The following is a 48,751-nucleotide window of genomic DNA, read 5'->3' as shown; positions in this document are numbered from 1 at the left end:
CCGTCAGGCGCGTGCCGCCCAGGCCGTTCGGGTTGGCGTCCAGTTCGGCCTGACTGGGTGCGACAGGATTCGCGGTGGTCGTCGACCGGAACTTCGGGAGGGTGGCCAGCACCGCGCTGGCCGCACTGGCGGCCTGGTGTGCTGCGAGGGTCGCCGCGTCCAGCGTGCCCTTGGCCTGTGCGGTCGCCAGGGTCGCTGCCTGCGTGGCCGCTGCCGGAATCGTGGCCTTGACCTGCTCCAGATCGCTGGCCGCGTTCTGCAGCTGCTGGGTCTTCTGCTCGGCGGCCGTGGCGGCCGTCTCGCCCCGCTGAATCAGGGTGTCCATTGCCCCCGCGTCACTCTCCAACAGCACGCGGGGCCGAGTGGGCGCACTCACAGTGCCCTACCAGCCAGATCAGTTCTGTTCATCGTCATAGCTCAGCTCCAAAGGGTGAAACACCAGCCCCGTGTACGGCGCGGTGTACGTGGTGGGCGTCCCTTGCACGCCGCCCAGGTATTCGACTTCGTAATAGCCGTCCCCCTCATCCACGACCTGCAACATGCCCAGCGGGTACAGGCCCAGGCCATCTTCAAAGGGGTAACGCCGGGGCCGCTTATCGTCTGGACTCAGGTACCACAGGGGGTCACGCAGCAGCAGCTGGGCGCGCAGCACCGCGAACTCGCTGCGGTCGAACAGCTGCACGCCCAGCACCTGCCGGAAGCGCGCCCCGCAGTACCAGCGCTCGGTGCGCTCCAGCACCCCCTCCCACAGCTCCTTGCGCCGCGTGATCAGGCCGGGGGTGTTCACGCCCGTGTCCCAGGACGCCTGGGCCGGCAGGATGCGCGCGGTGCAGGGGATTTCGACCTCCATCACCACAGCCTTGCTGGTGCCGGCCCCGGACAGGAAGGCCCGGCCACTGCCGCGCGTCTGGTGCTGGGTCCGGTTGAACTCCAGCTTGTCGTCTTTATGCCCGGCTGGGTAGGGCAGCAGCCAGGGGCGGCCGTCAAAGGTTTGAACCGTGATCTGCATCAGCGGGCACTCACGGCGTTGGACAGGGCCGCCTGCTGGACCCGGCGCTCAGCCTGCGCGGCCTGCGCCACGTCGTCGGCGTCGTCGGCCTGGCCCACCTGCACCTCAGTCCAGGCCTGGCCGTCCTCGTCGATCACGTAGCGGTACAGGTCCGCCCGGCGGGCCTCGCTGCGGCCCTCTTCACTCCCGTCCGGCGCTCGGTAGATGCAGGTCACGAACGCGCGCGGCGCCACGTTCCAGCCCGGCACCCGGATGGTTTCGGGCTCCGGGGTGGGCAGGTGGGCCAGGCGCATCACGTCCCGCTTGACGGCCGCCTCGTCCATGAACAGCATGCCCAGGGTTGTGAGGTAGATCGGCCCCGTCCCCGTGCGGGCCACGCGCACCGCCACCTCGCTGAGGGCGCCGCTGTCCCAGTGGTCAGCAATCCACTGCCGCACCTCGTCGGGAAAGAGCAGGAGGCCATCCGGCTCCGGCGGGCAGCGCACGTCCAGCACGTCATCGAACAGAAACCCGGTCACGATGCCGCCCAGCACATGCACCGCCACCCCCCAGGGCACCGGGCCAGGCGGGTACTTCACCCGGACCAGGAAGGTGCCGCCCTGTGCCGTCACCAGCTGGCCGGTGTGAGGGTCCTGCACGGTGGGGGGACCGTACACCGCCAGGGCGGTGTTCACATCGCCGTCATTCAGGCTGTTCAGATCGCCGTGAAAGCCCACCGCCGCCCAGGGCGCCAGCGGCACCAGGGTGGCCTGACCCCCCACCACGACCGGCGCGCGGGTGCCGGCTCCCGGTGTCCAGTCGGCGCTGACCCCGATACACGGCGCGCGGGTGAAGTACTGAGGGAGGGGCTTAAGTAACTCCCGCCGCGAGCTGTGGCCATACACCGCAGGGTCTGCCACCTGCACGAGCAGGGTGGTCTGGGCGCCCTCCTGCTGCCCCAGCAGGCTCTGGCCGAACACCTCGTAGGGGCCGGGCCCCGGGCGGTTCCAGGTGGCCCGCACGTGGGTGCGGAGTTTGGCGCTGGACCCCCGCTGCCCCTGGATGATCACGCCGTCCCGCTCGTCGAAAATGTGCAGGCCGTCCGGCTTGCCCCAGATCGGCTGGCGCTGGGCATTTACGCCGTAGTCCCCGATGCCTGCAGAGGCGTCTTCCAGGTCGGCGGTCAGCCACTTGTCGGCGATCTGCATGGGCGACTCGTACCGGGGCACGATGGCGGGGCGGGGGGTGCCGATGCCGATGCTGGGCAACTGGGGCACTTTGACGGCCTGCCCGAGTTGCCCCGAGGCGATGACGGCCGTCAGCATCTGCGCCCACTGGCGGTTGGGAAAATCCTGCGGGATGGTCTCCCGCACCTCCACGCGGTCCAGGCGCTGACGCAGCCCGTAGAGCACGTAGCCGTCCGCGTCGGGGTGACGCAGGGCGGGCACGGTGTCGGCGGAGCCAGACCAGCGGGCCTGCCAGGTGGCGCCGCCGTCCTCACTCCACCAGACCTCGACGAGGTCTTCGTACCCGATGCCCAGGTGAGACGAGACGCCACTGAAGCTGGCCTGGCGGCAGTCCCCGCCGGGACGGACTTCGAGGACCGGGCCGTCCGCGAGGCGCAGGGCCTGCTGGCCGGTGGCCAGGGTGCCGAGGCCGTCGAGCACGAGGTCATGCTTGAAGGCCCCGGCGTGGGTCAGGACCACGAATTTGTAGAGGGGGGGACAGTCGTTGGGGTTGGTCACGGGTCACCTCCGGGGGGTCAGCCGTTGAGCAGCGCGCCGCTGCGGGCGCGAACGCGGATTTCGGGAACTGGTTGGGTGATGCGGACATCGGCACTGAGACCGTTCTGCGTGGCACGCTCAAAGACCTGAGCAGCGCGCTCGATGATGCGGGCCGATTCCAGGGTCTGCTGGCTGGCCTGCTGCTGCTTGGCCAGATCGGTGTTCAGGCGCACCTGCACGCTGGCCGGTAGGCCCAATTCTTCAGAGGCGGTGCGGCCCAGCGGCGTGCCTGCGCCGTCCTCACCAAACACGCCCAGCTGCTGGCTCGTGGGCACGAGGACGGTCTGGTAGAAGTCGGCGAGCGCCGTGTTGCCGCTGATAATCGCCTGCTGCAACTCCTGCGCGGCGCGAATATCGTCGGCTGGGTCAGCGGTTTTCTTAGCAGCGATGAACTTGTCCAGAAAGGGCTGAACGATGTTCTTCATCACCTCGCCCTGCAGGAAGCCGTCAATCAGGCCTTGCAGGATGTTCTGAGAGAGGGCCTTGCGCATGTCGATGCCCAGGTCACTGAAGTTGGCCTTGCCGGCCTTGATGCCTTCCAGCATCCCGCCGCTGACCGCCTCGTACAGCGCGTCGCCCAGCGTACGGGCGATGTCGAGGGCCTCCTGATCAATCGTGGACTTCTTGAAGCCCAGGAAGCCCCAGAAGCCGCCCCGGCTCTCGACCTTCGCATAGCTGCTGGTGTCGAAGAACTTGATGCCTTTCGTGGCTTCACCGATCTGCTCACGGGCCTTCCGGGCGCTGTTGGCGCCGCCCACAAAGATGTCCACGATGGTGCTGACCACGGTGGCCACGCCCGCCACGATGGCCCCCACCCAGTTGCCCTGAGCCAGCTGCATCAGCGTGCCCTGAAGGCCAGACACAAAGGTGCCCACCACGCGGTCGGTATCCTCGTCCCCGGTTTTGAAGACGTCCATCAGGCCGCCCACGAGGCTGGCTGCGCCTTTCAGGACGGCTTCTTTGCCCCCGGACTTCCCGCCGGCCCCGAAGAAAGCGGCCAGACCATCGGTGACAGCGCTCAGGCCCGCCTGAAGCGGCGTGTTCTTCCCAAGGACCTGGCTGGCGGTCTTCAGGCCCTGGGTCAGGGGGTCCAGCTTCTGAAGTTCCCTGTAGCGGCTGATCAGTCGGTCAATCTCGGCGGTCAGTTCCGGGTACTTCTTTTTCAGCTCCTCCAGGCTGCGGACCTGCGACTGGTAGGCGGGTTCGCTCAGGCCCAGCACCTGATTGAGTTCGCCCTGAGCGCGCTTGAGTTCTTCCTGCGCCGTCCGGGTCAGGTCGGCGCTGCTGATGAGGCCCCCCGCCAGAATCTGCCCCAGCCGCTGCTGATGCTGCGCCTCGGCCAGTTCCAGGGCTTTACCTGTCTTGTCCTGGGTGTCGAGTCGGTAGCGGGCCGTTTCCTGCTCGATCAGGATGACCTGCCGCTGCTGGAGGTAGGCCCGCTCCGAGAGGGTGCCCAGCGACCGCTGGGTGTCCAGGGCCGAGAGGCGGGTGTCGAAGGCCAGGTCGGCCAGCTGGCGAGCCGCGTCCACCTCGCCGGTCAGGGCGTCAATGGCTTTGCCCGCCATATCCTTCACCGACTCGTCACTGCTGCTGTCGCGGATGCGCTCCAGTTCAGGCAGCAGCTGGGTGCGCAGGGTCTCGGCGTAGCCGGCGGCCCGGCTGTCGAGTCCCTGGAACTGCGCGAAGACCTTGCCCAGGTCGGTCATGCCCTCGGCCGTGCCCGCTTTCTGCTGAGCGACCTCGATGCCGCCGCTCAGCTTCTCAACGAGTGCCGTCCATTCAGGCGAGTCCCCGATCTGGTTACGGATGCCGCGCAGAAACGAGACACCCAGGCTGCTGAAATCCTCGGGGGCAAAGCGGTCCAGGGCCGCCATAAAGTCGGCGCGGCCCTGTTCGCCCAGTTCGGTCCAATAGCGGTCGCCGAAGAAGGCGTTGCCCTGTCCTCCCAAGAAATTCAGGAGGGTGCGCGGCCCGCTCTGGGCCAGACCCTGCACGCGGGTGCCGTCCGCCTGATTCTTTCGGCCCAGGGCCAAATCAGCCTGGGTGGCCACCTCGTCCGCGACCCTCTCCGCTTCGGCGCGGTAGTAGTCCAGTAGGGCGACGGCGCGCTCAGCGGCGGCCGCCATGTCCTCTTCCATCTGGGCCAGCACGTCGCCGTACACCCGCCGCATGGATTCCGCCGCCGTGCGGTTGTACGCCTCCAGCTGCTCAAGGCTGCGGACCCCGAACCCGGCCAACGCCGCTTGGTACCCCGACTCGCCCACGCCATAACTGGCGCGCAGGCTGTAGTCCATCACCGCGTCGGTGTTGCTGTACTGGGCAGCGTCGGCGGTCTGGGCCTCCTGGAAGGCCTGAGCCCAGGCCCGCACGCCCGGCGCCTCCTGGGCCAGCGCGCGGCTGCGGTTGCGTAGCGCCACCAGCGCCGGGTCCAGCTGCAGGCCGGCGGCCGTGGCGTCCCGCAGGAGCCCGTTCAGGTCCCGCCAGTAGGCGGTCAGTTCGGCGTCGGTGAACGTTCCCTCACCCAGCCGCTGGGCGAAGGCGTCCAGCGTGGATTCGTACTGTGCCTTTAGCCCCGAAAGGGCTTCAGCGCGGGCCGCCGTTTCGGTGCGGACGGCTTTGGTCTGGGCGCGCTCCGCCCCTTCAATGGTGAGGCGGGCGTCCTCGTAAGCGTCCCCTACCATCGCCACGCGCTGCTGCTCGATGAGTTGCTCACGGGCACGCAGGGCCTGCCCACTCAGGGCGGCTTTGGCCTTCTCTTTTTCTGAGTCGGCCCACACCTGCGCGTCCTTGACCGCCAGCGACCGGGCGCGCAGGGCCAGGCGGCGCTCCACCTCCAGAATGGCCGGCCCCGTCTCCTGCACGATGGCCAGCCGCTCACTGGCGTTGCTGCCCGCGAGGTCGAGTTCCTCCTGCTGAGTGGCTTTGAGCTGGCCTAGCACGCGCTCGGCATCTTTGACCCGCCCCTCGCCTACCAGGCGGTTCAGCTCAAGCAGTTGCTGGGCGGCTTGTTCGCGTTTGGCCTTGGCGTCGGCCTCCTTCTGCCTGCGCTTCTCCTCGGCCTCTTTCTCCTTGCGTTCGCGCTCCTTCTGGGTCTGCTCGGCGTCGCGGTCGAGGCCCTCCTGCTGCTGGCGGGCCTTGCTGGCCACGTCGGCTCCCAGTTTGCGCAGCGCCTGGTACTTCTCAGTCTCGCCGTAGGCGTTCTTCTCGGCAGTGGCTGCCTTCAGGGCTGCCGCACTGATGCCCTGAAGACTCTTGATATAGGCGGTGGCGCTGTCGTCAAGCTTGAAGCTGTTCTCTGCGTCTTCCAGTTGCTGGGAAAGTCGGTCAAACCCCTGCCCAAACTGACTGGTGGCCTTTTTCGTTTCGCCTAGCTTACTGCGTACCAGATCGAGAGCCGCCGCCGCGCGGGGACTGGCTTTCCCGAAGGCTTCCAGCAGGTTCTGCACCTGCACGATGCGGTCTACATCCTCGGACTTCAGGGCGTCCTTTTCTGCCTTGAGCAAGCGGGCTGCTTCTGCTTTGAGGGCTGCGCTGCTGGCTGGGCCACGGGGTGCAGGCGGGGTAGCGGCGGGGGTGGTGACCTTGCCCGTAAAGGGGTTCACCACTGGAGCGGCGGGCGCCCCTGTGCCACCCACGGCATAGGGACTGACGTTCGGCCGGTAGAACGTGGCTGTCCCGCCGGGCAGCACCTCAAAGGGTGACACTGTGGTGGGCACGTCTTTGCCTCGGCTGCCACCGGGGTTCTGGATGATCAATAGGCGCCCTTCCGAGTCCCGCCCCACCACCAGAGCGCTGTGATGTCCACTGACCGCGCCGTACCCCTTGCCCGAGAAATCCACGAAGTCACCCGGCTGGGCCTCAGCCTGGCTGACCCGGGTGCTGACCGCCGCCACCTGCTTGGCGAGCGTGCCCGCGTTGGCCGCGCCCTGAATCTTGACCCCCAGCGTTTTCAGGATGGCGCTGGCGATCACCGCGCAGTCCGAATCCACTTTCGGATCAGAAACGAAGACGTCCTTCAGGGAGCCGATCATGGCCGAAGTCCAGAGCGACCCCGCCTGCTGCGCGCCCTTCGGGTCCAGCAAATTGGTCGCTAGGCTGGCTTTGACTGCGTCTGCGCCCCCCTGCAAGTTGTTCTGCCACAGGCGCATGTAGTGGTCGAAGTTGCCCAGGATGGCCGTGACCTGGCGATAGGCCCCATCTGGGCCGTCCAGGGGCCTAATCAGGTTGCTGTCGATCAGGTTGGTGCGCAGCTCGGCGGCCGCTCCACGCCGCTGCCCCTCGGTCAGGGCGTTCATGACGCCCTTGGCGGTGCCAGACCCGTATTTGAGCAGCGCCCCGAGCGGGCCGTACATGAAGGTGTTCAGGACCGAGCCCACGGCCCCTTTCCCGGGTGTGGTCAGCGAGCCCAGTTCCTGCGAGCCTCCGCTCAGGAACTTCAGCACCTTTGTGGTGAAGTCGTCGCCCGGCGTGATTTTCAGGGCGATCTTGAGTTCTTGCGGCGTTTTAGCGCTGCCGACGAGCTTCATGAACGCTTCGAGCTTGGTGACCACCGGTTCCAGCACGTCGTCCAGAAAGCGCCCGAATACCTTGATCAGCCCTTCAACTGCTGGCGCCAGGGTTTCGCCAATGCGCTGCTTGAGCAGCAGAATCTTGTTGTTCAGCTCAATCTGGGCCGCCACGAGACTGCTGGTGCGCTCTTTGGCCGCCAGGTCAGAGGTGCCCTGTTTGTCCAGGGCCGCCGTCCGTTGGTCAAGCAGGCGCACGCCCTGAGCATTCGTGGTGTTGTAGGCGTCCAGCAGCGTGGTGGCCGTACGCACCCCGTCCGAACCGAAGATCAGTTCCAGGGTGGCCAGGCGCTGCTTGTCGGTGTAGCCGGTCAGGCCCTGTTCCAGCTCGGCCGTGATCTGCCGCAGGCCCTTCATCTTGCCGGCCGCGTCAAAGGCGTTGAAGCCGATCTTGGCCATCTCGCGGGCGGCTTCCTTGCTGTTCGGCGTCAGGGCCTGGGTAAAGACCTTGAAGCTGGTCCCGGCATCGGACGCCCCGATCAGGCGGTCCCGCATCAGGCTCATGACGGCGGTGAAGCTCTTCAGGTCCACATTCGCGGTGCGGGCCGCACTGCCGCCCATCGCAATGGCCAGGCGGAAGTCGTCGAGCTTCAGGGCCGACACATTGGCCGCGTTAGCCAGCAAGTCCGGCACCTTCGCGGCCTCCGCCCCCTCGATGCCAAAGGCCCGCATGGTGCCCACGAGGACCTCGGCACTGACGCTGAGATCTTTCACCCCGGAGGCAGCCGCCAGGGTGGCTGCCGTCTTCAGCCCGCCGCCCAGAATCTCGCTGGTTTCCAGGCCACGGCTACCCAGTTCTTCAATGGCTTTGGCGGCCTGGACACTGTCAAAGCCCAGCTTGGCGAGCGCGGGATCTTGAGCCAGGGCTTGGAGTTGCTTCCCGGCGGCGCGCCCCGCCTCACCGTACAGGCCGAGGGTGGCCTTGGCGTTCTGAATGGCGTCCTGCAGCGGCGCGTAGGCCCGAACCGTGCTGGCCGCCGCCGCACCCAGGGCGAAGACGGCGGTGGCCACTGCTGTGACCGCAAGACCAGCCGGACCAGCCGCCGCCCCGATCCCACTCAGGCCACTGGCAAAGGTGCTGGCCTGAAGCGCCGCCGCACCCAGACTGCCCCCGGCCTGCGCCGCGAACTGGGGCAGCATCCGCAGGGCGTTCAGCACCCCGCCACTCAGCCCCAGGGGGGTAAACAGGCCGTCCAGGGCGTTGCGCTGACTGCCGAGCTGCGCGGTCAGGCGGTTGATCTGCCCGAGTTGCGAGACGGTGAGATTGCTGCGCTCGCCCAGGCTGCGCAGCCGGGCTTCCAGCTGCCGGATCTGGTCCTCGTAGGCCCGGACGGCCGCGCGCTTGTCGGCAAAGCGCCCCGCCGCGTTGACGGCCTGCTCGAAACCGGTGCGGGCGCCCGCCAGGTCGGCGCGCAGCTTGGCCAGACTCGCGTCGTTGATGCGCTTGGTGGCCGTGCCCAGGCCACCCATGACCCGCTCCAGGGCCTGGGCTTCGGCGCTGCCAGCACGCAGGGTGCCTGACAGGGCGGCGCCCGCCGTGCGGATGCGCTCCAGCTCGCGGAGGTAGGTGCGCAGGCTGGCTGCGCCGCGCTCGTACTGGCTCTGGACATTTTGCAGGTCGCGCCCCAGCTGCTGGACCCCAGCCTGCGCGCCCACCTGGTTCAGGGCCTGGGCGACCTGTCCGGAGGTCACGCGCAGGGCGTCGAGTTTGGCCTGTTGCTGGCCGGTGAGCACCCCGAGACCGCGCAGACTGGCGATCTCGGCGTCAATTGAGGCCTTCAGTGCACGGGTGGCCGCGTCGAACTGCGTGGTGTTGAGGGCGCTGGACTTCAGGTCGCCCTGGAGGGCGCGTAGCTGGGCGGCGTAGGGATTGAGGACCCCTGACCCCCCACTGCCGCCTGCACCTGTGCCTGCGCCGCTGGGCGGACCAGTCGGAGGTCGCGTGCGGCGAATCTCTTCCAGCACGGCCCGCAGCTCTGTAATCGTGGTCCGGAACTGGGTGTTCATGGAGGTCGTGGCGCTGAGAATGGCGCCCAGGCCGGTGGTGTTGATGGCAAACAGACCACTGACGCTGGCGCCCAGGCCTTGGAGCAGGGTCCTGATCTGCCCGATGCGGGTGGCCGCGTCGGCGCTGTCAATCACGATCTTGACGGTCTTTTCCGCCTTGACGTTGGAGAGGGCGGCCGCCGCCTCCGCACGGGTGGGACCACGCAGCCTCACGGCCGCGTCCACCTTCACACCGGTCAGGGCACCGAGGTCACGCTGGGCGGTGCGGATCAGGTCACGCACCGCGTTCAGGGCGCGCGAGGTGTTCGCGGTCAGTTCAATGTTGGCGCCGCCGACGTTCGTGCTGATGGAGACCACCTCCGGGTGGACAAAAGGGCGGTGGCCGCCTCCAATCTGGGGCGGCCACCGCTGAAGTCTGTTGTTAGGGTTTGGGACGCTTAAAAATGTAGTTGGTGGTGCTGCCCCCGTCGCCGGTCACGACCTGCACGAGTTCCCAGCCGTCTGCGCCCACGCAGTTCAGCAGGCCGGTCACGCCGCGCTGCGGGCACTTCAGGGCGTCGAGGATGGCGTCAATGTCCTTGCCGGACACAGAGCCGGCGGGCGTGCTCCAGGCCTGGGCGATGCTGCCCAGAGTGAGATAGGTGGCGTATTCCCAGGGGGCGGCGTTGGCGTATCCGCTCAGCGCAAGGGCCCCGACCAGCAACAGGCGTCGCATGCTCAGAGCTTACCCAGAGAGGCCGGGTGACGCGCCCGGCCCCTCTGCGCCGTGGAGGCTGGACCTGCCGGGCCAAATCAAGCTGGCTCGTCGGTTTCCAGCCGCCGCATCTGCTCCGCCACCGCGTGAATGCGGTCCAGATTGTCCTCGCTGGTCAGGAGCTGGACCACCCAGCTCGCCTCCCGCAGTTGTCCCTGTTCCAGCGCGTCGCTGATCAGAAGGCAGTGGGGTGGGCTCAGCAGCTGCCCCTGCGCCCGCAACTCCTCGGTCTGGGCAAACCAGGGCAGCAGCTCAGGCGTCTTGAACAGCTTCCAGTCCGGCGTCTTCTTGCCGTCCCCGCCCTTGCCGCCCAGGGCGTTGCCGATAAAGGCCTGGAGCTGCGCGAAGGGCCAGGCACGCTTCAGGTGGATGCCCGGCACCCGGCTGAAGAGGAAGGCCAGCACGAGGCTGCTCTCGCCCAGTGCGCCGCGCCAGGTGTAGGCCGGGTAGTGCTCCATGACCTCGGCGATGATCTCGGGCCAGGCGATGGGGCCTAGGTCGGGGCCACGTCGTCCGCCTCGGCGTTTGGGACCTCACCCTCGCCCAGACCGGCCTCGGGGTCAGCCACCTCACCGCTGCGCAGGAACTGCGCGATGGCGGTGATGTCGCCGGTCTGCAGCGTGGCCAGCAGCCACCCCCCGGTGACAGGCGAGGCGCCGTCGGCGATACGGGCGTTCAGGGCCTCGGCCATGACATCGGCGGCGGCGCGCTGGGCGGCCTGGGTGCGGGTCATGGTGGCCAGGGCCTGGTCCCGCAGGCGCGCCATCATCTGGGGCACGGATTCCCCTTCCAAGAGACCCGCCTGATCACTGAGGGCCTGGGCTTCTTCGGCCACCGTCAGGGCGTCGGCCTGCTCACTCGCCTCCGCCGCGCGCAGCAGCTCGGCATAGGAAAAGGCGCGGCCATCAAATAGGCGGCCGTCGATCTCGATGCTGGTAAACACGGGCAGATCCAGCGTGGCGCCGGGGAGCAGCCCCTGCCCCGTGCGGAGGTAGGTCAGGGTGAGGTCGCTGTTGGCCTTGCCCAGGTGCTGCTTGACCCACTCGGGCGTGATCTCCCGGCCATCGCGTACACGGGCCTGGAGCACGTGGCGCATCAGGCCCACTTCCAGGTCTAGCGGGGTGGGACCTGTCTCCCCGATGCTTTGCAGGTTGACTTCCTGGATGAGCATCTCTTCCTCGCCGTTCAGGCGCTTGCTCCAGAAGTCGGCGTCCCCCAGTTTGACGGGGCGGTTCTCGTGAAAGGAGGTGGTGAAACGCAGGTTTTCAACGGCTTTCTTCATTTGGGTGCTCCACGGTCAGGGTGAGGCCCACCGTCATGCCGGTGGTGTCCAGCAGGTCGTCGGGCAGGCGCAGGCGCAGGGTGTCCCCGGCCTCGGTGCAGACGGTCACGGATGAGGCGGTGACCCCGAAGAGGAACAGCAGGGCGTCATGAAGCTCGCCCAGCTGCGCGTCATCCTCCGCGAGGACCACCACGGTCGGCATGCCGTCCCAGACGTCACGCCACAGCACGGTTTAGGCCTGCACGCCGCGCGTCGGCCCTTCCAGCACGCTCAGATTCTGGTGCTCGACGGTGATGGTGCCTTTGGCCGGCGTGGTCAGGCGCCAGCTCAGCACGTCCACGATCAGGTCGTAGATGGGCTTGCCGGTGCCGCTGCCGAGCGGCTGCACCTCGAAGTACACCCAGCCGCCGGTTTCGCTGCCCGAGAAGGCGGCGTCCTCCAGAATCTTGACGGCCAGGTCGTCTTCCACCCAGGTTACGTTCGCAATCTCCAGGGAGCCCTGTTGGGTGCCGTCGCGCACCGACACGGTCTTGCCGCCGGTGCAGAAGTTCTCCAGGTCGATGGTGCCGTTTTCCAGGCCGACGCTGACGCTGTTGTGCAGGCACAGGACCTTGAAGTTGCCGGTCACCGGCTTGGTCACGGTGCCGTCGGCGGCAATGCTGCCACTGGGGATGGGGGCGACGCGCACGACGCTGTTCTTCCCGAAGCGGTACTTGGCTTTGGTGGGCATAGCGATCTCCTTGGATCAGTCGGGGGTGACCGCGAGGGTCACCTGCTCAGGGTTCTGCGGACTCTCGGGAATCAGGCGGGGTTCCTCGGCGAGTGGCCAGAACACTTCCGCAATTGCGTTGGTGGCGGCCTCTAGGTCCTCGGCACCGCTCCAGTTGATGAGGCGAATGGTGTATGAGGGAACGAACCCCAGGAAGGCGAAGGCGTCTACCTCCCGCTGCTGGGGGGTGCGGCTGACCAACACCTCCAGGCCGGTCACCGTGGTGCCTTCAGGCCAGTCCCCGATGTTCAGGGCAGCCACAGGTACCCCATTGACCGTGGCCAGCCCCAGGGCGACGCCGGCGGCCGTGAAAGCGGCTTCCAGCTGGCTGCGCAGCGCTTCAAGGACAGTCGGCGGGGTCACAGGAGGCGCCGCAGGTGCCCAGCGAACAGCGCCGCCGGATTGAGCTTCCGGAGCGTGTTGGCCGGGACGTTGCGGGCGGGGCGGCTGGCCTCGCGCTTCCTGAACACCGCCCCCAGGTAGGTCGCCGCCGCGTGGTCCGCCGTCCACTCGATGACCGCGTTCAGCGGCGAGGTGTAGCGCGCGGGCTGCTGGCTGTCCCGCAGCTCACCCGTGTCCACCACGTTGCGGGGGCTGCCAGCCACCTCCCCGTTGCGGCGCCGCGTCTGCTGGTCCCAGCCGTAGACGGCGTCCTCGTGGGCAGCAGGCAGCGCCTGCTCCACCTCGCGCACCGTGCGCTGGAAAGCCAGTTGGGCGGGCCGTTCCAGTGCGCGGAGATTCAGCGTGGTCGTCACGCGGCCCACGGCTCAGCCTGCGGGCTTGGCCGCGTCCCGGATGGCTTCCAGGCGCTTCACGCCAATGCCGGGCAAGGCGCGCAGGGCCTCGTCCGTCGCGTCGCGCACCGCCTCCAGGCTGCGGTATCCGCCCGCCCGCAGCGCCTCGACCTCCGGGAAGTCGTCGGCCAATTGGGTTTCGAGCGTCGCGCGGGTCGGCTCGGGCGTGACCAGTTCCGGCAGGGTCGGCTGTACGGGGGTCAGGTGGACGAGCTGCTCCAGTTCTGTGCTGGCTTTCTCCATGGCGGCCTCAAACGCGGTCTGCTCCACGTCGTAAGTGCCGTAGCGGCGGCGGATGCCCCGGTTGTAGCGGCGCAGGGGCTCCAGGGCGGCGGCAATGGCAGCCCGTACCTCGTAGCCGTGGCGGGCCTCGGGACCGGCCAGGTCCGGATTGAGCACGAGGTCGGCGTAATCGCCGCCTCCGGTGGGGTCCACGGTGATTTGGGCGGCCTGGTCGAGGGTGGCGTCCTCAGTGACGCGCACGCGCCTCAGGGCATCAGGAATGGCGGTCTGGGTCATAAAAGGTCCTCCGAGTTAGGGCGTGCTCCACGACGCCACGAACCTTCCGCCGAACTGCGCTTCGGTGGCGAGGTCCTCGTCGGGGTAGGCGAGTTTGAGGGTCAGCGTCCCCGCCTGGCCTTGCAGGGTCAGGGGTGCCTTCAGGCCCCAGCGCAGGCTGGGGGGGTGGGCGGCCGGGGCGGTCAGACTGCCCCAGCGGCCGATCAGGACCAGATCCGCCGCGTCGGCGCCCACCGAGTCCCGGATACGCGGGTCGGTGGTGGCCGAGAGGCGGGCCTGAATCGGAAAGGGCGTGGACGGGGCGGGCACCTGGTTGCCCGTGCCGGGCTGGATGACCGTCCCGGCGCTGGGCACCTGGAAGACCAGGTCATGGACACGGGTACGCTCGGGCAGCGGTGCCACCCGCGCCACCAGGCAGAAGCCGCGCCGCCCAGGGTCCAGCGGCGCGGCCACCGGCACGAACACCCGCCCAGCCGCGTCCGTCAGCATCCAGCCCAGCGTGCGGGCCGCCTCAAGGGGCGGCAGCAGCGCAGTGAAGGTGCGGCTGGCCACCTCCGGGGCGTCGATCTCCGGCCCGACACTGGAGCGGTCCTCTTCCTCGCCCAGCAGCGCCCGCACCGGCACGCCCGGCTGCCCGAAGCGGATCAGGGTGAACGGCCACGCCAGATCCGAGGCCAGCACGTCCGCGATGATCGGCCCCACCTGTGACAGCTGGGCCTCGGCGGCGTTCAACAGGTCCAGCATCAGCGGCTGACCCCGACTGGCCGGCGGCGCGGCACTCCCGGCAATGCCAGGTCAAGAAACTGCGCAGCGAAGGCGTGCCACTCCTCAGCGGCAACAGTGGCCCGTCCATGAACGTCCGTCCCCGAAGGGTTCAGTGTCAGTTCCAAGCCCGGCAACTTGATGCCTTTCAAGCCACCACTGCTGCTACTTTCCTCCAGGCTGAGCACCCCGCCAAGGCCAGCCTTGAAGCCCAGGCTCTTGGCGGCAATCGCGGTGCGCGCCGCTTCTGCGGCCGGGCCGGTTAGGCTGTCCAAGTCTGCTCGCCGCTTGGTGGCCTCCCCACTGGCCCAGATGGCTGCCAAATTGAGAAAGGCAGCCTCGGGAATGGGCGCCCCGGGAATGAGGGTGGGCACGTCGGCAGGCACAAGCGCCTGCACCGCTCAGTCCGCTTCGACCAGCTCTTCGCTGCGCAGCTTCTCGCGCACGAAGGGCGACAGGGGCACTTCGGTGGGCTCTTTCCCGATGACCTCGCGGGTGCCTGGATCGGTAAACTCGCCCCCATAGGCCGCAATGGCGTCGTTGACGCGCACCGTGACCGTGGGTGCGGCCTTCTCGCTGCTCTTGCCCCCGCCTTGAAGTTCCGTCAGCTTGCTGCTGAACGCGTCCAGCTTCTCGGCGCCGTCGCGGGTGGCCAGCGCCAGCAACTCGTCCAGTTGCTTCTGATTTAAGCTGTCCGGCACCTTTTGCCCGTTGGCGGCTTCAATGTCCCGGATCGTGTCTGCTTTTGCCATGTCGGTCTCCTGTTGGTGCCGCGCTGGGCACCAGTCCTACTGCCGAAAGGGTGAGGCGCCCCCGTCTGGAGGCGCCCCTGGTCACACCTGGCTCAGGCGTGGGCCTTGGTGCGGAAGGCCTGGGTGTCAGGCTTGGCCCAGCCCACGACCTCGCTGATGGCGATGTTCTCGAACTGCGAGGTGATGAGCTTCTCGCTCTCCACGATCTCGCTGCCTTCCTCGTAGAACTCCTCGAGGCCGTTCGCCTGGTCGATTCCCAGGATCTTCTTGCTGCCCTGCAGAGCGCTGTCCGCCATGGCCATCTTGGGCTGCATGCCCAGGATGTTCGGCCACTTGCCGGTATCCCGGAAGTCCGCGCCAGCGGCCGTGGCCGCCACCCCCGTGAAGATGTCGAGGTTCAGGATCGCCGCCAGGTCGGCCGCGTCCGCCGTGATGATGCCGAACTGGACGCCCTGCACCAAGCCGTCCATCTGCAGGGCAATGATGTCCTGCAAGGTAAAGGTGGTCCCCGTCGCTGCTGTGCTGGCCGGCGCAGGGTTGCTGTTGCCGTCGCCGTTCAGCGCCGTATTCAGCGCGGTCTTGGCCTTGCGGCGGCCCTGGGCACGGCTGACCTTGCCGATGTAGCGGGTCAGCACCGGAATGCGGGCCCGGCGCACGGCCTCGTAGCTCAGACGCAGCACACCCCCGTACTTCTGGCCGTTCACCGCCTTGTCAGCCAGCGTGATGGTGTACACAGGCATCTCGCCCAGTTCCGAGACGCGGCCGAACTCCAGTTCTTTCTCCTGGCCGGCGGCAATCACACCAGTGCGGTAGGCGTTCCCGTTGATGCCCACACGGGTGCTGACCAGGTCACTGGCCTGCAGCACGTTGACGGCGTCGCGCTCCGCGTCACGGTACTCGCGCACCACGAACTCGGGGAACAGCACCCGGTTGTTGGGATCGCTCACGAAGGCATCCCCCGTCTGGGCGAATTCGCCTTTCGTGCGAATCCCGGCGGCGGCCAGCAACTGCTTGAAGGCGTCCACCGGCTCCCCCGCACTGTTGCGGGCATCAGGGCGCACCAGCGACTCGTCAATGTCGCCCTTGCGGCTCATTTCGTTGAGCAATTGGCTCAGGGTCATGCCTTCACGGGCGGCATCCTGGTACAGGCCGAGTTCCAGGTTCTTCAGGGTCTTGATCTTCGTCATGCAGGTCTCCTGGGAGGCAAAGCAAACGGCCCGCGCGTGGGCAGGCCAGATCTGGGGCGGATGAACGAATCAGCCGAGGTCAATGGCGGCCAGATTGTCGGCCACGCCCAGCACCCGGCACTCTTTCCCCGAGGCGCTGACCTTGGCTTTGCCGGTGCCGTCCACGCCCACTTTCTGCAGGCCGTAGACGGCGGCGCCGGTCCAGGGCACCACGATGACGCCGCGCGTGAAGACAGTGCCCAGGCCGTCGCTCTCGCGGGTGACCAGCTTGCCCAGTAGCGCAGCGTCAGCAGCCCCACGACCAGCGGTGCCTGCAGCGGTCTGGGTGAGCGCGTCGCCCTTTACGGCGTTTGCATCGAGGGTAAAGGTGAGGCCGGTGTTGTGCTGGCCGGCGTATTCGACATTTCCGATTTTGATAGGAATCACGCTCCTTAAATGGAAAACCCCGCGATAGCGGGGAACGGTAGAAACGAATTTAGAGATAAGCTATAAACTTGAAAAAGTCTAAATTGTTTTTGCGCTTGTTGCATGTTTCGCAAGCGACACACAAATTCGCAGGCCAGTTTGTTCCTCCCTTCGATAGGGGAATTTTATGATCTATGTTGTATGCTTTGTGCAAATACTCCTTACAGTAATAGCATCGACCTCCTTGCAAACTGTATTTAGCCTTTATGTCATTCGGAGTATAGGAACCTGCTGCATCCCATTCTCGCGCACGCCGCATATTCCGGTAAGCAATAAATTTCTGAGGATTGGCAGCATATCTACTCCGAGCGGCGGCTCTACATTGGTCAATGTTACGTACTCGCCAGAGGCGCTTATAAGCTGAGCGCTGCTTCTGATGCCGCATCGCGTACATGCGCTGAAGGTCACGATGCCGCTCTCGGTTGGCAGCACGCCAGCGGGCAGCGCGTGCCACATTGGCATTCCGAAAGTTTGCGTCAGTTGCTTGCTTAAAGTTATGACGCTCTCTGTAAGTTGCAGCATTTTTGGCACGCTCTCGTTTAGAAATAGCCTTAGACTTTTCAGGATTTGCCCGCTTCCATTCACGCAACTGAAAATTACGACAGATTTTGCAAAAAGAATCTAATCCATTTCGCCCTCCTCTCTTCTTCCGAAATTGCGTGACTGACTGAGGATTCTTCTGAGTGCAGGTTGGATTTAGACAGGCCCTCAGATCACTAATCTGAGACGTGTTTGGCACAGTATTAGAGGGAGAAGGTGTGGACATAGTCCTTACGCTTCCTCGGGCCGGGCCGACAGAGAGTTGGCTCCCCCTTCTTCATTACTGTAGTAGACGGCCATGCGAAGAGCAGCCAGCATCATGCTTACATCGCGCTCATCCGTGGAGTTCATACAAGTCACTTCAAACCGCTCATTTTTCACTTGTGCCACCATCGGTACGAGCGTTTGCATAGCGCGAAACTCTACTTCAGAAAGCGAAAACCGCCCATGGAAGTCTTTCTGACGGCCAGATATATACCAGCGGTTTGTGTCCCCCTCAATTGGAGGCAACTTGCGGCCCCCGATCACGCGCTTCTCCTTAAAACACGGGCCAGGCTAGCGGGCATAGGGATAACCTCACTGACCAGTGTGCGAGTGCTGGCGCCACGTAACACGCCATCCGCTTGGAACACGGTGGCAGGCTGACCGTCAATCTCAGCGGCGTACTCTCCCGTACGCTTGCTGATGGTGACGGTATTGCGACGCACTTGGACTACGGCGCCATCCATCCGGTCTAACGTCTCAGTTACCCAGGTGCGACTTAGAGCTGAAACTTTGTGGCCTTGCCCGTCATAATGCATATGAACCCCCAAGGTTCCCAATAAGCCCTCCGTTCCCGCTAAGTTCTGGCGGGCTTTCTTGGTGTCCTTATAGTACATGCTTTCATGTACTACGTCAAGGCTTCTATGTACCATGCTTCTATGGTACCTTTGGCTTGTGGAGATGATGATGACTTACTCTGCGTCAATGGTGGAATGGAGAATTCCCGAAATCTTGAAGCAATATGAAGTATCTGCTTATAGGTTTGCCGAGAAGCTGAATGGCAAAGTGAATAGGAATAGTGCATACGATCTTGCTGCTGGACGATCCAAACGCGTTGATCGAGAAACACTATCCTCTCTAGTGAGAGTTTTTAGAGATATAACGGGAGATGAAACTTTTAACGTAGGAGATCTTTTCGTCTTTATAGATGATTGATCTATTAAACGAGATTCGATATCACTATGAACCACCAGGAGATCGGAATGCACTACAGAACAGATGTGGATTTTGAAACCTTTTCACTGAAAGATCTCGTACTTAAACTAACATCTGAATTCCTATCAATTACGGAACTTTATATATTTGGCTCAAGAAGATACAGAACCATGAGCAGAAGATCGGATGTGGATATTCTCCTGAGAAGTTCTGCGCATATACAACCAGCCAGAATAAGAAGTTTCACTCTACTTAACTGCCCGGCACTTGATATTTTTATCTCAGAAGGAGGAAAGGCCATAAGCTGCGCAAACGAAAGCTACGTTATGGATTCTTCCTTCGATTTGCTTGTAAACAGACTAGATGCCATATGTATATTTAGGGATGGATCCATATTAAGTTCAGCAGATGTAGATTGGACATTCGAAATACCAATTGGTGTCGATATACCTATGACATCGATGATAGGCCCCGAACCGTCCTATAATCGTTGGCGGCCTGCTCTAAGAGGACTACTCAGTCAAGTTCAGACTATGGGTCTACCAACAGAGCCTTATATTGCCTCAGATTACGAATCCTTTGCTAGTTTTACAATAGATATACTCAAAAGGTCATTTTCAGTCATAAAAGAACTAAACACTAAAGGAAAGTCAAGTCAGATAGCGGTTAGTAACGAATATGATTTACAAAATCTATTTTGGATATTGAACAAACCCTGGCTACCCACAATAGCAAGAGAAGAAGTAACTTTGATATACGATGGGAGTAGCAAAGTCGCTGATTTCAATATAGCCAACAATGCAATTGTTTACGAGTTCAAGCACATAAAAAATACAGGCACTAAAGCATCCGTCCTAAAAACTATAAAGGGACTTGAGGATTTTTACACCAGAAATCCTAACATCCAGGTTTTAGTTTTTGTTGTTCTAATAGAACATGATGTGGAGATGGACGACAGAAGAATAGAAAGTGAATTCTCCAAATCTGGAGATCGCACCGTGCAAGTCTATTGCATTAGAAATAATCCACGAAGATAGCTACTTCTATCTTCGGACTAAGACCCATGTATTCGGTCCTCATCCTGAAATTTCTTACTCTCCTGAACAGGGATAGTGCGAGAGGCCAGAACCTCAGCCGGCTTAAACCGCGTCGAAGTTCGGAGTGACCTTTTTGGCCGGCGTGATGTCCTGGTCCTCACTCAGGCGCACGTTGGGCAATCCGGCGTCGCGCTGGGCCGTCAGGCGCTGCACCTCGGCGCGGATGTCCGCCAATTCCAGGGTGCCGAAGGCCTTCTTCGTGCGGTCGGCCGCCGCGCGGCCAGCCTCGTCGTTGCCACTGACCGAGAGGGTCAGCGCATGCAGGTCGTTCAGCAGGTCCTGGCGGTAGGTGCGGCCGTCGCCAGCCTCGGCTGCCAGAGCCTGCAGGCGCGCGGCCGTCACCTCCTTGGGTTCCAGGCCCAAAGCCGTCGCATGGGCTTCGAGCTGGGCTTGCCCGCCCCTGGTCACCGCACCTTCAATCTGCGTGTCCAGCAGGGCTTGGGCTTCAGTTGGGGTGGCGTCGATCTCTTTGACCGAGCCGTCAGGCAGCTTGAGGCGAAGTTTCAAGTCCATCTCTCCTTTGGTGTCCGCCTGCGGCGGCTGAGGGGGCGCGCCCTCGCCAGCGGCGGGGGCCTTCTCGTACACGGCCTGCATGTCCTTGCTGGCCGCGAGCTGGAAGCGGGTCTGAGGGGCGGGGCCGCCGATGGCGCTGGCGCTCGCAGCGAGGAGGTTCGGACTGGCTGCGTCCCCACCGACCTTCGTGCCGGGATAGGCGCCCCGATATACGAGGCTGCCCTCGCTGAACTGCACCGCTCCCGTGGTCCAGATGAAGCACAGGCGCGTGGTGCTCGCCCCAGTCTCGGGGTCCTGGATGGTGTAGGTCTGCCCCGCGTAGTACGGGCTATTCCAGTAGCTCGCCCCCGTGATCGAGCACAGCGCCTGGTCGTACCAGTACCCAATGCTCGCCTCGTTGATCACACCGCCGTCGATCAGGGCGATCAAGCGCTGACCCTCAGCGTCGTTCAGGACGTAGAACCACGTGTCCAGCCACAGCTCCTGCTGCGGCTCCCCCAGCGGCGGGCTGGCCACGTAGTCACCGGTCGTGACGGCCGCAAGGTAGAAGCTCCCGAGCGGTGTGTTGTCGGTGACGTGCGCGCTCAGGACCGGCCCGCCCGCATCGTTGATCTGGTTGGCGAGGATGGCCAGGCCGCCGTCCGGCATGCGCGTGTAGTAGCTGGTCAGCTTGTTGCCGAACAGTCGCACGGGACGGGCCAGCACCTGCTCGGCGGTGAGGTCGGGTTTGCCCCGTCTGGCCTGAAGGGCGTTGATCTTCTCCAGGTGCCCATCGGGAAGGGAAGCGCTCGCCCCGGCCGCGAGGGTTAGGGCAAGCGTGAAGGCGGCGCGATGCTGGGTCATGTGGAACCTCCTGATGAACTCAGTTCCTGCACCAAGCGCCGAGCCGCCACCTTGAGAGCGAGGTCATGAGCCAGCTCGTCCGCTTCTCGCTGGGCGTGAGTGAACACTTGGCGCAACTCCAACAGCTCTTGGAAAAACGTGGTCTCCCGAATTTGGCTGCTTGAGGACTCCAGCGCAGCCAGAAGGCGACTCACTAAGGTGATGAGCGACTGCGCCTGCTCTCGGTAAGACAGAACGGCCTGAACGTCGCCTTCCACTACAGAGAGGGCGTGCGTGAACCGGGGCAGCCAGACCGGCCCGAAATGCTTGTGAATTTCTTCCATCAGCTGACGCAGGGTGGGCACTTTGACCGGCGTGTCCTCAATAGCCAAGAGCACGGGTTGACCTGTGTTCGGGCACAGACCCCAGTGTGTGTGTGGCCCCACTGGATTGTCTAAGGGCCCGAAGCCCATACGGTGATCTTGCCCGCAGCGCTGGCAGGCTTGTACGTCAACTTCCATTGCCTTCCTCCTTCGGCGGGTCACTCTTGCCGGTGCTAGGCGCCCACCAGTCCGGTGCGCGGTCGGCGTCTTCGGTCACCACGTCCCAGCGCCGCATGGCCTGAGGTGCATAGGCGCGTCCGAACACCCGCACCAGCGCTTCATCGGTCTGGGCTTTGAAGAACTCGGCCCTCGCTTCGTCGAGCGCGAACGGACTGGCCGGCGGAGTGAAGCGCACCCAGGCCTGCGCGGGGATGCCCCGCAAAGCCAGGTGCAGGTTCATGCCGAACTGAAGCTGCCGCGCCACCGTCTGCTGAATGGCCACGGCCTGCGCGTGCACGATGGGCAGCGTGACCTGGGCCAGCGCCTGCGTGGTGCTGTCCATCTCGCCCCGCAAGAACGGCAGCGTGCGCAGCGCCCCCCAGACGCGCTTCTGGTTCCCCTTGGTGATCTCCGGGGCGCCGCTCGCGGTCTGATTGATGGGCACCACATCAATGTCCGTTCCCTTAGGACCGATGTAGACCCCATTGGCACTGCCACTGACGATGGTGTCGGCCAGTTCCGCAAAGTACGCGGCCACAGCGTCGTCGTAGCCGGGATCATCTTCTGAGGCACACCCCAGATCTCGTGGCGTGGGGATTGGCGCCGTCGCCCGCACCAGCGCGCTGCGGGCCATCAGGTTGATGACGCGCTGCTCGGCCGCCAGCAATTGCCGCTTGCGGTCCAAGGCGAAGAGCGAAGCCAGGAACAGGGGCAGGCCATAAGGGGAACGCCCAGCGGTGCGCGGCGCGGCGTACAGGTAAGTGCGCGGGTGCAGCAGCACTGCGTTGCCTGGCGCGCTTTGCTCGTGAATCAGCGCCTGCGTCTCGCGGTCACGCCGAATCCGCACCTCCTCGGCGGGCACCACCGCCACCCCAGCCACGCCCCGCCGGCTGCGCTCGGGGTACCACTCGCAGCTACTGGCGCCGGCTAAAGCCAGCTCACCCACCTGATTGGCGATCAGGCCCGAGAGCCCGCCCCCTTCCGGGAAGATGAACTCGCTCCAGGCTTCCAGTTCGAACTCGGCTTGCTTACTCGCCCGACTGCCACCCGTGAAGTCCAGCGTAAAGCCCGCGCCACAGAGGGCTTGCAGGTCCCCAAGCGAACCGGCCACGTCGTCGTCACTTTCCGCCAGGCCCCGCAGCACGCCCACGATGCGGCGGCGACTGTCCCCTGGATATCCGGCCAGCGTGTCCTCAAAGAACGACAGCAGCCCAGCCAGATCATTCGGGTCGCGGCTGACGCGGGCGTTTGGATCACGGGCCAGCTGGGTGCGCAGGCGCCGCAGGGCGGCGTGAGCGACATTGGACGTTGGGGCTTGGGGTGGGGGTTGGCCCCCCAGGAGGGCCCGGACACTCTGAATGATGTTCACCGGTTCCTCCTGGCGCCGCCCCGGAAGGCCGCGCGCACCGCACTGGGCTTAGGCTCTGGCTCACGGCCCAGCCCGTCCACATAGGCCACGGCGTAGCGCATGGTGTCCATGCCGTGGTCGTTCTCTTTCACCGGCGCTTCCTTCTCCGTCTTCCCCCGCACCGTGGGGTACACGTACCCAGGCAACTCTTCCAGCGTGCTCGTCGGCTTCTTGCTCTCGATCAGGTTCTGATCGGTTTCGACCAGGCTGTCCCGCATGATCACCAGGCGCGGCTTGCCGTCCGGCGCAGGCCGGATGCGAGCTTCCACCGCCTGAATACCCGGGCTGACCGCTTTGAAGGCCGCTGTGGTCGCGGCGCCCAGGTGCCGCTCCAAGGTGGCGCGGTCCTCGGCGTCGTGATCCGTGATCGTCGCCTCAAAGCGCTCGCCCTCGCTCAGGGCCTTGATCTGCTTGGCGTGATCTTCCACCAGACGCTGCGTCCGGTACAACTCGCGGTACAGGATCATGCGCCCGTCCGGGTCAATCGCCCACCACTGACAGGTGAAGGGGTTCGTGTACCCGAAGTCGATCACGCGGATGCGGCGCCACTCAGCAGGCAGCTCACGCTGGTCAATGATGTTCAGCTTGTCATCCCAGCCGCTGTACACCATGCCCTCGGCTGCCACCCATTGGCCTTTGCGCAGGCGCTGGTAGCGCACGCCGGTCAGGTTGTCGAGCTTGCTGATGTAGTCCTCACCGTATTTGGTGAGCTTGCCATCCGGGGTAAACAGGCGCGGGTTGTCTTCGTGCCGACAGATGATGCGCCTGGAGAGACCCCGCCGCATGCGCTGGTTCAGCCAGTGCGTGGGCGCCCCTGGGTTGCAGTCGGCCAGCAGTTGCTGGTAGGGCATGACCCCGTTTCTGAGGCGGGTCGTGAACGCCTCCCAATCCTCCTCCCAGAATTCAGTGGCCTCGAATGCCGCAATCACGTCGTACTCCGAGGACATGATCTTGATGCTCTTGTCCATGCCGCCCACGACAATCTCTGACCGGTTGGCATACTTGTAGGATCGGCGCACCTGCCGCTGCTGGTTTTCCGTGTCGCAGGCCGGGCGCACGTAATCTTCCCAGGTCACGAGCGTGGTGTCCGTCAGGCTGGCCCGCGTCTTGCGCACGATCAGGGCGCGCATGCCGGGGTACTTGATTGCCAGGGCGTTGAGCTTCTCAAGCAGGCCCCGGCTCTTGCCTGTCCCAGCCGGACCGTCGAGCACCACCTCCGGGTCACGGGCGAAGAACAGTTCACGCGCCGCGCCGAAGGGTTCATAGACCAGGGCGCCCGGCGGGTACTGCTGCCCACCGACGTGCACGTGGCCGGTCACAAGGCGTCCTCGGGGATGCCCACGATGAACTTGATGGGCAGGGGGCTGCCGTCCGGGTTCTCCAGAGCCAGGCGGTCACCCCAGAGGCGGTAGTGCTTGCCCAGCAGCTCGCGGGCCGCAGCGGCGTCATGAAGCTCGATTTCCAGACCGAACTTGGTTTCCTTGAGCTTTTTGACCAGGTGGAGCTTGCCGGCGTTCTTCGCCTTCTCCAGGTCAATGCGGACCACCACGCGCTCTTTCCACTCGGCCTCAATGCTGACTTCAGGGTCACCCTCGTCCGGGTTCGCCTTGGCCAGGGCCCGCTCGCACTTGCGAACCGCCCGGTTCAGACGGCGCAGTTCCTTCGTGATCCAGTCCGAGCGCTCTTCCTTCGCGCTGTCGAGTTCTTCGCTCAGTTCTGCGATGGTGTCGTTCAGGAGATCAATGGCTTCTTCTGCCGGCAGATGCACGGGCTCCAGGTAAGGCACGCGCTCAATGGTCAGGAAGTCTTCCATTGAACCGGCTGCTACCTCAGCCGTGCGAGCCCTAACCTCATTGCGGCCCATGACCTGCTCGAAGCCCGCTTCCACAGCCGCCGCGATGTTCGGTTTTGTCAGGTTCTCGCTGGCGATCTGCCGCGCACTGTCTTCGCTGTAGCCCGCCGCAATCGCCGCCTTCGTGCCGTTCGGTTCGCGCACGTACTCCCGCACGAACTTCTTCTGTTTCGGCGTCAGTTCGGCAAGCAGCTGCTTGTACGTTTTCGGGGTTTCGATCTCAGGCTGGGTCAAGGCTACTCACCTCCTGGGTGGGCGAAACAAACGAAGCGGCGTGCTCCTCCTCTTGGTGAAGAAGGGGCACACCGGCAGTGGGTTGGGCGGGCACACGGAACACTCAGGGCCGCATAGGGGCCTGAGTCAGGCGAGCGTCGTGCTCAGGTGTCCAGCTGGTGGGCGATCTCTCGAATCAGCACACCCGACACACTGAACCCCGTGGGCTGCACCGCCACGTCGCTGAACCAGAACATGCGGTTGTGGTGGCCTTGCACGTCGCGGGCTTTCTGCGCGGCCGTCGTGACCCACTCGTCAGAGCCCGTGAACGTGTGCGTGGTGTCGTCCGTCAGGTGCAGGGTCAGTGTGGCCATGCGGTCAGTGTAAAGGGAGAGCTCTCCCTAAAAGTCTGTAGTAGGAGTGTAAATAGAAATTGCCGTCACTTTTATCATATAGGGCGTTAAAACTAAGACTAACGTGGATTTATGAAATTAGAATGGACACAAACAAATGAGCGGGCATTACTTTTAATAGAAGAGATTAATGTAATGCTGGTGGAGATTGGTTTCTTTCCTTTCTGGGGAGAGACAAGAAATACTCATCCAGAAGCTCAAGTTCTTATTGACCGACAGTTAATCAATATGAACATTTTGCAAGAAACAATGGGCGAATACCGACAATACATTGAGCACATGATGGCGACGATGTCACTTGCTCCACCAGAAGCAGCCTACCCGGAAGAGTTTTTGAAAGGTGCACAGATAGCACTCGAGGGTATTGTGACTACTCACGCCAATGTCCTGGCCGCACTGAATAAATTTCGAGGTTATTACGGCAAGAACGAGAATCCAGGCAGCCGCTTGAACTAATACGACCTCCAGAGGCCAAACAAGAACGCCGCCCCCGAAGGAACGGCGCGTGATTTCGACTTTGTTGTCCAGCCTAACAAAAGTATGCGCTCACCGTGAAATTTCCGCAAGGGGGAGATTGCGCAGGTGCTCCTGTGCGGCCAAGTCGCCCACATTGAAGGCGAGCGTCAGGACCGCCTGGGCATAGCGCACAGCCTGTGGTTTGTCCCGGTACCACCCACCGCCAGGATTTACCAGCGTCGCTACCGTCCGGCCCTCCCGAATCGCACTCAGCGTCTCATCCGCGTTTACCAGCGCGGCGAGGGCACTCTCGGACACGGAGCGGCAGCCGGGCAGTTCGACCTCCCTGGTCCGCAGGTCATACGGCGCACTCGCCCAGTTGCCCACCACGGGGCGCATGCGGCCGTCGCCACCCTCGCGGCGCTCCCTTGGCAGTTCCTCTAGCTTTCCCTGCCAGACCCGCCATGTTCGCAGGGCCTGGTAGTAGCCTTCTGCGGCTTCCCGCGCGGCGCGCTCCCGTTCCCGGCGGTTCTTCCCGCTGAACTCGTCATGCACGATCCGCGTGTGCGTCTGGCCGAGTGGGGGCGCAGGGGGCGGGGGCGGTCCAGGCGTCTGGTACCTCGGCCCTGGACTGCTGATGGCCAGCTGCGCACTCTGCCCCGGCAGCGCCTGCACCTGCTCACGCGCGTACTGCGCCGGGTCCTGCACATTCCGGGCACGGGTCGCGCGCGCTTCGGGACCGATCAGCCAGTCCTGCGCGCGTTGGGCCGTGAGGATCTGATGGTACAGGGCCCGCAGCTGACGTCGTAAGGTCTGGGCGCCCGCTCGGCGAGCCCGCCACATCGCCCGCACGAGACTGCGGCGGGTGTCCCGCAGGCCCACTTCGGTCGGGTCAAGCCACTGAGCGCGCACACGCTTCTCGGCGGCCTCCAGACTCGGCAGGCGCGGGCGGCGCGGGGCAGTGGTCTTGGCTATGGGCGTGGGCCCAATCACTTCAATGGCTCGGACCTGGACCATCAGCACCGGCCTCCCTGGCCGTGCTGACACAGCAGAGTGCTGTCAGAGTTCAGAGCGCAGCATGGTGACATGTCGCCCAAGCGCTTCACCGTGCACCTGGGGCTTACCGTGCTCTCCCTCGCCGTGCCGGCCATTTGGACAGGCTGTAACCACCTCGTGCAGGGCACACCACCCGCCGCAGTTGTAACGGCTCCTACTGCACCGGCCAGCACTGTCCCAGTTACTCTCACCGCCCCATCGGCCGGGTCCGTGTGTTCGCCGACGACCTCAGCAAGCCCAGTCAGTCGTGATCCGACCGTGCAAGCGGCATGTGACGCAGCCCAGTTGATCCACGACCTGAACAGCAGCAATTGAAGAGAAGGGCGAAGATGAATCATGAAGCACCTCGTTTAAACAGTCGCTGCGTACGAATGATGGGCGGCAGGTTCGTAGGCCGCTCGAAGCACCCATCTGTCCGGGGCAGCAAGCCCAAGTCGTAGGTGTAATGGCCCTTCAGGTCACCCACCCGCACGTACCCCCGCCGCAGCCGCTGGTAGGTCGCCGTGATCAGGCCGCGCAGCACCGGGTCATCGGCCTGCGCTAAGGCCTGTTCGTATTCGCGGTCCTGCTGACGCTTACTCACCAGCAGCCTTCTCAGGGCGGCGCCCCATGCCCTTGCAGGCCGGGCAAGGGGCGTAGACGTGCTGGGCCTCAGGCACCGGGCCAGGCAGCAGACACAGCCCGCCACAGGTCGGGCAGGCCTGCGCGGCCCACTCCTCCAGAAGGGTCCACAGCCGATCCAGCCAGCGTTTCACCTCTCCCCTCCCCCGGCAGGCAGGCCCCGCAATTCGCACAGCCAGTCCCGCATCGCGTCCAGGGTGTGCGGGGCCAGACGGTTGAATTGCGTACCTGCTCCCGTGGCCAGCAGGTCGGCGCCACCATCGGGCGTGGCGCGCAGAGTCACCGTCCCCTGGAACTCACCGGGCAAGGTCAGGGGCGCTGGAACGATCAATAACTGGGTGCGCACAGTTCCTCCTGAGCGGCGGCCAGCGCCTGGTCGAGGGTGTAGGCGACGGTCACGCGAAAGCCCGCTGCGCGCAGCCGGGCGTGGGCAGCCAGCTGAACTTCAGAGGGCTTCTTGCCGGGTTGCTTCAGTTCCAGGAAGAACAGGCGCCTTGGTGCGCGGTACACCTGCAAGTCAGGCCAGCCAGCGGTCGTCCAGATCACGCCACCTCGGTCACTGCCCAGCAGGGTCTGCTGCACGTCCCACCCGAAGGCCGTCAGGTTCCGCACCACGTCCGCCTGGAACAGGGCTTCGGTCAGGTAGCCGTTGCTGGCACTGGCCGGCAGGTAGGTCTCGGGGTGGCTGACTGGCCCGTTTGGGAGGCCCAGGTCATGGCGGGCCTGCGCGCGGCGGGCCGGGTCGGTGATCCGCTCCAGATACGCCTCAGCGTCTGCCCGTGTGCTGAAGGTCCCGTAGCGACTCATGCTCTCGCCTGCTGTGGTTTCACACAATCACATTTCTGAGCTTCTGATCTTGTGTGATTGTGTAAAATCACCGATGTATGAAGACCATCAGCGTGCTGAGCAAGAAGGGCGGAGTGGGGAAGACCCTGACCTCGATTGGCGTGGCCCAGGTGCTGGGCGAGGCGGGGCATACCGTGGCCCTGCTGGACCGGGATCCGGAAGGCACGGCCACCAGTTGGGCGTACAACGCTCAGGAAGCAGGCACGGCCCTGCCCTACCGCGTGGTGGGTCCTATGCAGGCCACGACCATCGGCGCCGTGGACTTCCTGGTTGTGGACACCCCGCCGAACGACAAGCGCACGCTGCAGGACACGGCCAAGCAGAGCGAGGTGCTGCTCGTGCCGCTGCTGCCCGGCTCGGGTGAGGTGGACCGCCTGGAAGAAACGGTCACGGCCCTCAGCGAGGTCACCCTGCCGGATGGGGTGCAGTTGGGCTTTGTTCTGAACCGTCTGGAAAACGACGGGGTAAGCCGCGCGATGCCCGATGCGTTGGCCCAGCTGGGCTACCCAGTGGTGGCCCACGTGCGCAAGTCGGTGGACTACCAGCGCAGCTTTGGAGGCCTGATCCCTGGACACTTGCTTGCGCCCTTTCGCGAGGCGCTGAACGAACTGGGGGTCCAGGCATGAGCAAGAAGGGCAACGATGCGAACAGCATCCTGAAGGCCGCGCGCCGTGCTCAGGACGTGCCGCGCCCTGTGTCCACAGAATCACACGATCACATTTCTGTGACTTCGCCACCTGCGCCGCAGACTGTGGCTGCGCCAGAGACCGAGAAACGGGTGAACGTGGCGCTGCCTGCCAGCACTCACCGGGCCCTAAAGATTCGGGCAGCAACAGAAGGATGCAGCGTGCAAGATCTGGCCGACCGCGCCATTCAAGAGTTTCTGGGTCGCCCGAGCTGAATTGAATTTCTGTCATTGTGTGACCTCACATTTCTGTGGGGTCACACTTTTATGGTCTCTCCGCCTGCCTTTCTGGAGCGCCTGATGGACGAAGGCGGCGCGCTGCTGGAGCAAGAAGGAGGTCATGCCCCCAGCCTGCCCGACTCATCATTTACTCATGTTACAGTGGACATGGGATTGAGCGGTGCAATCGGGCGTGCTTTAAGCAATCTGCCCCTGAATGGAAAGTGACCTGTTTTCACAGGCAGGAAGCTGAAGAAGTACCCGTTCCAAGCAGTGTCAGCACTTTGCTTCAAGTGACGCTTGGGCATTTCCGGAGGCAGACTAGGTGCAAAGTGGATTGTCAGGTCCGAAATGCCAACGCTCTTGGCGTATTCGGCACTTCCAACCTTTTAGATGAATGATCGCTTGCTGAGTTCCACTGAAAAGATTCGTCAATTTGCGTTTCGTAGCCGCTTCCCTAAAACATCCCCGAAAAGGGGCTGCCCGCGTGCGGGAGGCACACGGGCAGCTGGAGAGGGCGGGTCACGCCCGGCGACGGGAGGTTGTGGCGTAAGGGTCGGACCGTTTGCCGCTCTGGCGGGCGCCAATGGTGAAGACGGTGACGGTCAAGCTCGCGTCGTCAATGTGGTAGACGATCCGGTAACGCTTACTCACAGCGTGATGGCTGAACAGCCCAGCGAGCGGTTTTTTCAGGGGCTTGCCCACGTTGGGGTTGTCGGCTATGCGCGCCAGGGCCTTATCAATCTGGGCGCGGGTGGTGGGGTCGAGTTTCTTCAGGTCCGCCTGAGCATCGGGCTCGAAGGCGATGGTGTAAGTGGGCATGTGGCCCTCCGTTTATGTAGTCGGAGGGCCACATCGGGCACCCTCCTGGTCGGGAACGTCTTCAGCAGAAGAACGGTCCTGATCAGGGAGCGCAGGGTTGAACGGTCAGCGGTATGGCTGACGGGCGCATGGATAGCACACCCGCGCCCTGTTCGCGCCGGGTTTTCAGCCGGATAAGGGCTTTCAATCGAATAACGACAATGAAAAATCTCAGAGAGATTCGTACTTGAAAGCGCAGCGAATTGAGTAGGGCGCGGAACTTGTCCACGTTCACCTGAGCGAACAGAGGCGCCAACACCGCAATGTAGTCGCGCAGATCGATGTCGTCTTCTACTGCCTTCTGCCGCAGGATGCCGAGGATCAATTCCGTGTACTGATGCAGCGGCGGTATCCCCGTTAGGGTCGCGTTGATATCCTCAGTGACAAGTTGGAGGCTTTCACTCCACGCAGTGGCCACTGCACGGCGCGCATTGCGAATACTCTGTTGCCGCCGTGCCTTCAGCTCCTCTGAACACGCCTCCTTGATGTAGAAGAGGTTCAGCCCTCCGCTGACCGATGCGCGGTGTTCAAGATCAAAGGAATGGTATGCATTAACGAACGCGTCAAAGACGACAGTAAGAGCAGTGTCTTGTGCTGCTTCGATCTTGTCCGGACCAAAATGCGCAACGTTCGCAACATGCACGTTCATGTGGTCACCCTGTTGCGGCTCTTGAATTTCTCGAATCTATCGAGAATGTCAGGGTGATCATTGAGCACGTCGTTTGTTTCCTCGTCGTCGGTGTAGGGGACGCCTGCGGCGGACTGGCGCAGGGAGACGGGTTCGGGCCGACCGGTGAACAGGTCAGTTACGCTGACCTGCTCGCCCGTCAACGCACTGAGCGCGGCAACGACATGGTTCAGGTTCTCCATGTCGATGCGCTTGACGCTGTCGCCGCGGGCCATGGCGAAGATGCTGCCGCGCGCGACCTTTCCCTCGGTTTCCTTGACGAGCCTGTAAGCCGTCAGGCCGTGGTCGCGCAGATACTGGTCGAGGGAAAAACGGAGCATAGTGACAACAACCTAGCACGGTGTCAGATACCTGTCAAATTTCAGTTTGTACATCCGCACATGTAGGCACTTCGGACAGAGGTCCCGCGCACACGAGGCCCCGAGCACCTGAGGAAGATAGGACTGGGGGCCTTGTTCTTTTCACCTCTTCCAGGTTCCCGCTTGTGAAAATATTTCACTTTGCGCTTAGGTGGCAGACTCCTTAAAACACTGCCAATTTATGTGAAATCAAGAGGCAAATCTTCGCCCATAGGCATACCTATTTCCGGCGTTTTAAAACGCCAAAACTTGACGGGCACCAGAAGCAAGGCGTAGGGCGCATCTGCTTCACTGTTGAAATGGTCGAAAGAGCCAGCAATCTTGTATTCCTTTCTGTAAATAGTTGGACCAGTGCCGCCATATTGATATTCGATCAGAATGCGAAATTCAGCCAGTGGATCCGAAAAGGAATAATGTCTTGATCCAGACATCTGATTATCTATGTACTCCTTGATCCGAACTTTTAAATCTGGATTATTGAGCAGTGTCATAGCGAATCTTGCACCCTGTCCAGCCTGGATAATTTTGTGCTGCGTATCTAAATTTTCATAAGAGATTGGGGTTCCGCCTTCAATACCAACTTGAATAGAGCGAACGAATATAGGCATCCTACTTAAATTAAACAGAGTTGCCATATTCCATTGAGTGACATTTATACCTAGAAAATGATGTTCATCTTGTCGATTCAACATCTCGATCTGCTTTTCGGATATTTTCTGTTGGTGCAGTGCAATTTCAATCTGACGATCACTACGATCGATAGCAGCCCAAGTGGCATACAACAAGACAGCAGCTAGGAGAGCCTGAAGGAATCCCGAGCGTTCTCCAAGTTCGGTGCCCCCTAAAAGAGCCCACACTGCCAAGCCCACGAAAACCATGACAGCGACCCATCTCAATCTTGTAACCCACTGCTTAGACATAGCAACGTTACGAGTGGGGAATCATAGTGGTTGCAGCTTAGACGCTACTTCGGGGGGGGTGTGGAAATCCGCAGGACTGCACACAGATTTCTCGTCCGCTTACAGTGTCTATATGGCTAAACAGGACTTTGTAACCCGGCGCCAAAGGCTTGCTAACGGGCGCTGCCCCGTGCACGGCGCCGGTGTAACCCAGATGGGTGACTTCTTCGTGAAGGCTGATGGAACCACTTTCGCTATTTTGGCCTCAAGTGAGAGTAGGAACAGAAACTTACCCTAAGAGGAAAAACAGCGTCTTAGACGAAGAATTGCGCTTACCGTACAATTTTGCGCCAATCGTGAATTCGAGTCGAAAAGACCGTGTGCGAAGAAGAGAGCCACCGCCATCGCGGGTGTCAAGTTGACATCCAGATCTCCCCTGACACCTGTCAGATTGACCGAAAGGGGACCCTAACTTGACACCTCAATACCCTGTTCATCAGCGCGCTGCCGTGTGGGGCTGGGGTATACCCCAACTGGACACGTCGACCCTTAGTGGTTCATCCGCTAAATGCTGTCTTTGACGCGCGACTAACTCATCTGCTTCCTTGACTCAAATCCGGTGTCAAGACTAACCGGATGAACCATTAGGGTAAGTTCCTGTTCCTACTCTCACTTGACCCCATTTTCTCCTGTCCCAGGGCCGATTGCGACATCACGGTACGCGCTCATCCCGGAAATGATTTTTGGGAAGCTACACCTGAGACAGCTCCTCTCGTAGGGGAAGCTCCAGATACCTCAAAAATTTATAGCTACAACGATCTTGTGGGTTCGTTCAGGCGAATTGAGACCGAGCTGGCCATGCGAGCATTTGACTACTCAGTTGAGACAGGACGGAGCCCCCGCGAATTGGTTGAGGCCGCCCTAAACGACTATCTAAACAATCGTGACAGGTAGGACCTGTTTTCTTCTAAGTCGGCCTTGCCGCTTCCGCTGAGCATCGATTAGTGCTCTTCGCAGAGCTTCAAATCGTGTCGTGGCTCTTATCTCGTCACTGCCACCAAGGCCATCACTCTTACCGCATTTCGCTCGATACATCGTCTCGCCGTCCGTACGGCTGACCTTCCAGCCCCACCCATTAGCATCCAGCCAATCCAGCAACCCTTCCAGCGTATCCGGCAAATGCTGACTGCCCAGGCTCACAATGCTTGCTGACTGGGCGATAACAGCTCAGTCTCTGAACGACAGAAGAGGCCTGTCAAGCGCTCACTGTTCGCGGTCTTGATCGTCAGTAGGGCCACTACCTGGCCGGTGGGCTTCAAGCCTTCCGCCTTTAAGGCATCGGTCGTTGCCAACTCCGCCGGATGCGTGCCCACATACTTCGGCACCGGTCCCCCTTTGCGACCCATCAGTTCACCCGCTTAAAATCTTTGTGCAGCAGGAAACTCAGCATACGCTCTCCCGTGTGCAGCTCCACGTGGCCACCCTCCAGGTGCACCACGGTCACAATGCGGTCTGCGATCTTCTTGTGTTCCCAGCGGGTCCCGACGCTCACGGCATCAGCGGGGGAGGCGGGCTCCGGTTCAGGAGCTTTCGCCTGTGGGTGATTCACGGCCCCGGCTGGCGCACTGACCGCCGCTGGACTGACCTTCACCGCGCCGATCAGCCGGTCCAAGCCCCGCACCGCCAGCGTGATCATGTTCCCGCCTGCCGCCTTCGCCTCGCGCTGCGCTGTCACCCGCACGAGGTCCACCTCTGCTGGCTCGAGCTGCAACCACAGGGCGCGTGGCAGGCTGCCGGTGCGGGTGGTCTCTTTCAGGAAGCCGGTCAGCCCATTACCCACCAGCGCCTTCAGGCCCCGGTAGGTCGCGCTCTCCGGCAGGGCCACCGGGCGCGCGCTCAGCGTGGCCCGGCTCAGGGGCCGCAAGGTGTCCACCGTCAGCCCGCCGGCCGCCGCGCCGCCGCCCGGAACCTGTTCGGTGTCCGTGGCTTGACCTGATTTGCCTGCTGGTGGCTGGTCTTGAATCTGTGGCTGAATCAAGTCGTCCTGCCCGGCCGCGTCAGCGGCCCCGCCGTCAGGCGGAGAGGAGGTCAGCGGCTCGCTCGGCAGTGGCCCAGCTTCATGGGTTTGAAGCGCAGCGTTTCCTGAGGAGGAGTGCGGCGCGAAGCTGGCCCTGCTCACCTGGCCACTTACTCGGCTGCGCACCGTGGCCGTCTCAGCAGAGTCCCGTACTCCTCCTCTCTCTGGAAAAGTCTTTGAAGAACTCTCTGAAGAACTCTCTGTATATGTATGGGAAATAGACCCCATATACCCCTCGTTTATTTGGGGGAGGGTATGTGGTTTATCTGGTGGGTATATGTCGTTTATTTGACATACCCCCCCCTGGGCCTCCGCCCCGCCCTTCTTCTCGTTGATCTTCGGCGGCTCGCTGACCCACTGCACTCCGGGGGCGCCCGGCTCGTCAATCTGGAGCAGGCAGCGCAGGGCACTGACCACCGGCTCCACGAACATCACGTTGGGCACCGAGCGGCCGTTGCGGGCCCTGACAGTGCGGAACTCCTGGCGGGTGAGGCCCCGCTGAACGTTGTGCTGCACCGCGGCCTTGGCCATCGCCTTGGTCACGCCGAACAGGTTGGCGTAGTAGGTGTAGTCCCGCTGCAGCAGGTCGGCGTCGAACTTGCGGGTCACGTGCGTGACCTGGCCTGTGCGCTCGTCGCGGTGCACGGTGGGCCGGTGCCAGTACAGGTCATCGGCGTAAATGGCGATGGCCAGGAACTGGACTTGCCCTTTATCGCTCTTGAACTCGCGGCGGGTGTAGAAGGTGTGGGGCGTGATGTTGCCCTCGAAATGCAGCTCCCCGATGGCCTGGACGGTGGGCGTGGGGGCGAGGTCTTTGCGGGTCATGAAGGGACTCCTACGCGTCCTGAGGTACGACACCCCTGCCCAGTACGTTGACCGGACCTAACCAGCCGCGTAAACTGGTCATAGGCCAAAGCCTGTGGGTCTCCCAACCCACAAACAACTTGAGTTTCAGTTCCACACCCTCTGCGAAAAGTTTGGCGACCATACGCGGGGGGTGTGCCCTTTTGGCTGCTTGCTCGGTTCAGCCTCCGGGGTGCGCTCAGCATAGCGCGAAGCGCTGGCTTCGTGACGATCATCCCGATTCACTCCCTTTCCTTGCGTTGGACCGCAGGTCATCCAGAAACCCCTGCAGGCGGCTGTAGGCCCCCTCACCGTGATGCGGGCCACGAATGGTGCGCCAGCGGTACTGATCCTGGGCAAATTGCAGGATGGTCACCCAGTCCCCGGCCACAGCCAGGCCGCAGAGCGTGTGCATGGGCAGCTTGCGCGGCAGCTCGTACATGGGGCGCCCTGGGCAGAAGCCCGTGGTCGGCGCCACCGCCTCACGTACCAGGAGGGCTCGCAGCCCACCCTCCAAGGCGTCCACGACCCGAGGTCCCCACCAGTTCAGGGCCTGCCCACAGGTGGCCGCTTCTACGCGACTCGGTGGCGTCAGCGCGTCACGCGTGAGGTGCAGCACTGGGGTCTGGTCTTCAAGGCGCACGGACACGATGAGGCCTTCCTTGAACTTGAACGGTGCACTAGCGTGTGCAGGCAGCCGGCGCGCATCAGAGATCAGGGTGCTGAGTACGAAGCTGAGGCGGTTCATGGCGCTTCACCGTCCAGCAGGGGCGGCTGGTCAGGATCAACGGGCGGGGTGTCCTCAGCCGGCTTTGGCTCATCGTCCCCGCGCATGTTGCCCTCAGCACTGATCAGGACCTGCGCGTGGTAGGGCGCTTCAATCTCCAGCAGCACGCGCTCGCCGTTGAAGAAAGTCATCTGGATCTCGGCGCTCCGGTCCAAGTGGCTGAAAGCCCCTCGAATCGCACTGACCAGCTTCAAGTCGAACTGGTAGCCGTCCTGCGGGGTGGGCGTGCCCTGGAAGGGGCTGTACACGTCGGGCAGCGTTACCGGCTCCGGCTCTTCAGGTGTGCCGTGGGTGAACGGCGGGACGTGCATGATGCCGTCTGGGCTGTAGAGCATCCCGGTGCTCGTCTCGCACAGAACCTTCCGGCCTTTGACGTATTTGAATAGGTTCTTGATGTGGTCGGTACGGTAGGCCCGGTGGGTGCCCACGCTCACGCTGAACAGTCGGTTGTCAGCGTCGCCGTCGCGGTCCAGGGCAGGCGTGAGCATCGCGGAGTAGCCGTCTGTGGCAAACCAGTGCGGCTGGCCCCGGTAGTCCAGCAGGAACACGCCGCAGTTGCTCCAGACGTAGCGGCCCGAGTGGGTGAACTGGAAGAGAGGTGGGCGAGCGGTCAAGGGGAGGCCTGCGGGGAGGTTGAGCGTCATGCGGCCTGTCTCCAGATCGGTGGGGGAGAGAAGTCCAGCACTTCGGCCGCCAGATCGTCGAGCAGTTCCTCACCAGCTGGTGTCAGGACGTAGACCTGGACCCAGCGCCAGGCGCGGGCCACGAAGAGACGCACGCGGGCGGCGGCCAGCCACCCGGCGCGGCAAAGGCGGCAGGCCGCTTGCAGGGCAGCAGCGCGGCTGGCCGGCTGGGCCCCGTGCCGGCGGGTGACGCGGTTGGCCAGGTCGCGGACAGGAAGGGGGTGTGCGCAGGCCATGCTCAGCAGCAGGTGGGGGAATTGTCCGGGTCGGATGGCAACTTCCTTCATGCGAGGTCTCCAGGGCCAGAGGGGCTAGCGCTTCTTGCGGTCGCGGCGTTACTGCCGGTTGGTGGGCGTTTTGGGTTTGAGGGCCTGGACCTTGCCGGGGAGGACGTTGGCAATCCCGAGGCGGCGCAGGCGGGCGCGGCGCATCAGGCGCGCAGAGGGCCGGGCCGGTAGTGGCTTCGCCAGTTGGGAGGCATGGCCTGGGTGAGGTCGTCAGCTTCACGGTCATCGGCAGCGACTTGGCGGTGGCGTTCGAAGCGGGTGCCAAGAGCGAAGGCAAGGCAGAAGATCAGGAGGAGCCAGGTGGGTTTCATGGGTGACCTCTAGGGGTGAAAGAGATGGGAATTGGCTAATCAGGTTGTTAAGGGAAAGGTCACTTTCTCCAACAGGTGTGTGGCATGCACCTTTCTAAGACGGCTCACCCCGGCGGCCCTGGTCCCCCTGCTACCGTGACGCCATGACCCTCGCCCTGATGCAAGCCCGCATGAACTTGCAGGCCAATGCCCAACAGACGGCCGGGCTCCCCACCGAGGAACGAAGGCGACGCGCCCTTCGAGCCATCCAAGAACGGGATCTGGACGGGCTGTGGGCCCTCGTGCTGGCGCACTTGGTCCTTCATGGCCGCCGGGGCATCAAGATCAGCGCTGCCACCCTCACCAAGTACCGCCAGGCCTACGAGGCCTACTGGCACTGGACCGAGCAGGCCGGCGTCATGCTGACCCGTCCCCACGCCGACGCCGGCCTGACCTACGTTCGCTCGCTGGAAGCCAATGGTCGCGTGTCCTCCACCGTCGGCTGGCACCTCGCCAGCTGCAAGGCGCTCTATGAGGCTCTGCGCTGGTGCAACGCAACCGAAGCCGACCCTTTCCGGGATGTGCGTCCCGTGGCCGACAGCACCCCCAAGCATCAGAAAGGCCGGCTGTATACCCAGGACCAGATCAGCGCCCTCCTGGCCGTTGCCAACGCCGAAGAGGCCGTTGTGGTCCTGCTGGGCGCGGACTGTGGCCTCCGGGCGGGGGAGATCATGGGCCTGCAACGCAGCCACCTGCACTTGGCCGAAGAACCGCCGATGGTGTACGTGATCGGCAAGGGGGCCAAAACGCGGGAAGTGCCGCTTTCGCGCCGCACGGAGGCCGCGCTGCGCCGCTGGCTGGATATGACGCCGGGCTGGGGCCCGGCCCTGCTGGGCGCCACCAGCGTGGGCTGGGCCGAACTGACCTTGCAGCGCCTGTGCAAAGCGGCTGGGGTGGAGTACACCAAGCGCACCGTGCACGGGCTGCGCCGCACGGCGGGCACTCGCCTGTACGAGGAGACGCTCGACCTGCTGGAGACCAGGGACTTCCTGGGGCACAGCAGCGCGCAGACCACCGAGGTCTACGTGCAGTACGCCCGGAACAAGAAGAAACCCACGAACAGGGACTGGTAACCCACCCGGAAGCTCAACAGCTGCTGAACGGTTGCTCAGTCCGGCTTGAACTGCGCCGAACTTTGACGGAGTGGCCACGTGTTCTGCTGATGTATGGAACTGTTGCTGGTCAGCGTGTTGTTCGTGGGCATCTGCACCCTGGGCACCGTCCTGTGGCAGGCGATGGCTCCGGACGGACAAACGGTCAAAACAGCCTGGGGTCCACGCGCCGCCCTGACCCTGTATTTCGTCCTGCCCGCCCTGCTGGCGTACCTGGATGTCATGCAAACCATCTGAAAGACGCAGAGCCAGGGTCAGGCACAGAGCGTTCTGTTGCTCATCTCGGTCTGCGGCTGACGCCAGCGGGCCGGTCGTGTACGCTGCCCTTGTATGGAAGTTCTGACGGTCGGTGTGATGATCAGCAGCTGCGCTCTGGGCGCCCTGCTGTGGCGTGGCCTGGCCACCGATGGACAGCTGATTCACACCGCCTGGCCTCTGCGTGCTGGACTGACGCTGTATTTCGTCCTGCCCGCGTTGGCCCTGTGCGTTGACCTGCTGTCTCGCGGCTGACGGCGTCAGGCCGTTGGCCTGACGGGTGTCCCCCGAACCCTCAAAGCCCGCTAAGGAAGAGCTTTGTGGCCCTTGAACGTGGGCTGATGTGCCGCGTCCCCAGGCATGCTTTCTTGGGACATGGAGCCTCTGAGTGTTGGTGCACTCTTCGTGGGCGTGGCCGCCCTGGGGGTGCTGGTGTGGAGTGTCGTGAAGCTTGGGGCCCTGCCCGCCGGGCAGCCCTGGCCTCAGAACGTCGTGTTGGTGCTGCATTTCTCGCTGCCCGTTCTGCTGATGTGCGCAGCGCTGGTTCAGGTCGAATGAACTGAGCCCTCTGCACACCTGTCGGTCTACGCCCCACAATGGGCCGGCGCCCACTGTGCCCGTCTGGCACAGACCTAAGCTAGGCAGAAGATGGATGATGAAGCCCGCACGTTGGACGCTCTGGCGCGAATGAATGAAACAGCGCTCCACCCCTACGACGGCGCAGATATCTCCTCTGTAATTCGCCGGATCAAGCAGCGGCGAGAACGCATCCAGCAGGAACTGGTGTTGATGGCCCAGGACCTGGAATTGGTGGCGGCCCAACTGCGCGCGTTGAGCGCTGTACCGGACGGTGAAGCGGTGGTCGCCCGTGAGCAGATTGCGGGGGACTTCGCGGCTGGCGCGGTCGCGGTGGAGCGGGCACGGTTGTCGTTGGACAGCGCTACGAAGGATCTGGAGTACTTGCGGTACGTGCTGCTCTGACCTGTGCGGGGAAGACGTCATACGCCGCCACCCCCCTCCGCCTGCGCCCGGCACCGCTCCAGCTCGGCCGTCCACGCGGCCCGCTCGCGCAGCAGCGTGGCTTCTTGCCGCAGCACGGCGTGCAGTTGCTTCAGCGGGTGCCAGGGGCCGCCCCGCGTGGGTGGGGTGCCGGTCAGCTCGGTGAGGTAGGCAGCGGCCTGGGCTTCCAGAGCGTCGGCCTGGGCGCGCAGATCCGTCGCTGAGACCTCACAGGCGGGGGCCGGGACGGCAGCAGTCGCCAGCGTCGCCCGGCGCAGGTGCCCCACCGCCTGCTGAATCAATGCTTCTTGCGCCAACACCGCGTCATCGGTCTTCTGTGTTGCCCGCAGCATCGCCAGGGCGTCGTTCTCATAGCCGAGTGCTCGAGCGGTCTGCACCGCCTGCTGAGCCGCCCGCTTCAGGCCGCCGAGGGGCTTCATTGCGGCTCGGTACTGCTGTGAGGCCTCCCACAAGCTCAGGGGCCGTTCTGGCGCCGTCATGACCGCCCCGCGAGGGCCTGCGCGGGGGAAGAGTCAGAAGCACCGTCAATTATCGTTGTGACCTCTTCTGGCTTTACTCCTAGATAGTCGCAAAGTGCAGTAAATTTGTTCCAATCAAAATTGATGCGCCCAGGGAGCTGTTCCCATTTGTGGTAACCGAGCCATGTAAGGCCCGCAGCGGTAGCGGCGGCCGCTTTGCTGACGTTGCCAGCTTTTTCTCGCGCTGCCTTCAACGCGACTGGATCAATTCGGCGTGAGGCAGGCATAACCCCATACTATACTGAGTAAATACTTTTAGCAAATAAAATTTCTCAGCAAAGGAATATTAGTCTCAGGTGGCTTGCCTTAGCTTGTGAATTGCGGCACGTTTATAAACTGAGTTTATAGTGGTCGCATGGCAGGCGGACGGAAACCTCGCAATTCAGAGCCAGATGCGTCAGGCGAGCAGACCAGTCCTGATGAGGTATCTATCTCGTCAGGACTGGCTGCTTTTAGGGGCCAACGCCTGAGCGAATGGCTTGTTGAACACCAGTTGAAGGCGTCACAATTTGCCCGATTGTCGGGTCTCTCCGGGCCGCTTCTTAGTCACTATTTGCGTGGACTCCGTGACATCGGTAACATGCGCCCTACCGCAATCACAAAGCTGCTTGAGGCTATGCACGTATCCGATACCTGGGCCTGGACATTTTTCCAGATACCAGAAGAGAGACGGACCGTATGGCGCTCAATGCGCCCAGCGCCGCTTGGGCCTCCAGCAGCAGCAGAAGCGCACCTGGTCACCCACACCATCGCGACTCTCATCACAGGGGCTTGGATGATCGCCCCGCCCGTGCTGGTCACCGTAGACGCCAATGAACGTGCCGGGCTCCTGCTCGCGCAGATCGGTCAGCGCTACTGGCTCGCTGAGCAGGACGCTCTGCCGGCCTCCGCTGTGATACTCGGTCAATTCAGAACGGCCGCTCCCGCAGGGTTCTGAGCGCTGCGCTGAACACCGCTCGGTCGGCCTCGCAGGCGAATTCAGGCACCTGCAGGCCGACCAGTGGCCGGGTGGTGAAGGGAGCCACACCCTGGAGGGCGCGCACTTCGACGGGGGTCAAGGCAGTCGGCAGCGTCAGGCGTGACGGTTTCATAGGGGTACACCCACCCTAAATACTCCCGCTGAAAATGGCTGAAAGTGGGTGTGAGACATGGTTTTTCGTCCAAGCCTCGCCTATCTTCAGCTATGCCCCATTCCAGACGCCGGAGTCAAATTCCGTCTCCGGTTCGCGGTGAGATTCCCCGGACTGACCGCGTCGCCTCTGCCGCGCAGATTTTGCTGCTGACTGCCCCTTCTGGCTACGGCAAAACCGTGCTGAGCGCACAGCTGGCCCGGCAGGCCGAGCAGGTGCCTCTCTGGGTGCGGGTCACCCGGGACGCGGCCGACCCCCGCACCCTGGGGGACCTCGTGGCCCGCGCGCTCCAGGGTGCAGGGTACGCCGCGCCAGAGTGGGCAGCGGCGCGGCAGGCCGACCTGGGGCCGGACTCGTTCTCAGACGCCCTGCTGGCTGACTTGAGCGCCGTGCCAGATGATCTCTTCTTGGTGCTGGACAACGCAGAGCACCTCAGCGCCAGCTCGGCGGCACTGCTGGCTACCGTCCTCGAGCAGTTGCCCTCCTGGCACCGAGCGGTCATCAGCATCACGCCCGGTAGTCACCTGAACCTCACCCGCCTGATTGCCGCCGGACAGACCCAGGAGCTGGGCGCCGATTCGCTGCGATTCACTCTGGACGAGACCCAGACGTTTTTGGGCAACCTGGAAGCTCACGATCTGCCCCCCGCACAGCAGCTTCAGGAACAGACGGACGGCTGGGCAGCCGCCCTGGCATTGGTCACCGCACGGGGCGGGCGGGGCGACACGACGGAGATGATGGACCATCTCCTGGGCCGCATGGCGCCCGCGCTGCGCGATCTGGTGCTGCGCGCCGCCGTGGAGCCGTTGTGGGACAGCCAGACACCCCAATGGCTGGGCTTGGCCCCGGCGCCAGATTGGCTGCGCGAGGTCAGCCGGGCCGGCCTCCCCATCCACCACGAGGATGCGGCCGTGCGGCCCCATAGCCTCGTGGTGGAAGCGCTCGACCGCATTCTGGCGCGGGACAGTGCCCTGTACGCCGCCGTGCATCAGCACGCCGCGCAGCAGGCCGAGGCGGTGGGTGACCCCTACCGGGCCCTTGGGCACGCCCTCCAGGCCCAGAACTTCCCACTGGCCCTCAGTCTGGTGGACACCCATCTGCTCCCTAGCTGGCAGCGCCACTCCAGCTGGGAGCTGGCCGCCCAGACACTGGAACTTTTTCCCCAGGGTCGCCTCACCCCGGTCCTGCTGGCCTTTCTCGGGCTGGCCTACGGGGAAATCGGGCGCGGCGCGGAGGCGCAGCAGCTCTTTTCCGGACAACTCAGCCGGGGCCAGGAAACCGCCATTACCTACCTGGGCCTCACCTTCGTGGCATTCCGCGCCAATGATCTGGCCGGCGTCGCCAGCATGGCCGAGCAGGGTCTGCGACTGGCCCAGACGCCCTACGAGAAAGCGCAGCTGCACAGGGCGCTGGCCGTTTCCTACCTCACGACCTCCCGCCCCGCAGAAGCCCAGGCCGCCGCGCAGCGGGCCCAGGTGATTGCCGAGCAGGCCGGCGATCCTTCGCTGCTGATCTCGGCCAAAACGGTGGAGTTCTGGGCCCTGACGCTCAGCGCAGACACCATGGAAGAGGCCATCACGCTGGGCACCGGCCTGCTCCATGACGCCCTGACCATGGGTTTCATCAACAAGGGTCTGATCGTCATTGACGCCCTCATTGACGCGATGATCGATGTGGGCCGGCTGGACGAAGTGCAGCCTCTGGCAGCACAATTGCAGGCGCATGTGCCCAGCTATTCGTACATGCACGGCAAGGCGGCCATCAAAATGGCGGACCTGGCCATGCTGAACGGCCACCCCGCCGAGGCCGCCGAGCACTACCAGCAGGCTGTGACGCAACTCAAGGCACGGGGCGACCGGCTGTGGGAATGGACGGCTGGGCGCCTCTATCTGGCGGCCATCGCCGCCGGTACAGCCCAGCAGGTTGACGGCCTGCTGGACGAAGCGGTGACTGCTGAGCGGGCAGCGGGCTCCCTGCGCCCCTGGCTGGGCTTGGTGCTCGCCGCGCGTCACCTCGTACGCGGCGAAGCCGAGGCGGCACTGGCTCTCCTGGACACGTTCCGAGCCGACCGGGATAAGAGCACCGCGGTTATGTCCTGGCAATTCATCCTGTACGACTACCTCGTGGCACAGGCCAGGTGGGCTCTGGGGCGGCCCATCACGGACGATCTCCGCCGGGTGGTCCAGGGGCGTCACCCGGCGGGCACCGCCACGGTGCTGCGCCTGTGTCCGCCCCAACTGTGGGATGCAGCCCGTGACGCACTCCGGCTCAACGTTGCCCCCGAGGTCTTCGGAGCATTGGTGCGCGCGCGGCCGGCTGCCACTGCCCAAGTAAGGTTGAGGTTGCAGACCCTGGGGGCCTGGGAAACCCGCCTGAACGGCACGCGGGTGAAAATCCCAAATCTGTCGTTGGAACTGCTGGCTTATCTCCTCCTGCATGGACCGTCCACCATTGACCATCTGGGCCACATGCTGGCTCCCCGGTCGCGGGACGGTCGAGGGCGGATTCACCGCGCCAAAGCGGATGTGCAGCGGACAACCGGCCTGGCACTCTTGGAGACCGATGCCAAAACGCAGGGGGGACTCTACCGGGTGTCTCCCGGCGCCGAAATCCAGCTGGATGCTCTGGAGGTGCTGCACGCAAAAGATGCCGGGGTAGCCCTGGCCCTGATGCGCGGCCCCTTTCTCCCTGGTGCAGCCGCCGAAGGTTGGGCCGGCGAAATGCGTGAGCGCCTGACGCGGCGGGCCGCCAGCCTCTACGAGGCCTACGCAGCCACGTTGGCGACGACCGCGCCTGATGACGCTCTGGTCTGGTACCGGCGAGCGGTGCGACTCACCCCCTGGGACGCGGCGCTGTGGGAAGCCCTGCTGGCGTTGAGTGAGGAACTGGGATTGTGGACTGATGCCGCAGAAGCCCGCACCGCCCTGCAAGAGTTGGCTGCCGGCGATCTCCCGACCGTCACCCTGGGTGAGCCAGCATGACGGTCGTGGCGCACACGGACGGGGCCGTGGTGCCCGGTGGGGCCGGTTGGGGCGTGGTTATGCCTGGCCAGCCAGAGCGGCGCTTTTCAGGCATGCTCGACACCGGCGACGTGATGGTGGCTGAACTCTGGGCCGTGAAAATGGCGCTGCGGCATACGCCCAATGGCGCGGGCCTGGAGGTTCATACCGATTCGCAGAGCCTGCCCGGCCTGCTAGGGCGGCATGACCACGAAGGGGCTCACTGGGACCGGCGTGATCTACGGGATCTGACGGGCAAGATTCTGGGGCGGGCGCAGCAGCGGGGTATCACGCTCACCTGCCTGTGGGCGTCCCGCAACGACCCCATGCAGGAGGTGGCCCACAAGCTGGCGGTGGCCGGTCGGGTGCGAGGCAAGGGTGAAGAAGGTTGGGCAGCGCAGCTGACCGGGAGAACGTTGGAGGTATGGCAAGCCACACGCCGGGCGCGAAATGGCTGGGTGGTGGCGCCAGAAGATTCGCTAGCCAGCGAAGCAACCGTCCGGGCGGTTCTGGCTGAACTGCCTGAGACACCAGTGCCACTGATCGTTCAGGGGTCGCCGCCTGCCATCGTGGCTGCGCTCCAAGCGCTGGCCACCGAGCTGGGCCGTACGCTGACGCTGACCACATGAAGAACACCAGACCCTAGGGTCTGGTGCGGGTGGTGGAGATGGGCGGAGTCGAACCGCCGTCCGAAGGTACATAACGTTAGCCTCTACGAGCGTAGTCCGCGATTTAGATCTCAGTCCTCAGCCGTACACGAACACACTGCTTTTGGACCCAGCCCCTTAAAGTTTCGTATTGAGCGCAAGGGCGGCACTCAAACTAGCTATCTTTTAGAAGTTCGCAGAACGCCAATAGCCGGGCTTTCTGGTCACTGCTTCACTTATGCAGCGAAGGCGAAGGACTGCTCAGTGTTTTTGCCAGTTGAAGGCTTGATCGATGATTAACGAGGCCAACGATCATCCTCGGCTCGCAACGTCCCGCTCGGTAGCCCCCGTCGAAACCGGGTCATCCCCATTGGGACACGCAGTGTAGCACAGGCCTAGACGCAGACCAGAACACACGTCACGATGCGCCAGTTCCCATGCAGGTTGAACTGGCGCATCTGGTCACCTCTTTCAGCACTCAGCGCACGGGTCATTCAGGTGATGACCGGGCGGTTTGGGTTGAAAGGGAGCTGTGGGTTTTGCCAGGACGGCGCCGCTAAGCAGGGCCACAGCAGCGGCCAGAACCAGGAAGTTCTTCACGGCTCAAGCGTAGGTGACTCGTGCTCAAAATGCGATAGAAACTGACTTTAGAGCCCCAGGTGGGGGCGCAGGTCTTCACGAAGCGCCGTGCTGTCCACCCATGAGAGGGCACGGTCCAGCGCATCAGTCCAAGTGGTCTGGCGACTGGCACGGACACCCAACCGAAAGGCGTTGAGGGCGCGCAGAGTGTGCCCAAGATTGACTGACCCAACGACTTGCAGGCTGGCCACGGCGTCACGAATCCGCTGATGTGTCGATGGATGTGGGCGGGCATCAGGGCCGGTATGGCCAGTCACCGCAGACAGCACCAAGACATTTCCACCCCGGTCGCGGCCGGGCAACTTGTGCACTGTGTACTGATAGGTAATGGCAGTGCCCGTGAGAATGGCCAGCTCGGGCAGGCTCTCCGCCACCTCGTGATGAATGCCTGGCAGCATGCCTAGGAGGACGTAGACGTCCGGGTGAATAGCACGCAAAAAGGCCAGGAAGTGGTCTCGAACAGTCATCTCGGTCAGCGCTTCATTAAATTCGGCAATCAGCTGGTCAATGTCATCGCCGAGCGCCGCTACGGCATTGGCCTGAATCAGTGCAGCCGCGCGGTGGGCGCGCTGGTCCGGGGTCCTCACACATCGGTCAATCAATAGATTCCTTGCCTGACTGGCCATCGCCCGCGTGCGGAGCATGGCCCAGGCGCGAAATAAGGCGCTGTATTCCGTCTGTAGGCTGAGGCCAGGGGTGGGTGGCGACGAGAAGGGCTGCCCAGTGCGTAATGCCCAGAGCGCCGTTGTTGGCAGGACGTAAGCACCTGCCATAACTGGGTTAACCGAATGGCCGAGGAGGCCTGCGGCAAATGCGCCCAAGTCGCTCTCCTGGTGGGCACCCAATTGAATTACTGCTGCGTCATATCGGCCCTGGGCGATGTAGGCCTCGGCCAGCAAGCGATCTCCCCAAATTCGCCGCCGCGTGGAGAGCGGCAGTCGGCCCATCGCCTTGATGATGCGCTCAGGCGCGGGCTGACCCATGACCGTATGAACCCGGCCAATCTCCATATCGATGTGCTGGACGCGGTACGCGAGGCCTAGAGCCTCGGCCAGGCCACGGGCGAATAAGAGCTGCGCGAGCGAAGCTGTCCAGTCCTGTGTCATGCCCAGCGCCATCCCACGTGCAAATGCAGCGTCACAGGCGTCTTCAACAGCCAAGGGCTCCAGGCTACTCAAAGGCATTTCTTCAGTGGCGTGGACATGGGCGTAGTGCCCCAACGTCACGGCAGCCATGAGGCGCACTCCGTTGACCGGTGCCCCTTTGTGCTGCTCAAGATCTGCCACAGCCTGACTGATCGTGGTCGCGTTGCGGGTTGTCATGGCGAGCTGCAGGGCCCGCCGCGCCCGCAATGCAGAAGTCATATCAGCGAGCTTCTCGCTCAATGTTATGGGCTGGTCGGTGGTATTGAGCAGATGATCCCAGGACGCTGGGGTAACGGCGGTGCTGTGTGCGTCAGACATGGTTTCCCTCACTTAACTCGGTAACTACTATTGCTACTAGTCTTTACTGAGTATATACTCTGGTCAACCGATGGGGCTACCCAAAGGCGATCCCCCAACTCACATGCCCGGGAGAGCAAATCCATGAGGTGGGGGAACCGGAGTCACTATGCCCGAGCTCACCCCTCCTGCTCAAGCCCCCCGCGCCCGCACGGTCAAGGCGCCCAGCCGCTTCCCGAAAGTCGCTGCCGTCGCCTGCGCCTGCTGCGGTCAGGAACTCACCACCGGCGAAGGCTACGACGTGCCTGTGATTGGCCCAGTCGGTCCCAAATGCGTCCTGAAGTTCGCCACGCTCGCGGACGCCCTGCTGTGGGTGGACGGCCGTCACGTCAAACCCGACACTACCGACCAGGCGCTGCTGCGTGCCGGTCACAACGTGGTGGTGCGCCTGCGCGGCCTGGGCATCGAGATCAATCGGGGCGAAGACGGCATCCTGCGCGTGGGCCGGATGCCGAGGAACATCAAGGCGGTGGCCAAGAGCTACAAGAAGATGCGCGAGGCGTTTGCCCGTGACTTGCAAGTGGCCTCTGACGGCTTGGGTGCCCTGCCCGCCCCGGCCCCCGACCCCCTGGAAGTGGCAGCCGAGGAAGCCGAAGCCACGTACACCGCCGCCGCGACGGCGCGGGCGCAGGCGTGGTTGGGGTACCTGGACGCGCATTACGGCGGGCAGGACACCGATGAAGCGTGGGACATCTACATGCGGGCGCACAGCCGGTTCCTGGTGGCCAGGGGCGCGTGGCACGGGGCGCTGGACACGTGGCAGCTGGGGGCAGCGGCATGACCGCCCCCAGCACGCCCGGCCCCTGGTTGCCGGCGAGCGCCAGTGCGGACCGGAAGGTGGAGGACCTGCGGGACCGGGGCTACGACGTGCGCTGGGGCGGGCGGGGCCGTGACGTGACGCTGACGGTCACGGCCCCCGGCGAGACCGCCAAGACGCACACGGCGGCCACCTGCGCGGCCTGTGCCCGGGATGCCTATGAAAGCGCCCAGGAGCACGCGGGGCAACGGCTAAAAGACGAGGTGAATGGCTGATGCCGCGCACCCTTCAGGCCACGCGGGAAGCCTTGCGTACGGCCGAGCGCCTTCTGGCGCGGACCCAGCCGCACACGCGGGCCTATTGGCGCCTGAGCCAGCGGGTGCAGCGGCTGTACGCCCATGCGCTGGTGGTGGACCTGTGAGCGCTGCACCCGAGCCTACGCCTATCGATCTGACGGCCCCCATGCCCCGTTACTTCGCGGGCAGTGAGTGGTTGGTCAGCAACCTGAAATACGAGAAAGCCCCGGCGCCCAGCCCCCTGGGCCTGCGGGTGGCTGACCTGCTGGGCGAGCTGGCCCACGGCATCTACCACCTGCCCAAAGGCGCCAAGTACCGCACGAACTGGGGCCACTCCCGGTACATCGAGGTCACGCTGGAAAATGGCTACGTCACGCTGGGCACGGTCGACGCGGATTACCTGACCCGCTTGGTGTTCCTGGCCCACGATTACGGGCTGCGCGTCGAAATCCGGCCCTGCAACTTCCGGCACCTGGTCCTGGGGTTCTCGCAGCGCGAGGTCCGCACGGGGGCTTATCACGAGCGCTGCCCGACCGCTGAGGACGCGCTGGCGGCCCACCGTGCACGGTACCCGGCGGCCGGCAGCACGCCAAATCCCGAGACCCTGCGCCTGATGAGGCAGGAGGGGGCGGAGATCAGCCTGAACTACCTGCGCGGGTACGGCTTCTGTGCCGCACTGAACACTGGTCACATTGGGAACCCCCACTGGGCAGCGGAGGCAACCGGAGACACACCACAGAGCGCCCTGGCGGCCCTGCTGGCCGACCCGAAGGTGCAACCCGAGGCCGACGCATGACCCTGCATCTGCCCCGGTTCCCCTCCCTGCTCTTGGCCCTGGGCCTGCGCCGGCCGGCTCGTGAGGCGGGGGTGCGGCTGGCCGAGCGGGCGCTGCCGGACGCTGTTCCCAGCCCGCTGTCAGCCCTCACTGCCGAAT

Annotated in this window: 58 protein-coding genes and 1 other RNA gene; 15 read left to right on the top strand and 44 right to left on the bottom strand. The window is 63.7% G+C overall.

Going from position 1 to position 48,751, the window contains the following annotated elements; translation table 11 throughout:
- The 19 genes from K7W42_RS19430 to K7W42_RS19340 all read right to left on the bottom strand — a co-directional run.
- The coding region (locus tag K7W42_RS19430) for a hypothetical protein (protein ID WP_224576783.1) at positions 1 to 376 on the bottom strand (376 nt) is incomplete at its 3' end.
- Positions 377 to 394: 18 nt separating this feature from the next.
- On the bottom strand, positions 395 to 1,009 hold the full coding sequence (locus K7W42_RS19425; protein WP_224576782.1) for a hypothetical protein: 615 nt from the start codon (positions 1,007 to 1,009) through the stop codon (positions 395 to 397).
- Complete coding sequence (locus tag K7W42_RS19420; RefSeq protein ID WP_224576780.1) at positions 1,009 to 2,733, bottom strand: hypothetical protein; 1,725 nt, start codon at positions 2,731 to 2,733, stop codon at positions 1,009 to 1,011. Before K7W42_RS19420 ends, K7W42_RS19425 begins: the two co-directional genes overlap by 1 nt.
- A 17-nt stretch (positions 2,734 to 2,750) precedes the next feature.
- On the bottom strand, positions 2,751 to 9,701 hold the full coding sequence (locus K7W42_RS19415) for a phage tail tape measure protein (protein ID WP_224576779.1): 6,951 nt from the start codon (positions 9,699 to 9,701) through the stop codon (positions 2,751 to 2,753).
- Between the two features lie 64 nt (positions 9,702 to 9,765).
- Positions 9,766 to 10,059 (bottom strand): DUF4177 domain-containing protein, encoded by a 294-nt coding sequence (locus K7W42_RS19410; RefSeq protein WP_224576778.1) that lies wholly within the window; start codon positions 10,057 to 10,059, stop codon positions 9,766 to 9,768.
- 77 nt (positions 10,060 to 10,136) lie between these two features.
- Positions 10,137 to 10,556 carry a hypothetical protein gene (locus K7W42_RS19405; protein ID WP_224576777.1) on the bottom strand — a complete coding sequence of 140 codons (420 nt, stop codon included), beginning with the start codon at positions 10,554 to 10,556 and terminating at the stop codon, positions 10,137 to 10,139.
- Between the two features lie 35 nt (positions 10,557 to 10,591).
- Entirely contained in the window at positions 10,592 to 11,380 is a 789-nt protein-coding gene (locus K7W42_RS19400; RefSeq protein ID WP_224576776.1) for a hypothetical protein, read from the bottom strand.
- Positions 11,364 to 11,609 (bottom strand): hypothetical protein, encoded by a 246-nt coding sequence (locus tag K7W42_RS19395; protein WP_224576775.1) that lies wholly within the window; start codon positions 11,607 to 11,609, stop codon positions 11,364 to 11,366. The genes K7W42_RS19400 and K7W42_RS19395 overlap by 17 nt, the downstream gene beginning before the upstream one ends.
- A 3-nt stretch (positions 11,610 to 11,612) precedes the next feature.
- Entirely contained in the window at positions 11,613 to 12,110 is a 498-nt protein-coding gene (locus tag K7W42_RS19390; protein ID WP_224576774.1) for a hypothetical protein, read from the bottom strand.
- Positions 12,111 to 12,125: 15 nt separating this feature from the next.
- Positions 12,126 to 12,512, bottom strand: coding sequence for a hypothetical protein (locus K7W42_RS19385; RefSeq protein ID WP_224576773.1), 387 nt, complete (start codon positions 12,510 to 12,512; stop codon positions 12,126 to 12,128).
- Complete coding sequence (locus K7W42_RS19380) at positions 12,509 to 12,904, bottom strand: hypothetical protein (RefSeq protein WP_224576772.1); 396 nt, start codon at positions 12,902 to 12,904, stop codon at positions 12,509 to 12,511. Before K7W42_RS19380 ends, K7W42_RS19385 begins: the two co-directional genes overlap by 4 nt.
- A 12-nt stretch (positions 12,905 to 12,916) precedes the next feature.
- Entirely contained in the window at positions 12,917 to 13,462 is a 546-nt protein-coding gene (locus K7W42_RS19375) for a helix-hairpin-helix domain-containing protein (RefSeq protein ID WP_224576770.1), read from the bottom strand.
- A 15-nt stretch (positions 13,463 to 13,477) separates the two neighbouring features.
- Complete coding sequence (locus tag K7W42_RS19370) at positions 13,478 to 14,206, bottom strand: hypothetical protein (RefSeq protein WP_224576768.1); 729 nt, start codon at positions 14,204 to 14,206, stop codon at positions 13,478 to 13,480.
- Positions 14,206 to 14,610 (bottom strand): hypothetical protein, encoded by a 405-nt coding sequence (locus K7W42_RS19365; RefSeq protein ID WP_224576766.1) that lies wholly within the window; start codon positions 14,608 to 14,610, stop codon positions 14,206 to 14,208. Before K7W42_RS19365 ends, K7W42_RS19370 begins: the two co-directional genes overlap by 1 nt.
- Before the next feature lie 15 nt (positions 14,611 to 14,625).
- Positions 14,626 to 14,976: a hypothetical protein gene (locus K7W42_RS19360; protein WP_224576764.1), complete on the bottom strand. Its 351-nt coding sequence runs from the start codon at positions 14,974 to 14,976 to the stop codon at positions 14,626 to 14,628.
- Positions 14,977 to 15,068: 92 nt separating this feature from the next.
- Entirely contained in the window at positions 15,069 to 16,163 is a 1,095-nt protein-coding gene (locus tag K7W42_RS19355; RefSeq protein WP_224576763.1) for a phage major capsid protein, read from the bottom strand.
- Positions 16,164 to 16,232: 69 nt separating this feature from the next.
- Positions 16,233 to 16,589, bottom strand: coding sequence for a hypothetical protein (locus K7W42_RS19350; RefSeq protein WP_224576761.1), 357 nt, complete (start codon positions 16,587 to 16,589; stop codon positions 16,233 to 16,235).
- A 49-nt stretch (positions 16,590 to 16,638) separates the two neighbouring features.
- Entirely contained in the window at positions 16,639 to 16,887 is a 249-nt protein-coding gene (locus K7W42_RS23365) for an HNH endonuclease (protein WP_224576784.1), read from the bottom strand.
- Positions 16,888 to 17,399: 512 nt separating this feature from the next.
- Complete coding sequence (locus K7W42_RS19340; protein ID WP_224576760.1) at positions 17,400 to 17,696, bottom strand: hypothetical protein; 297 nt, start codon at positions 17,694 to 17,696, stop codon at positions 17,400 to 17,402.
- A gap of 695 nt (positions 17,697 to 18,391) precedes the next feature.
- On the opposite strand from K7W42_RS19340, the gene K7W42_RS19335 reads away from it, so the two are divergent.
- On the top strand, positions 18,392 to 19,402 hold the full coding sequence (locus tag K7W42_RS19335; protein WP_224576759.1) for a PD-(D/E)XK nuclease domain-containing protein: 1,011 nt from the start codon (positions 18,392 to 18,394) through the stop codon (positions 19,400 to 19,402).
- Between the two features lie 102 nt (positions 19,403 to 19,504).
- Here the strand turns inward: K7W42_RS19335 and K7W42_RS19330 are convergent, their stop codons facing one another.
- From K7W42_RS19330 to K7W42_RS19305, 6 genes are all read right to left on the bottom strand, one after another.
- On the bottom strand, positions 19,505 to 20,818 hold the full coding sequence (locus tag K7W42_RS19330) for a hypothetical protein (protein WP_224576758.1): 1,314 nt from the start codon (positions 20,816 to 20,818) through the stop codon (positions 19,505 to 19,507).
- A complete protein-coding gene (locus tag K7W42_RS19325) occupies positions 20,815 to 21,318 on the bottom strand; it encodes a hypothetical protein (RefSeq protein WP_224576757.1) in 504 nt (167 codons plus the stop codon). The genes K7W42_RS19330 and K7W42_RS19325 overlap by 4 nt, the downstream gene beginning before the upstream one ends.
- A complete protein-coding gene (locus K7W42_RS19320; protein WP_224576756.1) occupies positions 21,308 to 22,708 on the bottom strand; it encodes a hypothetical protein in 1,401 nt (466 codons plus the stop codon). The genes K7W42_RS19325 and K7W42_RS19320 overlap by 11 nt, the downstream gene beginning before the upstream one ends.
- Positions 22,705 to 24,066 (bottom strand): phage terminase large subunit, encoded by a 1,362-nt coding sequence (locus K7W42_RS19315; RefSeq protein ID WP_224576755.1) that lies wholly within the window; start codon positions 24,064 to 24,066, stop codon positions 22,705 to 22,707. Before K7W42_RS19315 ends, K7W42_RS19320 begins: the two co-directional genes overlap by 4 nt.
- On the bottom strand, positions 24,063 to 24,833 hold the full coding sequence (locus K7W42_RS19310) for a terminase small subunit (protein WP_224576754.1): 771 nt from the start codon (positions 24,831 to 24,833) through the stop codon (positions 24,063 to 24,065). Before K7W42_RS19310 ends, K7W42_RS19315 begins: the two co-directional genes overlap by 4 nt.
- A gap of 143 nt (positions 24,834 to 24,976) precedes the next feature.
- The gene (locus tag K7W42_RS19305; RefSeq protein ID WP_224576752.1) at positions 24,977 to 25,186 is read right to left on the bottom strand and encodes a hypothetical protein; all 210 of its coding nucleotides are present in this window, start codon (positions 25,184 to 25,186) and stop codon (positions 24,977 to 24,979) included.
- Positions 25,187 to 25,297: 111 nt separating this feature from the next.
- Here K7W42_RS19305 and K7W42_RS19300 point away from each other — a divergent pair, with 111 nt between their 5' ends.
- Positions 25,298 to 25,681 (top strand): hypothetical protein, encoded by a 384-nt coding sequence (locus tag K7W42_RS19300; protein ID WP_224576750.1) that lies wholly within the window; start codon positions 25,298 to 25,300, stop codon positions 25,679 to 25,681.
- Positions 25,682 to 25,771: 90 nt separating this feature from the next.
- Here K7W42_RS19300 and K7W42_RS19295 read toward each other — a convergent pair whose 3' ends face one another.
- The 5 genes from K7W42_RS19295 to K7W42_RS19275 form a co-directional block, all read right to left on the bottom strand.
- Positions 25,772 to 26,698 carry a hypothetical protein gene (locus K7W42_RS19295; RefSeq protein WP_224576748.1) on the bottom strand — a complete coding sequence of 309 codons (927 nt, stop codon included), beginning with the start codon at positions 26,696 to 26,698 and terminating at the stop codon, positions 25,772 to 25,774.
- A 373-nt stretch (positions 26,699 to 27,071) separates the two neighbouring features.
- Positions 27,072 to 27,320 carry a hypothetical protein gene (locus tag K7W42_RS19290; RefSeq protein WP_224576746.1) on the bottom strand — a complete coding sequence of 83 codons (249 nt, stop codon included), beginning with the start codon at positions 27,318 to 27,320 and terminating at the stop codon, positions 27,072 to 27,074.
- On the bottom strand, positions 27,313 to 27,492 hold the full coding sequence (locus K7W42_RS19285) for a hypothetical protein (RefSeq protein WP_224576745.1): 180 nt from the start codon (positions 27,490 to 27,492) through the stop codon (positions 27,313 to 27,315). Before K7W42_RS19285 ends, K7W42_RS19290 begins: the two co-directional genes overlap by 8 nt.
- Positions 27,489 to 27,704 carry a hypothetical protein gene (locus K7W42_RS19280; protein WP_224576743.1) on the bottom strand — a complete coding sequence of 72 codons (216 nt, stop codon included), beginning with the start codon at positions 27,702 to 27,704 and terminating at the stop codon, positions 27,489 to 27,491. Before K7W42_RS19280 ends, K7W42_RS19285 begins: the two co-directional genes overlap by 4 nt.
- Positions 27,686 to 28,165: a VRR-NUC domain-containing protein gene (locus K7W42_RS19275; protein WP_224576742.1), complete on the bottom strand. Its 480-nt coding sequence runs from the start codon at positions 28,163 to 28,165 to the stop codon at positions 27,686 to 27,688. The genes K7W42_RS19280 and K7W42_RS19275 overlap by 19 nt, the downstream gene beginning before the upstream one ends.
- A 77-nt stretch (positions 28,166 to 28,242) precedes the next feature.
- Between K7W42_RS19275 and K7W42_RS19270 the strand changes: the two genes are divergently transcribed.
- Together K7W42_RS19270 and K7W42_RS19265 are read left to right on the top strand one after the other, a co-directional pair.
- Entirely contained in the window at positions 28,243 to 28,830 is a 588-nt protein-coding gene (locus K7W42_RS19270) for a ParA family protein (RefSeq protein ID WP_224576740.1), read from the top strand.
- Positions 28,831 to 29,189: 359 nt separating this feature from the next.
- Positions 29,190 to 29,336 carry a hypothetical protein gene (locus K7W42_RS19265; RefSeq protein WP_224576738.1) on the top strand — a complete coding sequence of 49 codons (147 nt, stop codon included), beginning with the start codon at positions 29,190 to 29,192 and terminating at the stop codon, positions 29,334 to 29,336.
- Between the two features lie 294 nt (positions 29,337 to 29,630).
- Here K7W42_RS19265 and K7W42_RS19260 read toward each other — a convergent pair whose 3' ends face one another.
- The 9 genes from K7W42_RS19260 to K7W42_RS19220 all read right to left on the bottom strand — a co-directional run bounded on the left by K7W42_RS19260 (position 29,631) and on the right by K7W42_RS19220 (position 36,903).
- Positions 29,631 to 29,930, bottom strand: a complete 300-nt coding sequence (locus K7W42_RS19260) for a type II toxin-antitoxin system RelE family toxin (RefSeq protein ID WP_224576736.1) — start codon at positions 29,928 to 29,930, stop codon at positions 29,631 to 29,633.
- 82 nt (positions 29,931 to 30,012) lie between these two features.
- Positions 30,013 to 30,618 (bottom strand): hypothetical protein, encoded by a 606-nt coding sequence (locus K7W42_RS19255; RefSeq protein WP_224576734.1) that lies wholly within the window; start codon positions 30,616 to 30,618, stop codon positions 30,013 to 30,015.
- Positions 30,615 to 30,977, bottom strand: coding sequence for a hypothetical protein (locus K7W42_RS19250; protein WP_224576731.1), 363 nt, complete (start codon positions 30,975 to 30,977; stop codon positions 30,615 to 30,617). Before K7W42_RS19250 ends, K7W42_RS19255 begins: the two co-directional genes overlap by 4 nt.
- 218 nt (positions 30,978 to 31,195) lie before the next feature.
- On the bottom strand, positions 31,196 to 31,894 hold the full coding sequence (locus tag K7W42_RS19245; RefSeq protein ID WP_224576729.1) for a hypothetical protein: 699 nt from the start codon (positions 31,892 to 31,894) through the stop codon (positions 31,196 to 31,198).
- Positions 31,895 to 33,320: 1,426 nt separating this feature from the next.
- Positions 33,321 to 34,817, bottom strand: a complete 1,497-nt coding sequence (locus K7W42_RS19240; protein ID WP_224576727.1) for a hypothetical protein — start codon at positions 34,815 to 34,817, stop codon at positions 33,321 to 33,323.
- Between the two features lie 250 nt (positions 34,818 to 35,067).
- Positions 35,068 to 35,583, bottom strand: coding sequence for a hypothetical protein (locus K7W42_RS19235; protein ID WP_224576726.1), 516 nt, complete (start codon positions 35,581 to 35,583; stop codon positions 35,068 to 35,070).
- Positions 35,580 to 36,266: a hypothetical protein gene (locus K7W42_RS19230; protein ID WP_224576724.1), complete on the bottom strand. Its 687-nt coding sequence runs from the start codon at positions 36,264 to 36,266 to the stop codon at positions 35,580 to 35,582. Before K7W42_RS19230 ends, K7W42_RS19235 begins: the two co-directional genes overlap by 4 nt.
- A complete protein-coding gene (locus K7W42_RS19225) occupies positions 36,263 to 36,592 on the bottom strand; it encodes a hypothetical protein (RefSeq protein WP_224576721.1) in 330 nt (109 codons plus the stop codon). Before K7W42_RS19225 ends, K7W42_RS19230 begins: the two co-directional genes overlap by 4 nt.
- Positions 36,593 to 36,735: 143 nt before the next feature.
- On the bottom strand, positions 36,736 to 36,903 hold the full coding sequence (locus K7W42_RS19220; protein ID WP_224576718.1) for a hypothetical protein: 168 nt from the start codon (positions 36,901 to 36,903) through the stop codon (positions 36,736 to 36,738).
- 143 nt (positions 36,904 to 37,046) lie between these two features.
- Between K7W42_RS19220 and K7W42_RS19215 the strand changes: the two genes are divergently transcribed.
- From K7W42_RS19215 to K7W42_RS19195, 5 genes are all read left to right on the top strand, one after another.
- Positions 37,047 to 38,015, top strand: a complete 969-nt coding sequence (locus tag K7W42_RS19215) for a tyrosine-type recombinase/integrase (RefSeq protein WP_224576716.1) — start codon at positions 37,047 to 37,049, stop codon at positions 38,013 to 38,015.
- Positions 38,016 to 38,108: 93 nt separating this feature from the next.
- Positions 38,109 to 38,291, top strand: coding sequence for a hypothetical protein (locus tag K7W42_RS19210; protein ID WP_224576715.1), 183 nt, complete (start codon positions 38,109 to 38,111; stop codon positions 38,289 to 38,291).
- Between the two features lie 93 nt (positions 38,292 to 38,384).
- On the top strand, positions 38,385 to 38,564 hold the full coding sequence (locus tag K7W42_RS19205; protein WP_224576712.1) for a hypothetical protein: 180 nt from the start codon (positions 38,385 to 38,387) through the stop codon (positions 38,562 to 38,564).
- Positions 38,565 to 38,684: 120 nt separating this feature from the next.
- Entirely contained in the window at positions 38,685 to 38,867 is a 183-nt protein-coding gene (locus K7W42_RS19200; protein ID WP_224576710.1) for a hypothetical protein, read from the top strand.
- A 90-nt stretch (positions 38,868 to 38,957) separates the two neighbouring features.
- Complete coding sequence (locus K7W42_RS19195; protein WP_224576709.1) at positions 38,958 to 39,290, top strand: hypothetical protein; 333 nt, start codon at positions 38,958 to 38,960, stop codon at positions 39,288 to 39,290.
- A gap of 17 nt (positions 39,291 to 39,307) precedes the next feature.
- Here the strand turns inward: K7W42_RS19195 and K7W42_RS19190 are convergent, their stop codons facing one another.
- The 3 genes from K7W42_RS19190 to K7W42_RS19180 all read right to left on the bottom strand — a co-directional run bounded on the left by K7W42_RS19190 (position 39,308) and on the right by K7W42_RS19180 (position 40,938).
- Positions 39,308 to 39,748 carry a hypothetical protein gene (locus K7W42_RS19190; protein WP_224576707.1) on the bottom strand — a complete coding sequence of 147 codons (441 nt, stop codon included), beginning with the start codon at positions 39,746 to 39,748 and terminating at the stop codon, positions 39,308 to 39,310.
- Between the two features lie 56 nt (positions 39,749 to 39,804).
- Positions 39,805 to 40,074, bottom strand: a complete 270-nt coding sequence (locus tag K7W42_RS23360) for a helix-turn-helix domain-containing protein (RefSeq protein WP_224576705.1) — start codon at positions 40,072 to 40,074, stop codon at positions 39,805 to 39,807.
- Between the two features lie 681 nt (positions 40,075 to 40,755).
- Positions 40,756 to 40,938 (bottom strand): hypothetical protein, encoded by a 183-nt coding sequence (locus K7W42_RS19180; protein ID WP_224576703.1) that lies wholly within the window; start codon positions 40,936 to 40,938, stop codon positions 40,756 to 40,758.
- A gap of 92 nt (positions 40,939 to 41,030) precedes the next feature.
- On the opposite strand from K7W42_RS19180, the gene K7W42_RS19175 reads away from it, so the two are divergent.
- The gene (locus K7W42_RS19175) at positions 41,031 to 43,958 is read left to right on the top strand and encodes an AAA family ATPase (protein ID WP_224576701.1); all 2,928 of its coding nucleotides are present in this window, start codon (positions 41,031 to 41,033) and stop codon (positions 43,956 to 43,958) included.
- Complete coding sequence (locus K7W42_RS19170) at positions 43,955 to 44,605, top strand: ribonuclease HI (RefSeq protein ID WP_224576699.1); 651 nt, start codon at positions 43,955 to 43,957, stop codon at positions 44,603 to 44,605. Before K7W42_RS19175 ends, K7W42_RS19170 begins: the two co-directional genes overlap by 4 nt.
- Before the next feature lie 30 nt (positions 44,606 to 44,635).
- Here K7W42_RS19170 and ssrA read toward each other — a convergent pair.
- Both ssrA and K7W42_RS19160 read right to left on the bottom strand, forming a co-directional pair.
- Positions 44,636 to 44,992, bottom strand: a transfer-messenger RNA (tmRNA) gene (gene ssrA, locus K7W42_RS19165).
- Between the two features lie 278 nt (positions 44,993 to 45,270).
- The gene (locus K7W42_RS19160; protein ID WP_224576697.1) at positions 45,271 to 46,725 is read right to left on the bottom strand and encodes a hypothetical protein; all 1,455 of its coding nucleotides are present in this window, start codon (positions 46,723 to 46,725) and stop codon (positions 45,271 to 45,273) included.
- Positions 46,726 to 46,873: 148 nt separating this feature from the next.
- On the opposite strand from K7W42_RS19160, the gene K7W42_RS19155 reads away from it, so the two are divergent.
- Genes K7W42_RS19155 through K7W42_RS19140 form a run of 4 tightly spaced genes read left to right on the top strand, consistent with a single transcriptional unit; the run spans position 46,874 to position 48,613 of the window.
- The gene (locus K7W42_RS19155) at positions 46,874 to 47,545 is read left to right on the top strand and encodes a hypothetical protein (protein WP_224576695.1); all 672 of its coding nucleotides are present in this window, start codon (positions 46,874 to 46,876) and stop codon (positions 47,543 to 47,545) included.
- Positions 47,542 to 47,796, top strand: a complete 255-nt coding sequence (locus tag K7W42_RS19150) for a hypothetical protein (protein ID WP_224576693.1) — start codon at positions 47,542 to 47,544, stop codon at positions 47,794 to 47,796. Before K7W42_RS19155 ends, K7W42_RS19150 begins: the two co-directional genes overlap by 4 nt.
- Positions 47,796 to 47,942, top strand: coding sequence for a hypothetical protein (locus tag K7W42_RS19145; RefSeq protein ID WP_224576692.1), 147 nt, complete (start codon positions 47,796 to 47,798; stop codon positions 47,940 to 47,942). Before K7W42_RS19150 ends, K7W42_RS19145 begins: the two co-directional genes overlap by 1 nt.
- Entirely contained in the window at positions 47,939 to 48,613 is a 675-nt protein-coding gene (locus K7W42_RS19140) for a hypothetical protein (protein ID WP_224576691.1), read from the top strand. Before K7W42_RS19145 ends, K7W42_RS19140 begins: the two co-directional genes overlap by 4 nt.
- Positions 48,614 to 48,751 lie beyond the last annotated feature (138 nt).

This window comes from Deinococcus betulae (genome assembly GCF_020166395.1).
Classification (GTDB): domain Bacteria; phylum Deinococcota; class Deinococci; order Deinococcales; family Deinococcaceae; genus Deinococcus; species Deinococcus betulae.
The sequence above is the reverse complement of the archived record's forward strand: the minus strand, read 5'-3'. Positions and strand labels throughout refer to the sequence as shown.

Coding starts and splice junctions, on each gene's coding strand:
- K7W42_RS19175 (WP_224576701.1), top strand. CDS start 41,031: ATGCCCCATTCCAGACGCCGGAGTCAAATTCCGTCTCCGGTTCGCGGT.
- K7W42_RS19355 (WP_224576763.1), bottom strand. CDS start 16,163: ATGACGAAGATCAAGACCCTGAAGAACCTGGAACTCGGCCTGTACCAG.
- K7W42_RS19335 (WP_224576759.1), top strand. CDS start 18,392: ATGAACCACCAGGAGATCGGAATGCACTACAGAACAGATGTGGATTTT.
- K7W42_RS19400 (WP_224576776.1), bottom strand. CDS start 11,380: ATGAAGAAAGCCGTTGAAAACCTGCGTTTCACCACCTCCTTTCACGAG.
- K7W42_RS19195 (WP_224576709.1), top strand. CDS start 38,958: ATGGATGATGAAGCCCGCACGTTGGACGCTCTGGCGCGAATGAATGAA.
- K7W42_RS19255 (WP_224576734.1), bottom strand. CDS start 30,618: ATGAACGTGCATGTTGCGAACGTTGCGCATTTTGGTCCGGACAAGATC.
- K7W42_RS19265 (WP_224576738.1), top strand. CDS start 29,190: ATGGACGAAGGCGGCGCGCTGCTGGAGCAAGAAGGAGGTCATGCCCCC.
- K7W42_RS19230 (WP_224576724.1), bottom strand. CDS start 36,266: ATGACGCTCAACCTCCCCGCAGGCCTCCCCTTGACCGCTCGCCCACCT.
- K7W42_RS19160 (WP_224576697.1), bottom strand. CDS start 46,725: ATGTCTGACGCACACAGCACCGCCGTTACCCCAGCGTCCTGGGATCAT.
- K7W42_RS19250 (WP_224576731.1), bottom strand. CDS start 30,977: ATGCTCCGTTTTTCCCTCGACCAGTATCTGCGCGACCACGGCCTGACG.
- K7W42_RS19295 (WP_224576748.1), bottom strand. CDS start 26,698: ATGGTCCAGGTCCGAGCCATTGAAGTGATTGGGCCCACGCCCATAGCC.
- K7W42_RS19205 (WP_224576712.1), top strand. CDS start 38,385: ATGGAAGTTCTGACGGTCGGTGTGATGATCAGCAGCTGCGCTCTGGGC.
- K7W42_RS19330 (WP_224576758.1), bottom strand. CDS start 20,818: ATGACCCAGCATCGCGCCGCCTTCACGCTTGCCCTAACCCTCGCGGCC.
- K7W42_RS19275 (WP_224576742.1), bottom strand. CDS start 28,165: ATGAGTCGCTACGGGACCTTCAGCACACGGGCAGACGCTGAGGCGTAT.
- K7W42_RS19425 (WP_224576782.1), bottom strand. CDS start 1,009: ATGCAGATCACGGTTCAAACCTTTGACGGCCGCCCCTGGCTGCTGCCC.
- K7W42_RS19220 (WP_224576718.1), bottom strand. CDS start 36,903: ATGAAACCCACCTGGCTCCTCCTGATCTTCTGCCTTGCCTTCGCTCTT.
- K7W42_RS19150 (WP_224576693.1), top strand. CDS start 47,542: ATGACCGCCCCCAGCACGCCCGGCCCCTGGTTGCCGGCGAGCGCCAGT.
- K7W42_RS23360 (WP_224576705.1), bottom strand. CDS start 40,074: ATGCCTGCCTCACGCCGAATTGATCCAGTCGCGTTGAAGGCAGCGCGA.
- K7W42_RS19245 (WP_224576729.1), bottom strand. CDS start 31,894: ATGGTTTTCGTGGGCTTGGCAGTGTGGGCTCTTTTAGGGGGCACCGAA.
- K7W42_RS19405 (WP_224576777.1), bottom strand. CDS start 10,556: ATGGAGCACTACCCGGCCTACACCTGGCGCGGCGCACTGGGCGAGAGC.
- K7W42_RS19225 (WP_224576721.1), bottom strand. CDS start 36,592: ATGAAGGAAGTTGCCATCCGACCCGGACAATTCCCCCACCTGCTGCTG.
- K7W42_RS19215 (WP_224576716.1), top strand. CDS start 37,047: ATGACCCTCGCCCTGATGCAAGCCCGCATGAACTTGCAGGCCAATGCC.
- K7W42_RS19235 (WP_224576726.1), bottom strand. CDS start 35,583: ATGAACCGCCTCAGCTTCGTACTCAGCACCCTGATCTCTGATGCGCGC.
- K7W42_RS19370 (WP_224576768.1), bottom strand. CDS start 14,206: ATGCTGGACCTGTTGAACGCCGCCGAGGCCCAGCTGTCACAGGTGGGG.
- K7W42_RS19410 (WP_224576778.1), bottom strand. CDS start 10,059: ATGCGACGCCTGTTGCTGGTCGGGGCCCTTGCGCTGAGCGGATACGCC.
- K7W42_RS19200 (WP_224576710.1), top strand. CDS start 38,685: ATGGAGCCTCTGAGTGTTGGTGCACTCTTCGTGGGCGTGGCCGCCCTG.
- K7W42_RS19180 (WP_224576703.1), bottom strand. CDS start 40,938: ATGAAACCGTCACGCCTGACGCTGCCGACTGCCTTGACCCCCGTCGAA.
- K7W42_RS19305 (WP_224576752.1), bottom strand. CDS start 25,186: ATGGCCACACTGACCCTGCACCTGACGGACGACACCACGCACACGTTC.
- K7W42_RS19375 (WP_224576770.1), bottom strand. CDS start 13,462: ATGACCCAGACCGCCATTCCTGATGCCCTGAGGCGCGTGCGCGTCACT.
- K7W42_RS19300 (WP_224576750.1), top strand. CDS start 25,298: ATGAAATTAGAATGGACACAAACAAATGAGCGGGCATTACTTTTAATA.
- K7W42_RS19190 (WP_224576707.1), bottom strand. CDS start 39,748: ATGAAGCCCCTCGGCGGCCTGAAGCGGGCGGCTCAGCAGGCGGTGCAG.
- K7W42_RS19270 (WP_224576740.1), top strand. CDS start 28,243: ATGAAGACCATCAGCGTGCTGAGCAAGAAGGGCGGAGTGGGGAAGACC.
- K7W42_RS23365 (WP_224576784.1), bottom strand. CDS start 16,887: ATGCGGCGTGCGCGAGAATGGGATGCAGCAGGTTCCTATACTCCGAAT.
- K7W42_RS19155 (WP_224576695.1), top strand. CDS start 46,874: ATGCCCGAGCTCACCCCTCCTGCTCAAGCCCCCCGCGCCCGCACGGTC.
- K7W42_RS19390 (WP_224576774.1), bottom strand. CDS start 12,110: ATGCCCACCAAAGCCAAGTACCGCTTCGGGAAGAACAGCGTCGTGCGC.
- K7W42_RS19360 (WP_224576764.1), bottom strand. CDS start 14,976: ATGGCAAAAGCAGACACGATCCGGGACATTGAAGCCGCCAACGGGCAA.
- K7W42_RS19145 (WP_224576692.1), top strand. CDS start 47,796: ATGCCGCGCACCCTTCAGGCCACGCGGGAAGCCTTGCGTACGGCCGAG.
- K7W42_RS19170 (WP_224576699.1), top strand. CDS start 43,955: ATGACGGTCGTGGCGCACACGGACGGGGCCGTGGTGCCCGGTGGGGCC.
- K7W42_RS19325 (WP_224576757.1), bottom strand. CDS start 21,318: ATGGAAGTTGACGTACAAGCCTGCCAGCGCTGCGGGCAAGATCACCGT.
- K7W42_RS19260 (WP_224576736.1), bottom strand. CDS start 29,930: ATGCCCACTTACACCATCGCCTTCGAGCCCGATGCTCAGGCGGACCTG.
- K7W42_RS19240 (WP_224576727.1), bottom strand. CDS start 34,817: ATGACCCGCAAAGACCTCGCCCCCACGCCCACCGTCCAGGCCATCGGG.
- K7W42_RS19210 (WP_224576715.1), top strand. CDS start 38,109: ATGGAACTGTTGCTGGTCAGCGTGTTGTTCGTGGGCATCTGCACCCTG.